The 57,671-nt window shown below is 64.4% G+C and carries 39 protein-coding genes and 2 pseudogenes (1 of these 41 running past the window's edge); 32 read left to right on the top strand and 9 right to left on the bottom strand.

Annotated features, from left to right (window positions below; translation table 11 throughout):
* A protein-coding gene (locus tag ACVOL0_RS02320; protein WP_481547722.1) for a leukotoxin LktA family filamentous adhesin crosses the window boundary here: on the top strand, positions 1–6,818 show its 3' end. It extends 12,064 nt beyond the left edge of the window; only the last 6,818 of its 18,882 coding nucleotides appear in the window; its start codon lies beyond the left edge, outside the window; it ends in the stop codon at positions 6,816–6,818.
* Between the two features lie 14 nt (positions 6,819–6,832).
* Positions 6,833–8,449, top strand: a complete 1,617-nt coding sequence (locus tag ACVOL0_RS02315) for a ShlB/FhaC/HecB family hemolysin secretion/activation protein (protein WP_481547721.1) — start codon at positions 6,833–6,835, stop codon at positions 8,447–8,449.
* 35 nt (positions 8,450–8,484) lie between these two features.
* On the opposite strand, the gene recQ is transcribed toward ACVOL0_RS02315, so the two are convergent.
* Both recQ and ACVOL0_RS02305 read right to left on the bottom strand, forming a co-directional pair.
* Positions 8,485–10,287 carry a DNA helicase RecQ gene (recQ, locus tag ACVOL0_RS02310; RefSeq protein WP_481547720.1) on the bottom strand — a complete coding sequence of 601 codons (1,803 nt, stop codon included), beginning with the start codon at positions 10,285–10,287 and terminating at the stop codon, positions 8,485–8,487.
* Positions 10,288–10,538: 251 nt separating this feature from the next.
* Positions 10,539–11,135, bottom strand: coding sequence for a Dps family protein (locus tag ACVOL0_RS02305; RefSeq protein WP_481547719.1), 597 nt, complete (start codon positions 11,133–11,135; stop codon positions 10,539–10,541).
* An 88-nt stretch (positions 11,136–11,223) separates the two neighbouring features.
* Here ACVOL0_RS02305 and hrpA point away from each other — a divergent pair.
* Both hrpA and ACVOL0_RS02295 read left to right on the top strand, forming a co-directional pair.
* Positions 11,224–13,099, top strand: a pseudogene (gene hrpA, locus ACVOL0_RS02300) (ATP-dependent RNA helicase HrpA); the annotation flags it as partial.
* Between the two features lie 239 nt (positions 13,100–13,338).
* Positions 13,339–15,429 (top strand): annotated as a pseudogene (locus ACVOL0_RS02295) (DUF3418 domain-containing protein); the annotation flags it as partial.
* A 12-nt stretch (positions 15,430–15,441) separates the two neighbouring features.
* Here ACVOL0_RS02295 and ACVOL0_RS02290 read toward each other — a convergent pair.
* Positions 15,442–15,972, bottom strand: a complete 531-nt coding sequence (locus ACVOL0_RS02290) for a DUF4124 domain-containing protein (RefSeq protein WP_481547718.1) — start codon at positions 15,970–15,972, stop codon at positions 15,442–15,444.
* A gap of 80 nt (positions 15,973–16,052) precedes the next feature.
* On the bottom strand, positions 16,053–16,568 hold the full coding sequence (locus tag ACVOL0_RS02285) for a hypothetical protein (RefSeq protein WP_481547717.1): 516 nt from the start codon (positions 16,566–16,568) through the stop codon (positions 16,053–16,055).
* A 61-nt stretch (positions 16,569–16,629) separates the two neighbouring features.
* On the opposite strand from ACVOL0_RS02285, the gene ACVOL0_RS02280 reads away from it, so the two are divergent.
* Together ACVOL0_RS02280 and ACVOL0_RS02275 are read left to right on the top strand one after the other, a co-directional pair.
* Positions 16,630–18,789 (top strand): RelA/SpoT family protein, encoded by a 2,160-nt coding sequence (locus tag ACVOL0_RS02280; protein WP_481547716.1) that lies wholly within the window; start codon positions 16,630–16,632, stop codon positions 18,787–18,789.
* A 13-nt stretch (positions 18,790–18,802) separates the two neighbouring features.
* A complete protein-coding gene (locus tag ACVOL0_RS02275; protein ID WP_481547715.1) occupies positions 18,803–20,350 on the top strand; it encodes a hypothetical protein in 1,548 nt (515 codons plus the stop codon).
* 120 nt (positions 20,351–20,470) lie between these two features.
* On the opposite strand, the gene pdxR is transcribed toward ACVOL0_RS02275, so the two are convergent.
* Positions 20,471–21,931 (bottom strand): MocR-like pyridoxine biosynthesis transcription factor PdxR, encoded by a 1,461-nt coding sequence (pdxR, locus tag ACVOL0_RS02270; protein WP_481547714.1) that lies wholly within the window; start codon positions 21,929–21,931, stop codon positions 20,471–20,473.
* Positions 21,932–22,069: 138 nt separating this feature from the next.
* On the opposite strand from pdxR, the gene ACVOL0_RS02265 reads away from it, so the two are divergent.
* The 4 genes from ACVOL0_RS02265 to glyA are packed head-to-tail and all read left to right on the top strand — an operon-like array spanning position 22,070 to position 26,124.
* Positions 22,070–23,311, top strand: a complete 1,242-nt coding sequence (locus ACVOL0_RS02265; RefSeq protein ID WP_481547713.1) for a benzoate/H(+) symporter BenE family transporter — start codon at positions 22,070–22,072, stop codon at positions 23,309–23,311.
* On the top strand, positions 23,304–24,119 hold the full coding sequence (locus tag ACVOL0_RS02260; protein ID WP_481547712.1) for a YggS family pyridoxal phosphate-dependent enzyme: 816 nt from the start codon (positions 23,304–23,306) through the stop codon (positions 24,117–24,119). The genes ACVOL0_RS02265 and ACVOL0_RS02260 overlap by 8 nt, the downstream gene beginning before the upstream one ends.
* Positions 24,116–24,811, top strand: coding sequence for a glutamine amidotransferase (locus ACVOL0_RS02255; protein ID WP_481547711.1), 696 nt, complete (start codon positions 24,116–24,118; stop codon positions 24,809–24,811). The genes ACVOL0_RS02260 and ACVOL0_RS02255 overlap by 4 nt, the downstream gene beginning before the upstream one ends.
* Before the next feature lie 47 nt (positions 24,812–24,858).
* Positions 24,859–26,124 (top strand): serine hydroxymethyltransferase, encoded by a 1,266-nt coding sequence (gene glyA, locus ACVOL0_RS02250; protein ID WP_481547710.1) that lies wholly within the window; start codon positions 24,859–24,861, stop codon positions 26,122–26,124.
* A gap of 109 nt (positions 26,125–26,233) precedes the next feature.
* Here glyA and ACVOL0_RS02245 read toward each other — a convergent pair whose 3' ends face one another.
* A complete protein-coding gene (locus tag ACVOL0_RS02245) occupies positions 26,234–28,336 on the bottom strand; it encodes a glycosyltransferase (RefSeq protein ID WP_481547709.1) in 2,103 nt (700 codons plus the stop codon).
* A gap of 96 nt (positions 28,337–28,432) precedes the next feature.
* Between ACVOL0_RS02245 and mrcB the strand changes: the two genes are divergently transcribed.
* From mrcB to tsaB, 4 genes are all read left to right on the top strand, one after another.
* Positions 28,433–30,859: a penicillin-binding protein 1B gene (mrcB, locus tag ACVOL0_RS02240; RefSeq protein WP_481547708.1), complete on the top strand. Its 2,427-nt coding sequence runs from the start codon at positions 28,433–28,435 to the stop codon at positions 30,857–30,859.
* A gap of 8 nt (positions 30,860–30,867) precedes the next feature.
* On the top strand, positions 30,868–31,398 hold the full coding sequence (locus tag ACVOL0_RS02235) for a tetratricopeptide repeat protein (RefSeq protein WP_481547707.1): 531 nt from the start codon (positions 30,868–30,870) through the stop codon (positions 31,396–31,398).
* A gap of 153 nt (positions 31,399–31,551) precedes the next feature.
* Positions 31,552–33,648 carry a DNA repair helicase YoaA gene (yoaA, locus tag ACVOL0_RS02230; protein WP_481547706.1) on the top strand — a complete coding sequence of 699 codons (2,097 nt, stop codon included), beginning with the start codon at positions 31,552–31,554 and terminating at the stop codon, positions 33,646–33,648.
* A 9-nt stretch (positions 33,649–33,657) separates the two neighbouring features.
* Positions 33,658–34,365 (top strand): tRNA (adenosine(37)-N6)-threonylcarbamoyltransferase complex dimerization subunit type 1 TsaB, encoded by a 708-nt coding sequence (gene tsaB, locus ACVOL0_RS02225; protein ID WP_481547705.1) that lies wholly within the window; start codon positions 33,658–33,660, stop codon positions 34,363–34,365.
* Between the two features lie 123 nt (positions 34,366–34,488).
* Here tsaB and ACVOL0_RS02220 read toward each other — a convergent pair whose 3' ends face one another.
* Together ACVOL0_RS02220 and gshB are read right to left on the bottom strand one after the other, a co-directional pair.
* Positions 34,489–35,379, bottom strand: coding sequence for an energy transducer TonB (locus ACVOL0_RS02220; RefSeq protein ID WP_481547704.1), 891 nt, complete (start codon positions 35,377–35,379; stop codon positions 34,489–34,491).
* The gene (gene gshB, locus ACVOL0_RS02215; RefSeq protein ID WP_481547703.1) at positions 35,379–36,326 is read right to left on the bottom strand and encodes a glutathione synthase; all 948 of its coding nucleotides are present in this window, start codon (positions 36,324–36,326) and stop codon (positions 35,379–35,381) included. The genes ACVOL0_RS02220 and gshB overlap by 1 nt, the downstream gene beginning before the upstream one ends.
* A 240-nt stretch (positions 36,327–36,566) precedes the next feature.
* Between gshB and pilG the strand changes: the two genes are divergently transcribed.
* From pilG to ACVOL0_RS02180, 7 genes are all read left to right on the top strand, one after another.
* The gene (gene pilG / locus ACVOL0_RS02210; RefSeq protein WP_057628851.1) at positions 36,567–36,968 is read left to right on the top strand and encodes a twitching motility response regulator PilG; all 402 of its coding nucleotides are present in this window, start codon (positions 36,567–36,569) and stop codon (positions 36,966–36,968) included.
* 18 nt (positions 36,969–36,986) lie between these two features.
* On the top strand, positions 36,987–37,349 hold the full coding sequence (locus ACVOL0_RS02205) for a response regulator (protein WP_282271119.1): 363 nt from the start codon (positions 36,987–36,989) through the stop codon (positions 37,347–37,349).
* Positions 37,349–37,879: a chemotaxis protein CheW gene (locus tag ACVOL0_RS02200; RefSeq protein WP_481547702.1), complete on the top strand. Its 531-nt coding sequence runs from the start codon at positions 37,349–37,351 to the stop codon at positions 37,877–37,879. The genes ACVOL0_RS02205 and ACVOL0_RS02200 overlap by 1 nt, the downstream gene beginning before the upstream one ends.
* A gap of 41 nt (positions 37,880–37,920) precedes the next feature.
* Positions 37,921–39,957 (top strand): methyl-accepting chemotaxis protein, encoded by a 2,037-nt coding sequence (locus ACVOL0_RS02195; protein ID WP_481547701.1) that lies wholly within the window; start codon positions 37,921–37,923, stop codon positions 39,955–39,957.
* A 108-nt stretch (positions 39,958–40,065) separates the two neighbouring features.
* Positions 40,066–46,905 (top strand): hybrid sensor histidine kinase/response regulator, encoded by a 6,840-nt coding sequence (locus tag ACVOL0_RS02190; RefSeq protein WP_481547700.1) that lies wholly within the window; start codon positions 40,066–40,068, stop codon positions 46,903–46,905.
* A complete protein-coding gene (locus tag ACVOL0_RS02185; protein WP_481547699.1) occupies positions 46,892–48,238 on the top strand; it encodes a chemotaxis protein CheB in 1,347 nt (448 codons plus the stop codon). The genes ACVOL0_RS02190 and ACVOL0_RS02185 overlap by 14 nt, the downstream gene beginning before the upstream one ends.
* A 25-nt stretch (positions 48,239–48,263) precedes the next feature.
* Positions 48,264–48,740 (top strand): chemotaxis protein CheW, encoded by a 477-nt coding sequence (locus ACVOL0_RS02180; protein WP_481511011.1) that lies wholly within the window; start codon positions 48,264–48,266, stop codon positions 48,738–48,740.
* Positions 48,741–49,178: 438 nt separating this feature from the next.
* On the opposite strand, the gene ACVOL0_RS02175 is transcribed toward ACVOL0_RS02180, so the two are convergent.
* The gene (locus tag ACVOL0_RS02175; RefSeq protein WP_481547698.1) at positions 49,179–49,913 is read right to left on the bottom strand and encodes a 16S rRNA (uracil(1498)-N(3))-methyltransferase; all 735 of its coding nucleotides are present in this window, start codon (positions 49,911–49,913) and stop codon (positions 49,179–49,181) included.
* A gap of 124 nt (positions 49,914–50,037) precedes the next feature.
* On the opposite strand from ACVOL0_RS02175, the gene nudE reads away from it, so the two are divergent.
* From nudE to ACVOL0_RS02120, 11 genes are all read left to right on the top strand, one after another.
* Positions 50,038–50,586, top strand: a complete 549-nt coding sequence (gene nudE / locus ACVOL0_RS02170) for an ADP compounds hydrolase NudE (RefSeq protein ID WP_481547697.1) — start codon at positions 50,038–50,040, stop codon at positions 50,584–50,586.
* The gene (cysQ, locus tag ACVOL0_RS02165) at positions 50,583–51,392 is read left to right on the top strand and encodes a 3'(2'),5'-bisphosphate nucleotidase CysQ (RefSeq protein ID WP_481547696.1); all 810 of its coding nucleotides are present in this window, start codon (positions 50,583–50,585) and stop codon (positions 51,390–51,392) included. The genes nudE and cysQ overlap by 4 nt, the downstream gene beginning before the upstream one ends.
* A 78-nt stretch (positions 51,393–51,470) precedes the next feature.
* Complete coding sequence (mazG, locus tag ACVOL0_RS02160; RefSeq protein ID WP_481547695.1) at positions 51,471–52,292, top strand: nucleoside triphosphate pyrophosphohydrolase; 822 nt, start codon at positions 51,471–51,473, stop codon at positions 52,290–52,292.
* On the top strand, positions 52,289–52,612 hold the full coding sequence (locus tag ACVOL0_RS02155) for a YnfA family protein (protein ID WP_313172894.1): 324 nt from the start codon (positions 52,289–52,291) through the stop codon (positions 52,610–52,612). The genes mazG and ACVOL0_RS02155 overlap by 4 nt, the downstream gene beginning before the upstream one ends.
* A gap of 39 nt (positions 52,613–52,651) precedes the next feature.
* Positions 52,652–52,954, top strand: a complete 303-nt coding sequence (locus ACVOL0_RS02150; protein ID WP_481530231.1) for an Mpo1-like protein — start codon at positions 52,652–52,654, stop codon at positions 52,952–52,954.
* Positions 52,955–53,022: 68 nt separating this feature from the next.
* Positions 53,023–53,991 carry an SPFH domain-containing protein gene (locus ACVOL0_RS02145; protein WP_481547694.1) on the top strand — a complete coding sequence of 323 codons (969 nt, stop codon included), beginning with the start codon at positions 53,023–53,025 and terminating at the stop codon, positions 53,989–53,991.
* A gap of 3 nt (positions 53,992–53,994) precedes the next feature.
* Complete coding sequence (locus tag ACVOL0_RS02140; protein WP_481547693.1) at positions 53,995–54,426, top strand: NfeD family protein; 432 nt, start codon at positions 53,995–53,997, stop codon at positions 54,424–54,426.
* Between the two features lie 90 nt (positions 54,427–54,516).
* Positions 54,517–55,638: a glycine cleavage system aminomethyltransferase GcvT gene (gene gcvT / locus ACVOL0_RS02135; protein ID WP_481547692.1), complete on the top strand. Its 1,122-nt coding sequence runs from the start codon at positions 54,517–54,519 to the stop codon at positions 55,636–55,638.
* A gap of 86 nt (positions 55,639–55,724) precedes the next feature.
* On the top strand, positions 55,725–56,120 hold the full coding sequence (gene gcvH / locus ACVOL0_RS02130) for a glycine cleavage system protein GcvH (protein ID WP_481516265.1): 396 nt from the start codon (positions 55,725–55,727) through the stop codon (positions 56,118–56,120).
* A gap of 145 nt (positions 56,121–56,265) precedes the next feature.
* Entirely contained in the window at positions 56,266–56,625 is a 360-nt protein-coding gene (locus ACVOL0_RS02125) for a hypothetical protein (RefSeq protein WP_481547691.1), read from the top strand.
* 358 nt (positions 56,626–56,983) lie between these two features.
* The gene (locus ACVOL0_RS02120; protein WP_481547690.1) at positions 56,984–57,454 is read left to right on the top strand and encodes a hypothetical protein; all 471 of its coding nucleotides are present in this window, start codon (positions 56,984–56,986) and stop codon (positions 57,452–57,454) included.
* Positions 57,455–57,671: the final 217 nt, after the last annotated feature.

The raw sequence follows: 57,671 nt of genomic DNA, 5'->3' as shown, positions 1-57,671 counted from the left end.
GGGAGACCTGGTACGCCTACGATATGCCGACCCGTGGCAACGTGACCCTCAACGCCAGCGTCAAGGCAGACAACCCGATTTCGATCGGTTTCGTCAGCCGCGACAAGGGCAGCGTGGATGTCAGCGTCGGCAACAACCTGTATCTCAACGGCACCATCAACAACAAGGCCGGTACCACGACCCTGGAATCGCGGAACGGCAGCATCATCCAGGGCAACGAACGCGCAACGTTGTACGCGCAGGATCTGGTGCTGAAGGCCAAGGGCAGCATCGGTACCTTGGGCGGGCAGGCCATCGACGCGGCACTGTCCAATGGTGGCACCCTGCGGGGAACCACGCAGGGCGGGGCGATCGTGCTGGACATCCATTCCGATGCCAAGCTGCGCCTCGATGCCGGCAGCAGCCAGACCGGCTATGGTGATGTCAGCGTGCTGGCGTCGGGCAACATCGCCGGCATCGCCGGTGACACGGTGTCCATTGTTGGCAGCAACGTGAACCTGACCAGCACGACCGGCAGCATCGGCAGCATGGCCAGCGGTGGTGCGCTGGTGATCGGCGCCCACGAGACTGTCGGCGCCGACAATCGCCTGCGTGGCGGCAATGTCGTCGCGCTGGCCCGCAACGATGTATCGCTGAAGGACGTCGATGGTGATTTCTGGGTGGGCAAGGTGGTCTCGCAGACCGGTGACGTCCGCCTGGAGGCGGCTTCCGGTTCGCTGCTGGATGCCTCGCAGCGTGATGATGCCAGCGCGCTGACCGACAGCCAGATCGCCGACATCCGCGCGCGCCTGAAACTGGATGGCGGCGGTGTGGCCGATACCGTGGCGACCTATGAGCGGCAGGTAGGGAGCCGCTATGCCGAGTATTGGAACCTCAAGAGCCACGGTGATTTCGTTGGTGGGGTGTTCGTTCCTGACGCAACCGCGCTGGAGGCTTTCCGTGCGCGCGCAACGGTGGCCGCTGGCGCCCCGCAGAGCGACGCACAGGTGCTTGCCTACATCGCCGGTCTGTCTGAAGCGATTGGCGCACAGTTCGCCGAGCTGTATGGCGCCAACTGGGCGGCGCAGGCGCCGTTCCAGACCCGCGACAGCCAATTCAAATTCACGCTCGATCCGGCCTCGGACATCTATGGCCAGCTCGCAGCGCGTGCGAAGTGGGATGACGATCAGCTGCGGTTTGCGATCAGCGCCAGTGCGCTGGAGCCGGCGAAGTCCGCTGGCGGCACGGTTGCCGTGCCGACCATCTCGGGGCGCAACGTCGAGCTGGTCGCGCGTGACAGCCTGGGACGTCTGGCCGGAAGCATGGATGTGGACTATGCGCGGGTCTTCGCCGGCAATCTGACGTCGCAGGAAGCCGTGGCATTGGCCATGGCCACCTCGCCGGGTGATGTGCAGCTGATCGGCCACAACGGGCAGGTCATCAGCATCGATGAGCTGCGGGCGATGAGCGACGATGAACTCAAGGCGGGGCCGGTCGCCTCGATCCGCATCAAGCAGACCTCGCCGTTGTATGTGGCCGCCAGCGGCCAGTTGAAGGCGAAGGCCGGTGGCGCGGCCTACCTGCATGCGACCAATGACCTGACGGTTGCCGGGTTGGACGTGGCCGGCAACGCCAAGCTCAGCGTCGAGGGAGACCTGAAGGGAGCGAATGCCAGTACCGTGTTGAACGTGGGTGGCAACCTGGCGTTGGAGGCCAAGGGGGACATCGGCCAGAACGTGGTGTCGGCTACGCCCTCACTGTTGAACCTGAAGCTCGGCGGCACGCTTTCTGGCAATGCCGGTGGTAGCTTGGGTATCCGCCAAAACGGCGGGAATCTGGTATTCGATTCGCTGTACTCCGGTGATCGCATGCGCATCGACGTGGTCGATGGCAGTCTGTTGTCCGCGTCTTCCAGCCTGGTGACGCTGCGTTCGGAGAAGGGCGGCGTCGCATTGAGCGCACGCGACCATATCCGTGCGCTGGATGGTCGCTATCTCAACCTGCAGCTGGACAGCGGTAGCCTGGATGGTGCTGCCGGCGGCGAGATCCGCATCAACAGCCCGAAGAGCGCGCTGAACATCGGTTCGCTGATCAGCGGTCACGACATGCTGATCGGTTCGGTCTCTGACCTGACTGCCACGCTGCTGCGCTCCGGTGGCAGCTTGTACGCCGACGCCAAGGGGCGGATGCGTATTGGGTCGGCGGAATCGGAGCGCGAGGTGGGTCTGTCCGCGCTTGGCGATATCGTGGCGGACGATGTGCTGTCCCGCAATGGCGACGCTTCGCTGGTTGCCGGCGGCGGTGTCGAGATCGGCGATGTCCAAGCGGCCTCCATCCTGCTGGATGCAGGCGGTGCACTGCAGCTCCGTGCTGGAGGAACGTTGATCGGCGATGACATCACGGCCCGCGCTGGCAGCCTGTCGATGGGGGCTGGTGCCCGCATGCAGGCGGCGGAGTCGTTGGGTGCGGTGACACGGGGAGACATGTCGCTGGGCCAGCTGCAGGTGGCCGGTGCCAGTGGTGCAGGCACTCTCGACCTGATTTCTGGTGGCAACATCACCGGCAATGGAGACGCTCAGGTGAACCTGCTGTCGGGTGCCGGCGTGCAGGTGACGCTGGATGCGCAGACGGGAATCGGCCAGGCGGGCAGGCGCCTGAGCGTGGACGGTGGAATGTTCGATGCGGACACGCAGACCGGTGACGCCCAGCTGTCGTTCGTCAGTGCCGCGCGGATCGGCACGGTGCAGGCGCAGGCCGGTAGCGTGGATCTGGCAGGCCCGGTGGATGTCCGCTTCGGACGTCTGCAGGCCGGGAATGACGTGCGTGTGGATGCGGCATCGTTGCACGGTGGCGACATCCAGGCGGGCGGGAATATCGTCGCCAATGCAGCTGGCGCCGTGGATATCAACGATGCCGTGGCCGGCACGGCCCTGCAGTTGAAGGCCGGTGCGGCACTGGATGCCAACCGATTGCAGTCCGGCGGCGGAATGACACTGTCTGCGGGCGACACGTTGGATGTGCAGCAGCTTGCCAGCGGCGGCGATCTGGTTGCTGGAGCGATGGGCACGCTGTCCATCGTGGATGCGGGCGTGGACGGCAGTGCGGCCATCGACAGCCACGCGGATGTGGTGCTGGGCACGGCCAACATCGGCAAGGCATTGGTCGCAAATGCCGCGACCACGCTGACTGCAGCGACCTTGAATACGATTGGTAACGCAAGCCTAAGCAGCGGTGGCAACACCACGATCGGTACGTTCGATGGCAAGCAGAACCTGTTGGTCATGACGGGTGGTGATCTGGCCTTGGGTACCGGCACGGTCGGCGGCAATGCCGTGTTGAGCAGCACGGGTGCAACCAGCATCGACAGCTTGTCGGTGCAAGGGGTACTGGATACGGCATCCGTTGGTGCAATGACGGCACGAGCTCTGGCTTCGGGCAGCAACGCAGTCCTGTCCTCGGGCAGCACGTTGGATGTGCAGCAGCTGACGGTGGGCGGTGATCTTTCGGCCGATGCAGTCGGAACGCTGTCCGTCGCCCAGGCCGACGTCACCGGCAATGCCGATATCGACGGCCAGGCAGATGTGGTGCTGGGGACGGCCAACGTCGGCAAGGCATTGACCGTCAATGCCGCGACCACGCTGACTGCGACCAGCTTGAACGCAGGTGGAAACGCAACCCTAAGCAGCGGTGGCAGCGCCACGGTTGGTAGCTTCGATGGCAAGCGTGATCTTTCTGTAACCACCGGCGGCAATCTGGCCTTGACCACCGGTACGGTCGGCGGCAATGCCGTGCTGCGCAGTGCTGGTGCAACCAGCATCGACAGCTTGTCGGTGCAGGGAACATTGGATGCGGCCTCGATCGGAGCAATGACTGCCCACGTGCTGGCTTCGGGCGGGAGTACCGCGCTGTCCTCTGACAACACGCTGGATGTGCAGCATCTGATCGTAGGTGGTGATCTGTCGGCCAATGCGGTCGGCTCGCTGTCCATCGCCCAGGCTGATGTAAGCGGCAATGCCGATGTCGATGGTCGGGCAGATGTGGTGCTGGGGACGGCCAACGTCGGCAAGGCATTGACCGTCAATGCAGCGACCACGCTGACTGCGGCGAGCTTGAATGCAGGTGAAAACGCAAGCGTGAGCAGCGGTGGCAGCGCCACGGTTGGTAGCTTCGATGGCAAGCGCGATCTTTCGGTCACCACCGGCGGCAATCTGGCCTTGACCACCGGTACGGTCGGTGGTGATGCGACGCTGAGCAGCACGGGTGCAACCAGCATCGACAGCTTGTCGGTGCAGGGAACGCTGGATGCGGCCTCAGGTGGTGCAATGACGGCGCACGTCCTGGCTTCGGGCGGCAATGTGGCTCTGTCCTCGGGCAACACGCTGGATGTGCAGCAACTGACCGTAGGTGGTGATCTGTCGGCCGATGCGGTTGGCTCGCTGTCCATCGCCCAGGCTGATGTAAGCGGCAATGCCGATGTCGATGGTCAGGCAGATGTGGTGCTGGGGACGGCCAGCGTCGGCAATGCATTGACCGTCAATGCAGCGACCACGCTGACTGCGGCGAGCTTGAAGGCAGGTGGCAACGCAAGCCTGAGCAGCGGTGGCAACACCACGGTCGGTACGTTCAATGGCAAGCAGAGCCTGTCGGTCACGACAGGTGGTGATCTGGCCTTGGGTACCGGCACGGTCGGCGGCAATGCCGTGTTGAGCAGCTCGGGTGCAACCAGCATCGACAGCTTGTCGGTGCAGGGAGCGCTGGATGCGGCCTCCGGTGGTGCAATGACGGCACGAGCTCTGGCTTCGGGCGGCAACGCAGACCTGTCCTCGGGCAGCACGTTGGATGTGCAGCAGCTGGCGGCGGGCGGTGATCTGTCGGCCGATGCAGTCGGAACGCTGTCCATCGCCCAGGCCGACGTCACCGGCAAAGCCGATATCGACGGTCAGGCAGACGTGGTGCTGGGCACGGCCAACGTCGGCAAGGCATTGACCGTCAATGCCGCGACCACGCTGACCGCGACGAGTTTGGATGCAGGTGGCAACGCAAGCCTGAGCAGTGGTGGCAACACCACGGTCGGTACGTTCGATGGCAAGCAGAACCTGTTGGTCATGACGGGTGGTGATCTGGCCTTGGGTACCGGCACGGTCGGCGGCAATGCCGTGTTGAGCAGCTCGGGTGCAACCAGCATCGACAGCTTGTCGGTGCAGGGAGCGCTGGATGCGGCCTCCGGTGGTGCATTGACGGCACGAGCTCTGGCTTCGGGCAGCAATGCAGTCCTGTCCTCGGGCAGCACGGTGGACGTGCAGCAGCTGACCGTGGGCGGTGATCTGTCGGCCGATGCGGTTGGCTCGCTGTCCATCGCCCAGGCCGACGTCACTGGCAATGCCGATATCGACGGCCACGCAGATGTGGTGCTGGGGACGGCCAACATCGGCAAGGCCTTGGTCGCAAATGCCGCGACCACGCTGATCGCGACGAGCTTGAATGCAGGTGGCAACGCAAGCCTGAGCAGCGGTGGCAATACCACCGTCGGTACGTTCGATGGCAAGCGCAATCTTTCGATCACGGCAGGTGGTGACATCGCAATCAGCAAGGCCGTAACGGGTAGCGCGATGTACCTCGATGCAGGCCAGTCAATCCAGGTGGGTGTGGCGCAGATTGGCAGTGACGGCGTGTGGAAGGCGGGCAGTGACATCAACGCCGATACGGTGACCACCGGCTGCGGTTTCGATGCAGATGCCGGTGGTGTGATCAGCATGGGTTCGCTGCAGGCCGGCTGCGGTATTGCGTTGGCTTCGAACGGCACGTTGTCTTTCGATAGTCTGCAGGCTGGCGACGACATCAGCCTGGCCTCGCGCGCAGGCAGCGTGCTGGGCGAGCAGGTCGACGCTGGCGGTTCGCTGCTGGTCGCTGCAGCAGGCGACATCGCCATGAACGAGGCGGAAGCAGGGCGGAACATCACCGCGACCAGCGGCGGCACTCAGCAATGGGGCCGCTATGCAGCAGGCGGCAACGCGCGCTTGCAGTCGCAGGGCGATGTGGCAGTTGGTAGCGGTGCAAGTGCTGGCGCGCAGTCGATCATTTCCGGTGGCAGCATCAGGTTCGACCGTGTGGCAGCAGGTAGTACCGTGAGCATGGACGCGCAGGGCGGTTCGCTCAGCGGTGGCATGCTGCTCGGCGCATCAGGCAGTCTGGCCGCCCGCGATCAGCTTTCGCTTTCGCAGGCTTTGGTCGACACACGCCTGAACCTTGCAGCGAGCAGCATCCAGGCGCAGGTGGCGCAGTCTGCTACTGGGCAGGGGCCTTTGACCACAACGTTGACGGGTTATCACAATGGTGTGGCACGCAAGGTGGTGGTGGAGGTTGATCCGCGTGATGCCTGGTTGATCGACCAGCTCAAGGCGGTGGATGCGCAGCTGGCAACCAGTTCGGCCCGAGCCAGCATCGGTCAGGCCCATATCGATCGGACCATGGCATTGAACACTGCGCAGATGCGGGTGTTCATGGACAACACCAATCCCACGCTGAGGCCGGTGGATGTGCAGTTGATCCAGTTGGACAAGTCCTTCCGCTTGGCTGCCGATGGTACGTTCCTGGTCACCGACGCCTATGTGGAGAACTTCGGCGACGGCTTCCGCGTTACCAGCCCGAACTACAACCGTGATCACGTCGATAGTGATCTGAACTATCTCGGCGAAGGCGCATTGCGTTACATGGGCCGGATGCTGCAGCTCGACCCTGTCTACAACGGCCAGGCGCCGGTACGCATGTTCGATGTCGATATGAGCGATGACGTCATTGCTACGGATGGTGCCACCGTCAACTTCGGGGCACCCAACTGATGAATTACAGGGGCATGAAGATGTATCGAGGGTTGTTGCTACTCGGCGGCGCATTGCTGCCGTGTATGGCGCAGGCGCAGTCAGCCGCCAATGAAGGCGGGCCGGCAACCACGCAGCGCATTGATGGCTATTACGAACAGCGGCAGCCATTGCAGCCGCAGCGGCCGTTGACCGATCCGCTGGAACAGCAGAAGCCGGAAGAAAAGGCTGTCCAAAGCGCGAATGGTGACCTGCACTTCAACCTGAAGGAAGTACGTTTCAGCCCATCGGAACTGCTCGCCCGTGCCGACCTCGATGCCACCGCCGCGCCCTATCTGGGGCGTCAGGTGAGCATGGCCGAGCTGGAGAAGCTGCTGGCTGAGGTCAACGCGCTCTACGCAGCGAAGGGCATTTCCACTGCCAAGGCAGTCCTGAAAGGGCAGGCGATCGAGAATGGCGTGGTGCAGATCAGTTTGATCGAGGGCCGGCTGGGTAAGCTGACCGTGGTTGGCGAGGGCAGGGTGCCGGAGCGCTTCGTGCAGCGGCGGGTTCACCAGCCTGAAGGCGAAGTGGTGCAGACCGATCGCCTGCGCGATGAGCTGGTCTACATCAACCGCACCAGCGACCTGCAGGTGCGTGCGCTGTTGCGGCCGGGTGAAGCGGTTGGCACCACCGATATCGTGTTGATGACCGAGTTCCCCGATCGGCACAACTGGGGGGTGTTCGTCGACAACTCGGGTGTCGAGAGCACCGGCCGTGAGCGCTACGGTGTGCAGGGGCAGTTCTGGGGGCTGGCTGGCATCAATGATCTGCTGGCCGGCTCGGTGGCCTACTCGCAAGGCGGGCTCGAAGGTCGCATCGGTTACTCGGGTATCGTCAACAAGCGCAACGGGCGGGTTGGCGTGAACGTTTCACGCAATCAGATCAACATCATCGACGGTGCCTACCGTGATCTCGACATCACGGGTGAATCCACCAATTACGGGCTTGATTACAGCCAGCCCTGGATCGCCAACCAGAAGTGGTTGCTGTCCACCGTGGCCAGTGTTTCGCGCGGTAATTCCACCTCCGAAATTGCGGGTGTGCAGGTGTCGGAGATCAAGTCCACCAACATGTCCCTGGGCGTGAACGCGGGCTATCGCAACAATGGTTACGACTGGTCGATCTACCAGGGTGTATCGCGGGTTCGCACCGATGAGACGTTGAAGAACGGTCGTAACTTCACCGTGGCCAATGGCAACACCAGCTGGACGCAACGGCTCGGCGGCAGCGGCTTCCTGTATCGCGCGCAGCTCGGTTGGCAGTTCACTTCAGGTGGGTTCCTGCCGTCCAGCAATCTGTTCCAGGTGGGCGGTATAGGCAGCGTGCGCGGTTATGTCCGCGGCGCACTGTCCGGGGTAAAGGGCTACTTCGGCAGTGTCGAACTGCATAGGCCCTACCGGCAGGCACATGACGTCTATGTGTTCTTCGATCACGGCGAGGTGCGGGGTGATTTCCCGACCTCGGCAAGCATCAGCAGCGTTGGCCTGGGCTTGAACGGGCAGTTGTTCAAACGTTACAGCTATAGCCTCGACCTGGGCCATCCGTTGGACAAAGTGCTGAGGGACCAGGACAGCGTTCGTGCGGATTTCCGCATCAGCGCCCGTTGGTGATGATCACGGCGGGCAGGGCGGTTCTGCCCTGCCCGTCAGCCCTGCTCGCGCACGATCTCGACCAGTCGCTGGCCATAACGGGCGAGCTTGCTGCCGCCAATACCGCCCACCTTGCCGAGTGCTTCGACGCTGGTTGGGCGCTGTTCGGCGATGTTGCGCAGGGTGCTGTCGTGGAAGATCACGAATGCCGGCACGTTCTGCTCGCGCGCCAATTCCGCGCGCAGGCCGCGCAAGGCCTGGAACAGGGATAGATCGCCAGCCTGCACCGGCAAACCGGTGCGCGGGCCGCCGCGCTCGCGTTCGCGGGTTGGTGCAGCGTCGCGGCGCATCATCATCTGGCGGCGGCCGGTGAGTACATCGCGGCTGGCATCGGTCAGGCGCAGGCCGCCGTGGCTTTCCGGGTCCACTTCCAGCAGGCTGGCGGCGACCAGCTGGCGGAACACGCCGCGCCAGGCGCGCGCATCCAGGTCATTGCCGATGGCGTAGGTGCTGAGTTTTTCGTGGCCGAGCTGGCGGATGCGCTCGTTGTCGCTGCCGCGGAGGATGTCGATCAGGTGGCCGACGCCAAAACGCTGGCCGCTGCGGTAGACGCAGCTCAGCGCCTTCTGCGCTGGAATGGTCGCATCCCAGGCGGCGGGCGGGGTGAGGCAGTTATCGCAGTTGCCGCAGGGCTTGGGGTAGGTTTCGCCAAAGCCGGCCAACAGCACCTGACGACGGCATTGCATGGATTCGCAGTAGCCGAGCAGGTGGTCGAGCTTGGCGCGCTCCAGCTGCTTGCGCTCCTCGCCGGCTTCGGACTGCTCGATCATCTGCTTGAGCAGCACCACGTCGCCCAGCCCGTAACACAGCCAGGCGTCGGCGGCTTCGCCGTCACGACCTGCACGGCCAGTTTCCTGGTAATAGCCTTCCATCGATTTGGGCAGGTCGGTATGCGCGACAAAGCGCACGTCGGGCTTGTCGATGCCCATGCCGAAGGCGATGGTGGCGCACATCACGATGCCATCCTCGCGCAGGAAGCGGCGTTGGTTGGCGGCGCGCACCTCCGCCGGCATGCCAGCGTGATAGGGCAGTGCCTGCATGCCTTCGCCACACAGGAACTGCGCGGTCTCCTCGACCTTGCGCCGTGACATGCAGTAGACGATGCCGGCTTCGTCGCGGTGGTTGCGCAGGAAACCCAGCAGCTGGCGCTTGGCGTTGTCCTTCTGCACCACCGTGTAGCGGATATTGGGGCGATCGAAGGAACTGACGAAGTGCTGGGCCGTGGACAGGTCCAGGCGTTCGGCGATCTCGCGCTGGGTCGGCGGGTCGGCGGTGGCGGTCAGGGCGATCCGCGGCACCTGCGGCCAGCGTTCATGCAGGACCGTCAGTTGCCGGTATTCGGGGCGGAAGTCGTGCCCCCATTGCGAGACGCAGTGGGCCTCATCGATGGCGAACAGCGAGATTTGCGCGCGGCTCAGCAGCGACAGGAAGCGACCGGTCAGCAGGCGCTCGGGGGCGACGTAGAGCAGCTTCAGCTCGCCGGCCAGCAGCTCGCGTTCGACCCGCGCGGCGGTTTCGGCATCCAGCGTGGAGTTGAGGAATTCGGCGCGGACGCCAACCTGGTGCAGCGCCTCCACCTGGTCCTGCATCAAGGCAATCAGCGGCGAAATGATGATGCCGCAGCCCTCCCGCAGCAGTGCCGGGATCTGGTAGCACAAGGATTTGCCGCCACCGGTGGGCATCAAGACCAAGGCATCATTGCCATTGGCGACGTGTTCGACGATGGCCTGCTGATCGCCGCGGAAACTGTCGTAACCGAAAACGCTGGAAAGCAGTTGTTGCGCGGGACTCTGGGGCATTGCGCTAGTTTACCCGCTGGCGGCCCGAGCCGAATGACCGATACAGCGCGTCAGGCGGTCAGCGACCTGCCTGTAGAGCCGAGCCATGCTCGGCAGGGGCCTTGTCAGCGAAAAGCCGTCCTCACCCCCAACCCCTCTCCCGCACACGGGAGAGGAGCCAAAGCCTGGCGCCGGGCCCAGCCCGGCCGAGGCCTTGCCGATAAAGCCCCTGCCGAGCATGGCTCGGCACTACAGGTACTGCGCCGAACCCGTTATTGCAGCAGCGACCGCAGCATCCACGCATATTTTTCATGGATCTGCAGGCGCTGGGTCAGCAGGTCCTCGCTGGGGGCGTCGTCGGCGTCATCGGCCTGGTCCAGGACCTTGCGTGCGGTACGGCAGACGGCTTCATTGCCGACCACCAGCTGACGCACCATCTCGCGCCAATCAGCGCTGTCATTCAGGCCCGGTTCCTCGGCAATCGAGGTCAATGCAGCGAATTCGCGGTAGGAACCCGGTGCATTGAAGCCCAGGGCGCGGATGCGCTCGGCGATCTCGTCCAGGGCGTTCCACTGTTCGGTGTACTGGTCCATGAACATGTTGTGCAGCGAGTTGAACATCGACCCGGTGACGTTCCAGTGGAAGTTGTGGGTCTTCAGGTACAGCGTGTAAGAATCGGCCAGGAAGTGCGACAGGCCGTCGGCGACCTTCTTGCGATCTGCGTCCTTGATCCCAATATTGACCGCCGGGGCCGAGGGCGCGGCGGCAGCCAGCTTCTTCTTGCCGATCTCGGTGTTGCTGACGGCTGCTGCGACGGCCTGCTTCTTCTTTCCGGCTTCTGGTTTGCTGCTGTTCTTGGCCTTGGCCATGACGCTTTTCTCCTTGGCGGGTTGAATGGCTACACAATAGCGCTCTGCGCACCATACCTGCATTTCAAGTTTTCACGTTGAACGATTGATGAGCACTATCGAGAAAGACCTGTCCGCCCGCCTGCGCGCCGCCCGTCCCGCCATTGAAGGGGCGATGAGCCGTGACCGTGGGCGCTTGTTGGGGTTGCTGTCGCGCTGGCAAGGCAAACCCGCGGACACGGCGGCCGAGCAGGCCTTCCAGCAGCAATTGCAGCGCTCGCACACGCAGCGCCAGCAGCGCGCCGCCCGGCCGATCAGCGTCAGCATGGATGAAACGCTGCCGATCGCACGTGAAGCGGAGCAGATCAGTGCACTGATCCGTGTCCATCAGGTAGTGGTCATCGCTGGCGAGACCGGCTCCGGCAAGACCACCCAGCTGCCAAAACTGTGCCTGGCGGCCGGGCGTGGCGAGGCCGGCATGATCGGCTGCACCCAGCCGCGCCGTATCGCCGCGCGTGCGGTGGCCGCGCGCGTAGCCGAGGAACTGCAGACCGAGCTGGGCACGGTGGTCGGCTATCAGGTGCGCTTCACCGACAAGGTCGGTGAAGACAGCCGGATCAAGTTCATGACCGACGGCATCCTGTTGGCCGAAATCGCCTCGGACCGCTGGTTGTCGCGCTACGACACCTTGATCATCGACGAGGCGCACGAACGCAGCCTCAACATCGACTTCCTGCTGGGCTACCTGAAGCAGTTGCTGCGCAAGCGCCCGGACCTGAAGTTGATCGTGACTTCGGCCACCATCGATACCGAGCGCTTCTCGCGCCACTTCGACAATGCGCCGGTGGTCAATGTCGAAGGCCGCACCTACCCGGTGGAAGTGCGCTATCGGCCATTGGAAGAGATGGGCAAGAGCGCTGACAGCGCCGCCGCGCCGGTGCGTGGCAAGCGTGTGGAAGCGGAAAGCGAGTCGGCGATGGACCCGGTCTCGGCCATTGTCGCCGCCGTTGATGAAATCACCCGCAGCGATGCGCGTGGCGACGTATTGATCTTCCTGCCGGGTGAGCGCGAGATCCGCGATACCCACCAGGCACTGGAACGCCGCAAATACCGCGAGACCGAGGTGCTGCCGCTGTACGCGCGGCTGTCGGCCAAGGACCAGGACCGGGTGTTCAATCCCGGCCCGAAGCGACGCGTGGTACTGACCACCAACGTCGCCGAAACCTCGCTGACCGTGCCGCGCATCCGTTACGTGGTCGACCCGGGCTATGCGCGGGTCAAGCGCTACAGCCCACGGCAGAAGCTTGATCGCCTGCATATCGAGCCGGTATCGCAGGCCAGTGCCAACCAGCGCAAGGGCCGCTGCGGTCGTATCTCCGAGGGCGTGTGCTACCGGCTGTATTCGGAGGCCGATTTCCTGAGCCGGCCGGAGTTCACCGATCCGGAAATTCGCCGTTCCTCGTTGTCTGGCGTGATCCTGCGCATGCTGCAGTTGGGCCTGGGCAAAATCGACGAATTTCCGTTCCTGGAAGCGCCGGACGAGCGTGCGGTGGCCGACGGCTGGCAACAGCTGGCCGAGCTTGGCGCCATCAACGACGAGCGCAAGCTCACCGACATCGGTCGGCAGATGTCGCGCTTGCCGGTGGACGTGAAGCTGGCACGCATGCTGGTCGCTGCACACAAGGGTGGTTGCCTGCGTGAGATGCTGGTCGTCGCGTCCTTCCTCGGCATCCAGGACCCGCGCGAGCGGCCGCCGGAGGCGCGCGAGGCAGCCGACAACGCGCATGCCGGGTTTGCTGACGCACGCTCCGAATTCATCGGCATCCTGCGGCTATGGAATGCCTACCGCGATGCCCACGAAGAGCTCACCCAGTCCAAGCTGCGCGACTGGTGCGGGCGCCATTTCCTAGGTTTCCTGCGCATGCGCGAGTGGCGCGAGCTGCACCGCCAGCTGCGCCTGCTGTGCGAGGAGCTGGGCTGGGCGATGGGCGAGGACGAGGCCTTCGGCAAGGCGCTGTTGTCGGCGCCGCCGGCCACGCCCGCCGGTGGTGATGCCGAGGCGAAGCGCAAGACGACGCGCGGCGAGCAGCATAAGGCTGCGCGATTGGCCCGCGAGGGAAAGAAGCAGAGGACAGCGTCGGGTTTGGCTATTGCTGCCCCTGCGCCAGAGAAAAACACGAGTAAACCGAACCAGGCCCCTGGCTTTTCCGCCATCCCCGACAAGGTGCGCATAGCGGCCTATCAGACGCTGCACCGTGCGGTGCTGGCGGGCCTGCCGACCCAGATTGGCCATCGCACCGAAAAGGGTGACTTCCAGGCGCCGCGCCAGCGTCGTTTCCATCTGTTCCCCGGTTCGGCGCTGGCCAAGCGGCCGCCGCCGTGGGTGCTCAGTGCCACATTGTTGGATACGGCGCGCGTATGGGGCATGACCAATGCCGCCATCGAGCCGGATTGGGTGATTGCCGAGTTGCCGCATCTGCTGGCACGCAAGCACTTCGACCCACATTGGTCGCGTGCCCAGGGCCAGGTATTGGCGTCAGAGCAGATCAGTCTGTTCGGCCTGGTGCTGGCACCGAAGAAGCCGGTGCACTACGGCAGGATCAACCCCGGCGAAGCCCACGACATCTTCGTGCGGCAGGCGTTGGTGACCGGCGAGATCACTACCCGCGCCGGCTTTGTCGCCGACAACATGAAGCTGCTGGAGCAGGCGCGCGAAGAGGAAGCCAAGCTGCGCCGCGCCGGCATCGTTGCCGACGAGGATTGGCAGGCGCGCTGGTATCTGGATCGGGTGCCATCGCATATCCATTCGGCCAATCTGCTTGATGGCTGGTGGAAGGCCTTGCCGCCGGAACAGCGCCGAAGCCTGCATTGGTCATTGACCGATCTGTTGCCGGGCGAGGGCAGTGAACAGGATCGTTACCCGAAGTATTTCCCGTTGGGCGATGCGCGCCTGGCCATGCATTACCGCTTCGAGCCGGGCAGCGAGGAGGATGGCGTCACGCTCGATGTGCCGCTGCACCTGCTCAATGCGCTGGACCCGGCTCGGCTGTCGTGGCTGGCCCCTGGCTTCGTCGCGGAAAAGGCCTCGGCCCTGATCCGCAGCCTGCCCAAGGCGATGCGCCGCAACTATGTGCCGGCGCCGGACTTTGGCCGTGCGTTTGCGGAAGCCTGGGCGCAACCGTCGGCTGACGACATCCGTGGCGAGCTGGCGCGCTTCCTGTCCAAAGCCACTGGTGCGATGGTCGCTGCCACGGATTTCGACGTGGAGTCGCTGGACCCGCACCTGCGCATGAATCTGCGGCTGTTTGAAGTGACATCTGCCAACGCAACACGTGGAAAGTCGGCTGCTTGCGGCGATAACGACGGCATGAAGCTGTTGGCCATGTCGCGTGACCTTGACGCACTGCGTGCCCGCTTTGGTGAGCGCGCCGGCAGCGCGTTTGCAGCACGTGCTGGCGCGGCCCTGGCTGCCGAGGGGCTGCGCGAGTTTCCAACCACGGCCATCCCCGAGCAGGTTCCGGGTGAAGCCGGGGTGCCGGCCTATCCGGCATTGGTTGATACCGGTGATGCTGCCGCGCTGCGCATCTTTGCCGACAGGAGCGAGGCCGCGCTGGCGCACCCGCAGGGGGTACGCCGCCTGCTGGAGATTGCCTTGGCCGACAAGCTCAAGCAGGCCCGCAAGCAGTTGCCGGTGTCGCCAAAGACCGGCCTGTTGTATGCGTCCATCGAGTCGCAGGAACGGCTGCGTGGCGATCTGGTCGATGCGGCGGTGAACGCGGTGTTGGCGGATGGGCTGGAGGCGATCCGTACGCCGGAAGCCTTCCAGCAACGCTGCGCCGATGCCGGCAAGCGCCTGTTCGGCGAGGCGATGGAACGGCTCAAACTGGCCGAAAGCATCCTTGGCCTGACCGGCGAGCTGAAGCCGCAGTTGGAATCACCGCTGATGGGCTGGGCACGCGGCAATCTGGACGATATGCAGGCGCAGTTGGCCGGTCTGGTGCATGCCGGTTTCCTGCGCGAGACCCCGGCCGACGCGCTGGCACAGTTTCCGCGCTATCTGAAGGCGATGATCCTGCGTGCGGAACGCGCAAAGCGCGATCCGCCGCGTGATCAGGCGCGCATGCTGGAGCTCAAGCCCTTCGTCGATGCCTTGCAGGAAGCGCGTGTGCAAGGCTTGGCGCAGCGTCCGCAGTGGGCGGCGTTGCGCTGGGATATCGAGGAGCTGCGGGTGTCATTGTTTGCCCAGGAGCTGGGTTTCCGCTCCGGCATCTCGGCCAAGAAGCTGGCGCAGCGGGTAGCGGCACTGCGCAGCTGATGGCAGCTGCGCTCAGCGCGCGGCTGCCGCTGCTGGGCGATGCTGCTGGACGCAGGCACGACGAGCGATGTTCATCTGCGCGTGGGCGCTGGCATGCTCACGGCTGATGGCCTGGCGGAAGGTGGCCATCCGTTCCCGCAAGGCCTTGCTGCGTTGTGCATCCTCGGCGGCAGCGAGCTGTTCGTTGAGCATGCCCATCTGCTGCTGCAGCGTGCCGACTCGGTCATTGGAGGAGCCATAGATGGACGCAGTGGCGGTACTGATGCAGCTGCGTTCGGCATCGTGGGCTTCTGCCAGCTCCCTGCTGTCGGCTGGCGCTGTTGGCGTCTCAGCCTCGCCTTGGCGCTGGTCGCCGGTGCCCATCGGTTGCTGTGGCAGCGGAGCTGGAGCCGGCGATTCACGCAGCTTCATCGGCTCGGCGCGGGCATCGCAGGGATGCTCGGAGTACACGGTTTCGCCGGACTTGCCCTTGCATTTGTATACCTGTGCCGCCGCGCTGGCGGGCAGTAACAGCAACAGCAGGGTCAGAGCGAATACGCGCATGGTGAAGGCCGGCTCACAGGATGAGGAACATGGGGGGAGCGCTTGCCCAGACCGATACGGCAGGGGCAGGGCTGGCACGATTACTTGGTACGGCGGACCTTGGCGCGGGTATTGAGGCCATCAATCTGTAGATACCACACGTTCATCAGGCCGGGGGTGATGCGTACTTTCGGGTCCTGCTTGCGCACGCCGCTGGCACCGGTTTCATCGGTCTGTTCCCAGATCTGGCCGTTGTCCAGGGTGTACTGGCGGCCTTTGCCAAAACCACGGAACTCACCTGCCAGGGTGGCTTCAATCGGGTCCTTGGAGCCGAAATCAAAGAAGCCGCGGTTCTTGGTGATCACTTCCTGGCGGCCTTCCTCGCGCGCCTGCTCCACGGCAACACTGGCAGCCTGTGCCACCTTGCCCTGCAGCCAGTTGTTGAGCGTGACCAGCTCTTCGGGGCTGAGCTTGTTCAAGCCGGCGGCATTGAATTCCGCGGCGGACATCTGCTGCTGCAGATCCCCCTGGACCACGCGTTGGGCGTGTGCATGGGTGAACGGGTACGAAGACAAAGCGGTGACGGCAAGCAGGACAGCAAGGCGGGGCAGCTTCATGAACATTGTTCCCAGAGAGGGTGGGCGCTAGTGTAGGGGCATCCGCCCGTAATTGAATGCTGTGAACAGTTCCCCCACCCCCGGTCTGGAAGCGCTTCTGCAGCGCGCCTCAACCCGTGCCCTGTCCGAGCCGCTGCGTCAGGCCCTGCTGGCCTGCTGGCAGCAAGCGGACATGGATGTGTCGCCGCGCCTGTCCTGGCCGGTACTTGCCGATACCCTGGATTCGCTGGCGCTGCTGTCCGCGGATGAAAGTGTGATTGTCGCTGCCCTGCTGTTCGATCTGCCTGGGTTGCGCGCGCGCGCGGCCGAGCTGCCATTGGGGCCAACCGCGACGGCGGTGAACGGGCTGCTGGACGGCCAGGAGGCTGCCGACCAGGTCTGGGCGCTGCATGCCGGTCGTGATGCAGGCCGCAACAGCGAAGGTCTGCGCCGGTTGCTGCTGGCGATCATCCATGACCTGAGGGTGGTGCCTATCCTGCTGGCGCGGCAGTTGGCCTGCATGCGTGCGGCGGACCGGCTGTCGGCCGAAGAACGCCGCGCCCTGGCCCAGCTGACCCGTGACATCCACGCGCCATTGGCCAATCGGCTGGGCATCTGGCAGCTGAAGTGGGAGCTGGAGGATCTGGCATTCCGCTTCCTTGAGCCGGAAACCTATCGGCATATTGCCCGCGAGGTCGATGAAACCCGCGTCGCCCGTGAGCGCTATGTGGAGGCGGTGAAAAAGAAGTTGTCGGCGGCCTTGGCCGAGCAGGGCATCCGCGGCGAAGTCAGCGGCCGACCCAAGCACATCTACAGCATCTGGCGGAAGATGCAGAAGAAGCAGCTGGCCTTCGAGCAGCTGTATGACCTGCGTGCGGTGCGGGTGATGGTCGATGATGTCGGCGCCTGCTACGCCGCACTGGGTGCGGTGCATGCGCTGTGGACACCGATTCCCAGTGAGTTCGACGACTACATCGCGCGCCCCAAGGCCAATGATTACCGCTCGTTGCACACCGCTGTGATCGGTCCGGAAGGGCGCACCATCGAAGTGCAGATCCGCACCCACGAGATGCATGCGCAGGCCGAGTTGGGCGTGGCCGCGCACTGGAAGTACAAAGAAGGCAGCAAGGGCGCTGAGAAGGCCTTCGACCGCAAGATCACCTGGATGCGGCAGTTGCTGGAGCAAGCGCAGGAACCGGGGAGCGCGGGTGATCTGGCCGGCGCGTTGGATGCCGAGCTGATCGAGGACCGGGTCTATGCGCTGAGCCCGAAGGGCGAGGTGATGGACCTGCCTGCCGGGGCCACCCCGCTGGATTTCGCCTACCACGTGCACACCATGGTCGGGCACCGCTGCCGCGGGGCCAAGATCAACGGCCGCATCGTGCCGCTGACCTACCGTCTGCGCAGCGGCGATCGCGTCGAGATCCTCACTGGCAAGGAGGCTGATCCCCGTCGCGACTGGTTGCTGCAGTCCAATGGTTTTCTGGCCAGTGGGCGTTCGCGTGAAAAGGTACGCAACTGGTTCCACAAGCTCGACCGCGCCCGCAACGTGCAGGCCGGCCGCGAGCTGCTGGACCGCGAACTGAAGCGATTGGGCCTGCAGCATTCCGACCTGATGGTGGCGGCACGCAAGTTCCACGCCGATAGCGTCGATGATCTGTACATCCAGGTTGCGCTGGGCGATACCGGCCCCAACCAGGTCAGCCGCGCCCTACTGGAGGCGGAAAAAGCCGCCTCGCAGCCGGCAGCAGCACCGGTACTGCCAAGGCCCACCGCCCGTCGCGGCAGCATCGGCAAGTCCGATTTCACCGTGCAGGGCGTGGGCAACCTGCTGGTGCAGCTGGCCCGGTGCTGTCAGCCGGTGGCTGGCGAACCGATCACCGGCTATCTCACCCGCACCCGTGGCGTCACCGTACACCGCATGGACTGCGCGTCGTTGGCGCGCTTGTCGGCCGCGCATCCGGAGCGGGTGCTGCCGGTGGAGTGGGGGCGTACCGGCACCGGCTATGAGGTGGATGTGATGGTGCGCGCGGTTGACCGGCGCTGGCTGTTGAAGGACATCACCAACCTGATCGCACAGGAAGATGCCTATGTGCTGGAGATCAACAGCGACAATGTACGCGAGAGCGGGCGCTTGCAATTGCGCCTGCGCTTGAAGGTAAGTGACTACGGCCAGCTGTCCACCCTGCTCGGAAAACTCGACGCCTTGCCCGGCGTAGACGATGCGCGAAGGCTGGGATAGGTAAGCTTGGCGCATGGAGAACTGGCGTCAGCGCGGCCAACAGGGATTGGAGACATTCGGCGACAAGCTGCGGCTGTACGGGCGCTGGTGGGTGGCGCGTGGCTGGAACAGCCCGCGCGCCTGGCGTTCCATTGCCATTGGTGTAGCCGCCTTGGCGCTGATACTGGCGTTGTTCCGGCAGCCGCTGGCCGACTGGCTGTGGCCGGAAACCAAGATCCAGCAGCTGCTTGATGACGGCCGCCAGGCGTTGCGTGAGGGGCGTTTGAGTGCGGCCGATGGCCGTGGTGCGCGTGAACTGTTCGAAGCTGCCGCCGCGCTGGATCCGGACCGCAGCGATGTACGCAACGCGCTGGTGCAGACCGCTCAGGCAGCGCTTGCACAGGCGCGTGCGCAGTTGGCGGCAGGGGATCGCGAAGCTGCAGCGAGCAGTCTGGCGTTGGCGCGGCAGCTGCAGGCACCTTCTGCCGAGATTGATCTGCTCGCGGCCAAACTGCAGCACGCTGTACGCGGGCATGATGGGATCGAGCAGTTGCTGCAGCAGGCCGAGGCGGCGCAGGCGCAGGGCCGGCTGGATGATGCGCCCGACGCTGCCCTGCCGCTGTATCAACGCGTGTTGGCGTTGCAGCCGGACAAGATGCAGGCACTGGAGGGGCGTGATGAGGTGCTGTCCGACCTGTTGACCCAGGCCACGCGGGCGGCTGATCGCGGTGATCTGGCCGCGGCGGCCGGCTTGCTGCAGCGGGTGGAACGCTATGACGCCGGTCACGCCAATCTGCCGGCGGTCAAGGCAGTGATGAATGCTGCGTTGGAGCAACGGCGCCAGCAGGGCGAGCGTGATCTGGCACGTGGTCGCCTGCAGCGTGCAGCCGAGGCATTCCAACAGGTGCTGGCCGCGGGTGAGGATCCGGCGGCACGCCAGGGTCTGCAGCGCATCGCCCATGCCCAAGTGCAGGAAGCGCTGCGATTGACGGCGGACTTCCAGTTCGAGCCGGCCGAGCGCGCCCTGCAGCATGCGCGCGAGTTGGCGCCCGACAGCGTCGAGTTGGGGGCCGCCGAGCAGGTCCTGCAGCGCACCCGACAGGCGCGGCAAACGATGGAGGTGCCGGTCAGTGCCGCCGAACGCGAGCGCCGCTTGAAGGCGCTGCTCAAACAACTGGACGAAGCCGAAGCGCGCCAGCAATGGCTTTTGCCGCCGGGCAACAGTGCCTACGACCGCTTCAAGGCGGCACAGGCGTTGGCGCCGCAGGACCCGCGGGTCAAGCGCGCGGCGGCAAGAATACTTCCGGCTGCGCGCACCTGCCTGGACGACAATCTGCGCGGCAATCGGCTGCGCGCAGCGCGCACCTGTCTGGATGCCTGGCAGGCGCTTGCGCCGACCGATCCGGCATTGGCATCGGCACGGCGACGGCTGGCGCAGCGTTGGATCGCGGTGGGCAGCGAGCGCTTGGGAGGCGGCGATACCGCCTTTGCACAACAGGCGCTGCTGCAAGCGCGTGAAATCGACCCGGCGACGCCGGAGATTGCCGGCTTCAGCGAGCGGGTGCGCAACGCCCTGCGTTGAGTTTTGCAGTTGCTGGGCCGCTATGAGCCTGGTAGAGCCGAGCCATGCTCGGCTGAGGCGTTCCCGATAACGCTCCAACGCAGCATGGCTGCGTTCCACTGATGGTCCGGAGGGCTGCCTTCAGCGCACCAGCACACGCAACACCTGCGCAAGCTTCTTGACTGCCACTTCAAGCTCAGCCGGCGTATGCGCGGCGAACCCCATCAGGAAGCCCGCGCTGGCGGAATCGCGGGACGCATGCAGGCCGCTCAGTCCAAGCAGATCTATTCCGGCGTGGCGCGCAGCATCGATAGCCCGCTGCTCGGGTATGTCGCGGATGAAAACGCAGGGCATCTGCATGCCGCCATCGGGTACGCGCGGCTCCACGAAATCCTTCAGATGCCTGCGCACCAGTTTGGCCAGCACATCACGGCGTTCGCAGTAGATTGCGCGCATGGCCCGCACGTGCGCACCGAAATGCCCGCCTTCCATGAAACGCGCCAGCGTCAGCTGTGGGATCGGTGCGCTATGCCCGTCCAGCAAGGTGCGCGCGATGGTCATCGGCGCGACCAGCGCAGTCGGCAATACCATGAACCCGATGCGCAGGCCGGGGAACAACGACTTGGTGAAGGTGCCGATGTAGATGGTGCGCTGATGCGCATCCAAGCCCTGCACGCAGGCCATCGGCCTGCCGGCGTAGTGGAACTCGCTGTCGTAATCGTCCTCGATGATCCAGCCCTGTTGCTGCCTGGCCCAATCGATGACCTGCAGCCGTCGTTCCAGTGCAAGGGTCGCGCCGCTGGGGAACTGGTGCGAAGGGGTCAGGAATGCCGCCCGTGCGGGCTGTCGCGCGTTGCGCAGCAGGTCCACGCGCATGCCGTCGGCATCCACCGGTATGGGCACGCAGTCCAGGCTGGCGGCATCGAACGCCTTGCGCGCGCCATGGTAGGCCGGGTCCTCGATGAAAATGCGCTCACCGGGATCGAGCAGCACGCTCGCACATAGGGTCAACGCCTGTTGCGAGCTGGTTACCACCAGTACCCGTTCCGGACTGGCATGGGCGCCGCGCTCCAGATTGACGTAGTCGGCAATGGCCTTGCGCAGCGGCGCCATGCCTTGCGGTGGACTGTGCAACAAGGCGGCGCTGCCCCATTCCTTCAACACCTGGCGTTGCAACCGCTCCCAGGTGGCCATGGGGAAGTTGCGGGTCTCCGGCACGCCGGGGACGAATGCGCGCGGCGCAAGGAACTCGCGAACCCCACCATTGCGGTATATGGCAGCGCCGCGCTGACTCAGCCGCAACGGTTGTTGCGTAGCGCTGGTGCGCAATGCGGTGCCGCGCCCGCCCAGGCGGCGTGCGCCCTCGGCGACGAAGCTGCCACTGCCAACCCGGCGCTCGATGAAACCCTCGGCATGCAACTGGCCGTAAGCCGCCTCCACCGTGTCGCGCGATACGCCCAGCGAGGCCGCCAGGGTGCGCGAGGCCGGTAGCGGCCTGCTCGCATCCAGCGCGCCGTCGAGGATGAGCTGGCGTACCGCGCGCTGGATGCGGGCATGCAGCGGCAGGTTGCCCTGTGCCGGGTCCACGACCCAGGCCTTCACCGATTCGAGCTGCGCCTGTTTGAACAATTGGTCTGGCCTGTATCCAAAAAGTGGTGGGAACTATCAGGCCATTTTAGACCTATAAAAACGGACCCGCCGCGCAGGCCTGCACCAGTCACCAGGAGTTCGAGCTTCGCCATGCCGTCCGCCGCTGCTTCCTCCCGGGCCATGCGCCCGGCTGACCTGATTCATCCCATCGTCGCCGGACTGGTTTCGGTCATCGTCAACTACGGCGGCACCTTCATCCTGGTATTCCAGGCGTCCAAGGTGGCCGGGCTCAGCCCCGAGCTGACCGCGTCCTGGGTCTGGTCGCTGTCGATCGGCGTTGGCGTCAGCGGCCTGCTGCTGAGCTGGTGGAGCCGCGAACCGATCATCACCGCGTGGTCCACGCCTGCCGCAGCCTTTCTGGTGACGGCGTTGGCGACAACGCCGTACAACGAAGCGATCGGTGCTTACCTGGTTTCAGCCGCTGCCTTTGTGGTGCTGGGCCTGTCCGGTTGGTTCGACCGGTTGATCCGGCTGATTCCTGCCGGGGTGGCCGCTGGCCTGCTGGCCGGCATCCTGCTGCAGTTCGGTACGCGTGCGTTTGCCGGGCTTGCTGTTGATCCGGTGCTCGCAGGCCTGTTGATCGTGGCTTGTCTGCTGCTGAAGCGCGTCAGTACGCGTTATGCCATTGCCGGCATCCTGCTGCTGGGGCTGGCGTTCCTGTGGCTGCAGGGGCGGCTGGACCTGTCGGCGGTATCGCTGCAGCTGGCCAAGCCGGTTCTCACCATGCCGGTGTTCTCGTTCAATGCGTTGCTCAGCGTGGCGCTGCCGCTGTTCCTGATCACCCTGACCGGCCAGTACATGCCCGGCATGCTGGTGCTGCGCAACGACGGCTTCAGCACCAGTGCCAATCCCATCGTGGCGGTCACCGGGCTGGGTTCCCTGCTGATGGCGCCGTTCGGTTCGCATGCTTTCAATATCGCCGCGATCACCGCGGCAATCGCGACCGGCCGCGAAGCGCATGAAGACCCTTCGCGACGTTGGATTGCCGGGGTTGCCGCAGGCTTGTGCTACATCCTGGTGGGGGTGTTCGGGGTGACCTTGGCGGCGGTGTTCATGGCGCTGCCGGCGACCTTCATTGCCACCCTGGCCGGGCTGGCGCTGCTGGGCACGATAGGCGGCAGCCTGGCCACCGCGCTGGCCGAGCCGCGCACGCGCGAAGCGGCACTGATCACTTTCCTGGCGGCCGCCGCCAACATCAATTTGCTCGGCATCGGCGGCGCGTTCTGGGGCCTGCTTATCGGCTTGCTGGCGCATGCCCTGTTGCATGGGCGCTGGTCGCCGCGAAACCAGCCAGTGCCTGCCAACCACAAACAGGAGCAGGCCAATGGTTGATTCGTCATCCACCCAGACCCAACACGCGCAACATGGGCGCTATCCGCAGGCAACGACGGTGGATGATTTCCGCCACAACCTGGCCCTGGTGCGGGCGCGCATGGACGCCGCTTGCCTGCGCGTCGGCCGCGATCCTGCGCAGCTGCGTCTGCTGCCGGTCAGCAAGACCAAACCCGAAGCCAGCCTGCGCCTGGCCCATGCCGCCGGTTGCCGCATGCTGGGCGAGAACAAAGTGCAGGAAGCTGCAGGAAAATGGCAGGCCATGCAGGATCTGGACGACCTGCAATGGTCGATCATCGGACACCTGCAGACCAACAAGGCCAAGCTCGTGGCGCGTTTCGCCAGCGAGTTCCAGGCGCTGGACAGCCTGCGGTTGGCCGAAGCGTTGGAACGTCGACTACAGGTTGAAGGTCGGTCGCTGGATGTCTATGTGCAGGTCAATACCTCGGGCGAGGCCAGCAAGTACGGTCTGGCGCCGGATGCCGTTGCCGGGTATCTGCGGGCGCTGAGCGCCTATCCGGCGTTGCGCGTGCGTGGCCTGATGACCTTGGCGGTGTTCTCGGCCGAAGCTGAGCGCGTGCGTCGCTGCTTCGTGCTGTTGCGTGAACTGCGTGATCGATTGCGCCAAGACACAGCCGTCGGTGATTCGTTGAATGAACTGTCGATGGGCATGTCCGGCGATTTCGAGATCGCGATAGAAGAGGGCGCCAGCGTGGTGCGCGTCGGTCAGGCGATCTTCGGTGCGCGGCCGCTGCCAGACAGCTACTACTGGCCAAACAATGACGTGGCTGCGGAAACAGGGCAATGAAAACTGCCCTTGCCATACGTCATCTGCACTTTGAAGACCTCGGTAGCTTGCAGTCGCTGTTGCACGAGCGCGGCTACAACGTGCGCTATCTGGAAGCAGCCAGCGTTGATCTGCGCAACCTGGAGGAGCCCGACCTGCTGGTCGTGCTCGGCGGGCCGATAGCTGCATTCGATGAGCGAGAGTATCCATTCTTGCTTGATGAGCTGGCGTTGATCCAGCGGCAACTGCGGCGCAGGTTACCGCTGCTGGGTATATGCCTCGGTGCACAACTGATCGCACGCGCGCTGGGTGCGGAGGTTGCCGGCATGGGCTTGAAAGAAATCGGCTTCGGGCCATTGACGCTGACCGCGCAGGGCAGGGCATCACCACTGACTGCGTTGGAGCAGGCGCCGGTGTTGCATTGGCATGGCGATCGCTTCGAGATTCCCGAGGGAGCGACGCTTCTGGCCGGGACGGCGCTGTGCGCGAATCAAGCCTTCAGCGTGGGCGAGCAGGTGCTTGCGCTGCAATGCCATCTGGAAGCGCTGCCGCAGCAGATCGAAGATTGGCTGGTCGGACATGCCTGTGAGCTTGCCCAGGCCGGAATCAGCCCGATTGCGTTGCGTCGGCAGGCCGAGGCCGCAGCATCGAGCCTGCCACGGGCAGCGCGGGCGGTATTTGGCGCGTGGCTGGATGCACTGCCAAGCCGGTAGCGAAGTCGAGCACTCCATCGAACAACTCAAACACAGGAACAACTGCCATGTATGACACATCCCACGATCTGGCTGACTTCGATCCCGAGCTGGCGTCAGCGCTGCAGGCCGAGCAGCAGCGTCAGCATGATCATGTCGAGTTGATTGCCTCGGAGAACTATGCCAGTCCGCTGGTGATGGCCATCCAGGATTCGGTGTTCACCAACAAGTACGCCGAGGGCTACCCCGGCAAGCGCTACTACAGCGGCTGCGAGAATGTGGACGTGGCCGAGCGGTTGGCGCTGGAGCGGGTCAAGCAACTGTTCAACTGCGACTACGCCAATGTGCAGCCGCATGCCGGTGCACAGGCCAACGCCGCGGTGTTCCTGGCGCTGGCCAGTCCGGGTGACACGGTGATGGGCATGAACCTGGCACAGGGAGGGCATCTGACCCATGGCAATCCATCCAACTTCTCGGGTCGGCACTATCGGATCGTGCCGTATGGGCTTGACCCGCGCAGCGGCCTGATCGACTACGAGGAGATGGAACGCATCGCGATGCAGAGCAGGCCCAAGCTGCTGATCGGTGGCTTCTCGGCGTACTCGCGGCACAAGGACTGGGCGCGCATGCGTGCAATTGCCGACAAGGTTGGTGCACTGTTCTGGGTAGATATGGCGCATGTGGCCGGGCTGGTCGCGGCGGGCGAGTACCCGGACCCGCTGCCGCATGCACACGTGGTGACCAGCACCACCCACAAGACCCTGCGTGGACCACGTGGCGGCATCATCCTCAGCAAGGGGCAGGATACGGACTTCAACAAGCGGCTGGACTCGGCGGTATTCCCGGGTATCCAGGGCGGGCCGCTGATGCATGTGATCGCAGCCAAGGCGATCGCCTTCAAGGAGGCTCTGCGACCGGAGTTCAAGACTTACCAGCGGCAGGTGATAGCCAATGCACGGGCGATGGCGGCGGTGTTGCAGCAGCGTGGCTACCGGATTGTTTCTGGCGGCACCGACAACCATCTGATGCTGATCGACCTGTCCAGCAAGCCGTTCACCGGCAAGGAAGCCGATGCCGCGCTGGCCCGTGCCTGGATCACCACCAACAAGAATTCGGTACCCAACGACCCGCGTTCGCCATTCGTGACCTCGGGTGTGCGCATCGGCACACCGGCGGTAACCACACGTGGCTTTGGTATCGCCGAATGCGAACAGTTGGCAGGCCTGTTGGCCGACGTGCTCGACGGCCTGGAGGCGGGCAGGCTTGACGAGGTGACCGGTGAGGTGCGCGAGCAGGTGTCGGCCTTGTGCAGGCGCCATCCGGTGTATCGCTGAAGTCTATTGCTGCATGCGCCGCCGGATGTCGGGCTGCTGAACTGGACGATCAGCGCGCGCATTTTTGCGCGCGCCGGCGTCTGCCCCGATCACTGTGCAACGCGTTGCGTTACGGTTCGAGGAACACCCGCTGCACGGCGAGGCGGGCAGCATCCATCGAGAAATGCCTGGCGATATTCGCCAAACCGTTGTCCGATAGACGCTGCCATAGCCCGGCGTCGTCATACAGGCGCAGTACCGCGGCGGCAAATGCCTGGCTGCCGTCGGCGACCAGTACGTCCTGACCGTCACGCAGGTGCATGCCCTCCACGCCGCAGGTGGTGGCAACCACCGGCTGGCCGTGGGCCATGCTCAGGTTGACCTTGCCCTTGACCCCGGCACCGAAGCGCAGCGGTGCCACTGCGACACGCATGCCGGTCATGAACGGCACTACATCCGGCACGTAACCATGCACCAGTACGCCAGGGCTGCTGGCGGCCAGTGCATGGATGCTGTCGGGCACATCGGCGCCGATGCAATGGAAGCGAATCTCAGGGCGCTGGGCATGGATCAGCGGGAACACCTCGCCGATGAACCAGGTCATCGCGTCCAGGTTCGGTGGATGGCGGAAGCCACCGACGAAGACCAGGTCATGCCGCTGTGCCCAGCCTTCGCCAGCGCCCGCGACTTCGTGCAGGTTGGAAATCAGCTCCACCCGCACCTGTGGTGCATCGGTCGCCAGCTGTTCTTTTTCGGCGGCGCTGACCAGCAGGGTCACATCGGTGGCCGCCATCACCGCCAGTTCGCTGGCGCGGGTGCGTTCGGCGCTGCGCAGCAGGCGCTGGTCGCGGGCCAGCTCGGCTCCGCGGCGCTCGCGCAGGTAGTGCAGGTCGACGGTGTCGAAAACGGTACGCGCCTGCGGCGCGAACTGCTTCAACAAGGGCAGGCATTCATTGGCAACGTGGTAACGCACCAGCATGACCACCGCGAAACGCTTGCCGTTGTCGCGCAGCCAGCTGCCGACGCGGTCGAGGAAGGGCGCGTGCCAGACTTCCACGCCCATGGCCTGCAGGGCTTCGCTGGCCGGGCTGGCGGGCTCGCCACGGGTAGGCAGGAACACCACATGTGCGCCTTCTGCCAGCAGCATGCGGATCAGGTTGAACTGGCGCAGCGAGGCCGAATCGCGGTCGGGCTGTGGCAGGCATTCGTCGATGATCAGGATCTGTCGCTGGCGGCGATGCAGCAGCGCTGGCGACGGGACACTGCCTGCGGCCGGCTGTGCGGCAAGTGCGTCCTGCCAGACCTGGGCGAACACCGCCTGATTACGGACCTGGTAGGCCTTGACCCCCGTGCTGGTGTCGGTGCCATTGCTGGTGCCCTCGTCGTGCACGACGCGACTGGCGGGCTGCACCAGTACGCGGCGTCCTGCAGCGCGCACCTTGAAGGCCAGGTCGGTGTCTTCGTAATAGGCCGGTGCGTAGCGGCTGTCCAGTCCGCCCAGTTCTTCAAACAACAACCTGGGGATGGCCAAGACTGCGCCGGAACAGTAGTCGGCATCGCGTAGCGCGCTGTAGCGGGGATCTTCGGCTGATTCAAAGCGGCCGTAGCTCCAGCAGCTGCCGTCGGCAAAGACCACGCCGCCGGATTCCTGCAGGCGGCCATCCGGATACAGCAGCTGGGCGCCGACCAGACCGGCGTCCGGCACGCGGGCGAAGGGTTCCAGCAGCGCATCCAGCCAGCCGGGCTGGGGAATGGTGTCGTTGTTCAGCAGCACCACATAGTCGCCGCGGCTGAGTCGCAGGCCATCGTTGCAGGCGGCAATGAAGCCGCCGTTCTGAGCACGCAGGTGATAGCGCAGCCCGTCGATCTGCTGCATCCAGGCGCGGGTACTGTCGCTGCTGCCGTCATCGATCACCAGGATCTCGCAACTGGCGGCGGGCGGATGCGCGGCCAGGGCGCGCAGGCAGGCCAGCGTATGTGCGCAATGGTTGTAGACCGGAATGACGATGCTGGCCGTCGGGCGCTCGCTGCTGGGCACGCTGAACGGCGCGAACGGGGCGCTGGCAGGGAAGTACAGCGGTTCACGCTGAGCGGGCGGTTGCCGACGGGTATGCACGCCAACCCGGTGCAGCGTCGCCCGCCAGCCACGGGTGCGCAGGCTGGCCAGGCCCCGACGGACCAGGCCGATGATGCGATTGAAGGCGTAGCGCGCATCGGCCAGCGAAATCGACATTCCTTTGGAACTCCAGCTTAAGCGGGGAACTGACAGTCAACGCCCCCCGGGATGCGGCTGCGTTAGACTCATTGCAAACCACATTCTCGCATCCCTGTGCCACGACGCCACGATTCCGACCAGTTCGACGACGATACCGACGGCAACAGCCCTGTGTGGCGGAGCCGCTTGATCACCTGGGGATTGGCCGCAGCCGCATTGGGGCTGGGCTTCATGATCCCCTATACGTTGTACCTGAACAGTCAGGTCAGCCAGCGTTTTGGTGAGTTGCGTTGGCAGATCCCGACCCGCGTGTACGCGCGGCCGTTGGTGCTCAGCCCGGGCACGGCGATGAACGCCAATACGCTGAAGACCGAGCTGGCGGCCTCCGGTTACCGCGATGACGGCGTTGGCAACAGTCCCGGCACTTATAAGGCGCAGGGCGGCAGTTTCAGTATTTCCAGCCGCGGCTATGTCGATGTTGATGGCAATGTGGCGGCGCGCAAGGTGGATGTGGTGGTTTCCGGCGGGCAGGTGGCTTCACTGCGTGATGCTGGCAGCCGCAAGGCGCTGAAAGCTGCGCGACTGGACCCGGCACGTATCGCTACCTTGTACGGGCAGAAGCAGGAAGAGCGCCGGCTGGTACGGGTGGGTGAAGTCCCCGAGTTGCTGGTCACCGGCCTGCAGGCGGTGGAAGACAAGGACTTTGCCCGTCATCACGGCATCGATCTGAGCGGTATCGCGCGCGCGGTGTGGGTGACCATCCGTACTGGCGGTGAGACCAAGCAGGGCGCCAGCACCTTGACCCAGCAGTTGGCCCGCAGCGGCCTGCTCGGCATCGGCAAGGAACAGACGATCACCCGCAAGTTCAACGAGGTGCTGTACGCGCTGATCATGGAAGCGCGTTACGACAAGTCCACCATCCTTGAGGCCTATCTCAACCAGGTCTACCTGGGGCAGCGCGGCAAGCAGGCCATCCATGGGGTGTCGTCCGGTGCCGAGTTCTGGTTTGGCCGTGACCTCAATTCGCTGAGCAGCGAGCAGATCGCCTTGCTGATTGGCCTGGTCAAGGGCCCGTCGTTCTACGACCCACGGCGCAACCCCGAGAATGCGCTGGACCGCCGCAACTTCGTGCTGGGCAAGTTGCACGAAAACAAATTGATTGATGACGCCGAGTATCAGCGTGCCCTCAAGGCGCCGCTGGGCGTATCCAAGACGGCAGGTATTGCCGCCGCCAACCGTTTCCCTGCCTATGTGGATCTGGTGCGTCGTCAGTTGGGTAACGACTACCCGGAAAGCGTGCTGCAAGGTGCCGGCTTGAATGTCTTCACCGGCATGTCGCCGTCGGCTCAGGCCTATGCCGAGGGCGCGGTGGCGCACACCATCAAGGCGCTGGAAAACAAGCGTCGCCCGGAGCTGCAGACCGGCTTGGTGGTGACCGATGTGCACAACGGCGACGTGCTGGCCGTGGTCGGCAGCCGTGATGTGTCCGAGCCGGGCTTCAACCGTGCCATCGATGCGCAGCGGCAGGTGGGTTCGTTGCTCAAGCCCTTTGTCTACCTGCTGGCATTGGCGCAGCCGGATCGCTACTCGCTGGCCAGCTGGGTCGATGACTCACCGGTCACCGTCAAGCTCAGCCGCGGCCGCAACTGGACGCCGGGCAATGCCGACAACCGCAGTCACGGCACGGTGCGCCTGATCGATGCCCTGGCCCGTTCCTACAACCAGGCCACGGTGCGGGTTGGCATGCAGGTCGGCCCGGAACGGCTGACCCAGCTGATGAATGTGTTGGCCGGGCTCAAGGCCGAGTCCAATCCGGCGGTGATTCTCGGTTCCACCGACCAGAGCCCCTACGGCATGACCCAGCTGTATCAGTTCCTTGCCTCCGGCGGCGAAATCCAGCCGCTGCATGCGGTGCGTGGCGTGGTCGATGCGCAGGGCAAGCTGCTCAAGCGCTATGACAAGAGCCCGGCACCGGCACAGGAGGGCGACTCGATTGCTGCCAACCTGATCAGCGTCGGCCTGCAACAAGTGGTCTCCAGCGGTACGGCTTCAGGCTTGAACGCCGATGGCCTGTCGCGGCTGCAGGCCGCCGGCAAGACCGGTACCTCCAACGACGGTCGTGACAGCTGGTATGCCGGTTATACCGGTGACCATCTGGCGGTGATCTGGATGGGCAACGACCAGAACGAGCAGACCGGTTTGTTTGGTGCCTCCGGTGCGATGCGGGTGTGGTCGGGCATCTTCCGCAACCTGCCCAGCAAGGCCCTGCACGTGAACAACAAGGGCCTGGACTGGCAGTACGTGGAAGCGGCAGGCAGCAATGCCACCGACGAATCCTGCCCCGGCGCACGTCGTTTCCCGTTCGTGGTTGGCTATGCGCCGCAATACGTGCCCTGTGCGGTGCCGGCCGAAGTACCGCTGGAAGATGGGGCCGAGGGTGCCCAGGAGCAGTCCGGCGGCGGTTGGCGTGGCTGGCTGGGCCTGGATCGCAAGGAACCTGAACCGGCTGCAGCCCCCGCTGCGCAGGCGCCTGCGCGATAATCCCGCCCATGAATATCAAGTCTTTGATCCGCTACGCGCTGCTTTCAGCTGCAGCTTCTCTGTCACTCGCAGGCTGCGTCAGCGCACCACCGGTGGCGCCGGCGGTGGTTGACACCACCACGCCGGCACAGCGTCTGGCGGCGGTGGATGCCATCGCCGGTGTCGATGACACCGAGCTGTCAGTGCAGCCGCTGCGCGATGCGCAGGTGGATGATCTGCGCCAGACCGCCATCGCCCTGCGCAAGGCCGGTGACCTGGCCGGTGCAGCCGAAGCCCTGAACGAAGCGCTGCTGCAGGTGACCGATGACCCGGGCATCCTGCAGGAACGCGCCGAAATCGCGCTGCTGCAGGCCGACTGGGCGCGCGCCGAGACCTTGGCCAGGAAGGCAGTGGATCTGGGCTCGCGCACTGGTCCGCTGTGCCGTCGCCACTGGGCCACCATCGAACAATCGCGTCTGGCCCGCGCCGAAAAAGAGAATGCCGTCTCCGCGCATGCGCAGATCGAAGGCTGCACGGTGCCGGGGATCAAGCGCTTTTGATTTGCAGCGGGAATCGGGAGTTGGGAACAGCGAATGGAAGTGCCTGATCGCCGGGCGAGGATGTACTCCGTCAGTGCCATGGTGCGATCAGCGTCTCGATTGAGGCTTGCGGCCATTTCCCGTTCTCGATTCACCATTCCCGGCGCTTGAGCCATGTCCTCCCTAGTCACCGCCAGCTGCGAAGCACTCAGTGAAGGTGGCGCGCTTGCGCGTCAGCTCGATGCCTTTGTGCCGCGCCCCGCGCAGCTGCGCTTGACTGGCGCGATCGCCGAGACCTTCCAACAGCGCGATGTGCTGCTGGCCGAAGCCGGTACCGGTACTGGCAAGACCTACGCCTATCTGGTGCCGGCTTTGCTGTCCGGTTTGAAGACCATTGTCTCCACCGGCACCCGCGCGCTGCAGGACCAGCTCTATCACCGCGATCTGCCGCGCGTGCGCGCCGCATTGGGCGTTGGACATCGCGCCGCCTTGTTGAAGGGGCGGGCGAACTATCTATGTCGCTATCGCCTGGATCAGGCCCGCGGCGAACCGCGCTTCACTTCGACCGAACAGGTGGCGCAGTTCCAGCGCATCCTCACCTGGTCCGGTCGCACCCAATACGGCGATATAGCCGAGTTGGATGGGCTGGCCGATGACTCGCCCTTGTTGCCGATGGTCACCTCGACGGTGGACAACTGCCTGGGAACCGATTGCCCGTTCTGGGGCGATTGTTTTGTGGTGCAGGCGCGGCAGCGGGCGCAGGAGGCGGATCTGGTGGTGGTCAATCATCACCTGCTGCTCGCCGACCTGGCGCTCAAGCAGGAAGGCTTCGGCGAGATACTGCCCGGCGCACAGGCCTTCGTCATCGACGAAGCCCATCAGTTGCCCGAGCTTGCCGCCAACTTCTTTGGCGAAAGTTTCGGCATGCGTCCTTGGCAGGAGCTGGCGCGCGATTGCCTTGTAGAGTGCCGTAGCGTTGCTGGTGCGCAGGCAACCCTGCAGCAGCCGGTGGCGGCGCTTGAACTGGGCTTGCGCGAACTGCGTGAGGCGATGGAGAAACTGCCGCAACGTGGTACCCGCTGGCGCGCGCTGGCAGTGCCAGCGGTGGCTGAAGGCTTCGATGCGGTTGCTGCGGCGATGGCGCAGCTGCGTGACGCATTGGGCTTTGTACGCGAAGCCTCGCCCGGGCTCGATGCCTGCCATGCGCGCGCGATGGAAGGTGTCTCGCGGCTGTCGCGTTGGCTGGATGACGGCGACGGCGCTGCGGTCGATGCGTGGGATATCGACGAGGTGGTGGTCGCGCCGGACGATGCTGCCGCGCCAGCGGTCAGCGATTCGCTGTTCCCCGTCGATGATGGCAATGATGTGCTGTGGTACGAGCTGACACCGCGCGGCTTCCGCTGCCAGCGCACACCGATGGATGTATCCGGTCCGTTGCGTGAGCACCGCCTGCGCTCGATGGCGGCCTGGGTGTTCACCTCGGCCACCTTGACCGTGGATGGTGGCTTCGAGCACCTGTCCAAGCGCCTGGGCCTGGATGATCCGGATACCCTGGTCCAGCCCAGCCCCTTCGATTGGCAGCAGCAGGCGCTGTGCTATCTGCCGCAGCAGCTGCCTGATCCGGCTGCGCGCGGCTATGGCGCGGCCTTGATTGCAACGCTACGACCGGTGCTGGAGGCCTCGCAGGGCAGGGCATTCCTGTTGTTCGCCTCGCACCGGGCGCTGCGCGAGGCCGCCGATGCGCTGCGTGACGGGCCCTGGCCGCTATTCGTGCAGGGCGAGGCGCCGCGCGCCAGCCTGCTGCAGCGCTTTCGCGAATCGGGCAACGGCGTGCTGCTGGGCGCGGCGAGCTTCCGCGAAGGTGTGGACGTGGTCGGCGATGCGCTGAGCGTGGTGGTGATCGACAAGCTGCCATTCGCCGCACCCGATGATCCGGTGTTCGAAGCGCGGCTGGATGCGATCCGACGCCAGGGCGGCAATCCGTTCCGCGATGAGCAGCTGCCGCAGGCGGTGATCGCGCTCAAGCAGGGCGTGGGCAGGCTGATCCGCAGCGAGACCGACCGTGGTGTGCTGGTGCTGTGTGACCCGCGCCTGCTGTCGCGCGGTTATGGCCGGATCTTCCTGGATTCGCTGCCGCCATTCCGCCGTACCCGCGCGCTGGCCGATGTGCAGGCCTTCTTTGCGCGACAATGGGCGCCGGAGGCGGATTCCGCCAGCGCGCCGCCTTCGGCCGACGCTGGCTCCGAAGCGCCGCCGTTCTCTCTTTCCTGATGTGATGCCATGAAGCTGCTTGCCTTTGAAACCGCCACCGAAGCCTGTTCCGTCGCCCTATATGTGGATGGGCAGGTACTGGAACGGTTTGAAGTCGCGCCGCGCCGGCACGCCGAATTGAGCCTGCCGTGGGCCGAGCAGTTGCTGGCCGAAGCCGGTGTCGTCCGCAGTCAGTTGGACGCCATTGCGCTGAGCCGAGGGCCCGGAGCCTTCACTGGCGTGCGTCTGGCCATTGCGATTGCGCAGGGCATTGCCTTGGCGCTGGACCGCCCTTTGCTGCCGGTATCGACCCTGCAGACCCTGGCGCTGCGCGCACCGGCCGATGCGCCGCGGGTGCTGGCCTGCATCGATGCACGCATGGGCGAGTTGTATGCAGCGCGCTATCTGCGCGATGCCGATGGCGAGCTGCAGTTGCAGGAACGTGAGCTGCTGGTCGCGCCCGATGCCGTGCAGCTGCCGGTCGATGACAGCCTCTGGGCCGGCGTTGGCACTGGTTTTGCGGCAGGCGAGGGCGTGTTGAGCACGCACCTGCAATCTCGCCTGAGTAGCGTGGATGCGCAGGCCTTGCCCAGTGCTGCCGACGTGCTGAAGATCGCGGTACCGGCGATGCTGCGCGGCGAAGCCATCGCCCCGGAGCTGGTGCAGCCGGCCTACCTGCGCGACAACGTCGCGCTGACCCTGATCGAACAGCAAGCGCTGCGCGATTCCAAGCGTTGAATCTTGACGGGTTTTGTAGGAGCGGCGTAAGCCGCGAAGCCGGTGTTGTCTGAACTACCGGCCTGATTGCGATCTGGGAATGTACGAGCTTCGCGGCTTACGCCGCTCCTACAAAATTCCGGTTCAGCGATCGTCGTGCAACTGCCCGCCGGGCAGGAACATCCAGGTGCGGGTGACCTGCAGGATGTCGATGTCGTCCTTGGTCTCGGGCAACGCCGGGAACGGCTGCGCCTGCTCGATCACGCGCAGTGCGGTGGCATCCAGCAAGGGCACGCCGCTGCTGCGCAGCACGCGACTGCTCTCCACGCTGCCGTCGCGGCGCACGCCGACGGTGATCACCACTTGGCCCGCAAGTCGGCGCTGGCGCGCTTCGTCGGGGTAATTCAGGTTGCCCACGCGCTCGGCGCGGTCGACCCAGGCGCGCAGGTAGTTGGCATAGGCGTATTCGCGGGTGCTGGCCGAGACGAACTTGCGGTTGGGGCGCTTGGCGTACTGCTCCGAGCGCAGATGCACTTCGGCCGCCAGTCGCGCCATCGCTGCATCACGTTGTTCGCGTGCGCTCATCGGCGCGTTGGCATCGGGGCGATCCGGCAGCGGCTGGGTCTGCGCGGTCGCAACCGGGTCCTTGCCCTGGGTGCTGGTGATGATGCGCGCCTGCGGTGGTGGCGGTGCGGCCGCGCTCTGCGCCTGCAGCGGTACCGGTGCCAACCCGTCCTGCAACTGCGGCACGATGCCGGCCTGGGAGTCGCGCGGGCGCTGGGCCTTGTCGTGGTCGCCGCCGCCCTGCTGGTTGGCCTGGGCGAGGAAGTCGGCCTGCTTGGGCGTGAGTGGCGTGCTGGTCTGGCTGAAGATCACATCCAGCGTCGGTACCAGCGGTGCGTTGTCGCTCACTGCAAAGCCGACACCGAGGATCAGCAGGCCATGCACCAGCGTGGACAGCACTAGAGTGGCGGTCAGGCGTTGCTGCTCGCTGACCCGCGGTGCCGCGGGCAGGACATCAGGCTGGGAATACATCAGGCCAGGCCAGCCTCGATGGCATCAAACAACTGGCCAGCGATATTCAGGCCGAACTGTGCATCCAGTTCGCGCACGCAGGTGGGGCTGGTGACGTTGACTTCGGTCAGGTAGTCGCCAATGACATCCAGTCCCACAAAACGCATGCCGCGGCGCTTCATTTCCGGGCCAACCTGGGCAGCAATCCAGCGGTCGCGTTCGCTCAAGGGGCGGCCTTCGCCGCGGCCGCCAGCGGCCAGGTTGCCGCGGAACTCGTCGCCCTGCGGGATGCGCGCCAGGCAATAGTCCACCGGTACACCATCGATCAGCAGGATGCGCTTGTCGCCAGCACTGATGTCGGGGATGAAGCGCTGTGCCAGGGCCAGGTGCTGGCCGCCCTCGGTCAGCGTCTCCAGGATCACGTTGAGATTGGGGTCGCCGGTACCGCTGCGGAAGATCGAGCGCCCACCCATGCCGTCCAGCGGCTTGAGCACGGCTTGGCCGTGTTCAAGCACGAAGGCCTTGAGTTCGCGCGCGTTGCGGCTGACCAGGGTCGGCGGGCAACACTGCGGGAACAGCAGCGCGGCCAACTTCTCGTTGAAGTCGCGCAAGCCCTGCGGGTCGTTGACCACGGTGGCGCCAGCCTGCTGGGCGACGCTGAGGATGTGGGTGTCGTACAGGTACTCGCCATCGAACGGCGGGTCCTTGCGCATCAGCACGATCTGGCCCGGGCCGAAGGCCAGCGGGGCGAACTCACCCAGGCTGAACCAGCCGGCCTTGTCGTCGCGCACCTGCAGCGGGGCAGCCTCGGCCTGAGCCTGGCCACCGTGCAGGGACAGCCCGCCGGGGCGTACATAGTGCAGCCGGTGACCACGGCGCTGGGCCTCCAGCAGCATGGCGAAGGTGGTGTCCTTGGCGATCTTGATGTCGGCGATGGGGTCCATCACCACGATGACGTCTAAAGGCATGACTTGAATCCAGCAGATCTGGAGGAGGATGTTAGCCGTTCAGGGCGGGGCCGCCCAGCGCGGAAAGCGGAACACTGAGGCTGAATGGCGCGGCGCTTTTATTGAGAATACGGTCACATTACATTGGCGATCAGCCCGGTCCCGCAGGCATCGCTTGACAGTTTGCGGCTGGGCTGGGATATAGATGCGCTTTCGCGGCAATATCGCACTCGGTATCGGTCGCGCGTTCGGGGATCAAAAATGGTTGAAAACATGGCTGCGGGTGGGGAACTCGCAGGGCTGAAGGTGATGGTCATCGATGATTCGAAGACCATCCGACGTACGGCTGAAACACTGCTCAAGCGTGAAGGTTGTGAAGTGGTGACCGCCACTGACGGCTTCGAGGCATTGGCCAAGATCGCCGACCAGCAACCACAGATCATCTTCGTCGACATCATGATGCCGCGGCTGGATGGCTATCAGACCTGTGCGCTGATCAAGGGCAACCAGCTGTTCAAGTCGACGCCGGTGATCATGCTGTCGTCCAAGGATGGCCTGTTCGACAAAGCCCGTGGCCGCATCGTCGGCTCCGAGCAATACCTCACCAAGCCATTTACCCGCGACGAACTACTAGGTGCCATCCGCACATACGTCAACGCCTGACCAGGGGGAAAGGCAAAAATGGCTCGAATTCTTTTGATCGAGGACTCACCGACCGACAGGGCGGTGTTTACACAGTGGTTGCTCAAGGCTGGGCACGAGGTGTTGTCGGCTGACAATGCCGAGGACGGCCTGCAGATTGCCCGTGAACAGGCTCCGCAGCTGGTGCTGATGGACGTGGTGCTGCCTGGCATGAGTGGTTTCCAGGCAACCCGCGCGCTGTCGCGTGACGAGTCCACGCGTGCCATCCCGGTGCTGATCGTCAGCACCAAGGGCATGGAAACCGACAAGGCCTGGGGCATGCGTCAAGGCGCCAGCGACTACATCGTCAAGCCGCCGCGCGAGGATGATCTGATCGCGCGGATCAACAAACTGGTGGGTTGATGCGTTCTCCATTCGACATCCTTGAAGCCTACGAACGCCGCAGTCTGGCGCACGCGGTACAGCTGCCCGAGCGCAGCTTTTCGCAGGATGTCTGGCGTGGCGTGGGTTACCGCGTTGGCAGCCGGCATCTGGTCTCGGATTTCCGCGAAGTGGTGGAAATCGTACCGATGCCGCCAGTCACCCCGGTTCCCGGCGCCCAGCCCTGGTTGCTGGGCGTGGGCAACCTGCGCGGCAACCTGTTCCCGGTGGTGGACCTGAAGAACTTCCTGGAAGGTGAGCGTACGCCGCCACAGGAAGGCCAGCGCGTGTTGATCATGCGCCAGAGCGGCGGCGACGTGGCGCTGGTGATCGACGAGTTGTATGGCCAGCGCAGCTTCGAGGCACCGATGCAGGTGCCGGCCGGTGACATCGCCCAGGGCCGTTACGCGCACTTCGTCGATCGTGCCTTCCATGATGAAGGCCGTGACTGGGGTGTGTTTTCGCTGTCGCTGCTTTCCCGCACTCCTGAATTCCGGCAAGCGGCCGCCTGATCGGCGCGCTTGCCTCTTCGTATTGAGACCGAGGTCGAACGATGAGTACTGCTCCTGAAGCCGCCAAGGCTGGCAAGCTTGGCAACGTAAGCACCAACTTCTGGTTGGGCTTGTTGGTGCTCTCGATGGTCGTGTTCGGTGCCAACACCGGCGTGGCCACCTGGCAGGGCAGTCGACTGGCCGGCGCCAGTACCGGCGCCGCCGATCTGCAGGTGCTGTCACAGCAGCTGGCCAACCAGGGCCGTGAAGCCGTGGCCGGTAGCCGCGAAAGCTACGCAGCGTTCAAGGACACGCGCAGCAAGGTGGAAAGTACGGTCAGCGAGTTGCAGGGCCGTTACGGCAACGAAACCGGTGTGTCCGGTCCGCTGAGCGCGCTCGTCGATACCTGGAAGCCGCTGTCCAAGAACGCCGAGCAGATTGTCGCCTCCGAGCCGGCGGTGCTGGCCCTGGCCGGTAACGCCGATGCCTTCGTTGGCGCGGTGCCGCAGCTGCAGGCGCAGTTGAACGAAGTGGTGCGCGCAATGACTGCCGGCGGCGCCCAGTCCTCGCAGGTCTACAACGGCCTGCAGCAGGTGGTGGTGGTTGGCACCATGGCCCGCCGCGTTACCGAAATCCGCGCGGGTGGTGCTGGCGCAAGCGGCGCTGGCGACGCGCTGGCCCGCGACATGGTGGTGTTCAGCCAGGTGCTGGAAGGCCTGCGCAACGGCAATGAGGAAATGGGCATTGCCGCCGTGCGCAATGCCAATGCACAGGTTGCGCTGGAACAATCGGCCAACCAGTGGGCGAAGATGAAGAAGGACGCCGACGCCATTCTGGCCAGCTCGCGCAACCTGTTCGCCGCACAGTCCTCGGCGGCCGCACTGGCGACCGGCTCGGACAAGATGCTGGAGAGCAGCCGCAAGCTGTTCGATGCGTTCTCGGCCTTCGGTTCGGCCCGCGACACCCGCATCTTCCCGAACTTCTGGTGGTCGGTGATCTTCGGCGGTCTGTCGGTGCTGTCGATCATTGGCTTTGTCTGGAGCACGGTGCGTACCCGTTCGCGTGAGCAGGACGTGCGTTACCAGACCCAGGTGGAATTCAACAGCCGCAACCAGCAGGCGATTATGCGTCTGCTGGACGAAATCAGCTCGCTCGGTGAAGGTGACTTGACGGTAAAGGCCTCGGTGACCGAGGACATGACCGGCGCCATCGCCGACGCTATCAACTACGCCGTGGACGAACTGCGCCACCTGGTGACCACCATCAATGACATCTCCTCGAAGGTGGCGGTGTCGGCACAGGAAACCCAGGCAACGGCCATGCAGCTGGCCGAAGCCGCAGGCCACCAGGCCGACGAGATCACCAGCGCCTCGGACCGTATCGGCGAAATCGCCACCTCCATTGAGCAGGTGTCGCGCAACTCCACCGAGTCGGCCGAAGTGGCACAGCGTTCGGTGGTCATCGCCACCGAAGGTGCCGGCGTGGTGCGCCAGACCATCCAGGGCATGGACCAGATCCGCGACCAGATCCAGGAAACCTCCAAGCGCATCAAGCGCCTGGGTGAATCCTCGCAGGAGATCGGCTCGATCGTGGAACTGATCAACGACATTTCCGAGCAGACCAACATCCTGGCATTGAACGCCGCCGTGCAGGCAGCCTCGGCCGGTGAGGCCGGCCGCGGTTTCGCCGTGGTGGCCGACGAAGTGCAGCGCCTGGCAGAACGTACCTCCGGCGCAACCCGCCGAATCGAGGGTCTGGTGCAGGCGATTCAGGCCGATACCAACGAAGCGGTCACCTCGATGGAGCAGACCACCGCCGAAGTGGTGTCTGGTGCACGCCTGGCCGAAGACGCCGGTACCGCACTGACCGAAATCGAACGCGTGTCCAACGCACTCAATAATTTGATTAAGAGCATCTCCATCGCCGCCAACCAGCAGGCCTCGGCAGCTACTGACATCACCCAGACGATGGGCGTGATCCGGCAGATTACCGGCCAGACCTCGCAGGGTGCCGGGCAGACCGCCGACTCGCTGGGCCAGTTGAACCAGTTGGCGGCAGAGCTGCGCCGTTCGGTGGCCGACTTCAAGTTGCCGGCCTGAACGGACTGATCGGGCGGGGATGCAGAGGAATCAGCAGATGAAGTTTCGTCACAACGCTACGCAGGGCCGCCCGGACGGCATGCAATTGATGCTGCACGGGGGAGTGCGATGAGTACCTTGCGCGATGCGATGAGCCACGCAGCTCTGGGTTGGGTAAAACCCGAGCTGGACGAGACCCTGCGCCAGGTGCGCAACGAGGTTGAAGCCTTCGTGGAAGATCCCAGCGACACCAGCCGCATGCGCTTCTGCGCCGGCTACCTGCACCAGGTGCAGGGCACGCTGCGGATGGTTGAGTTGTATGCACCGGCCATGGTTGCGGAGGAGCTGGAGCTGCTGGCCAATGCGGTGCGTGATGGTGGAATCCCGGACCGTGACGAAGCCTGCGCCACGCTGATGCGCGGCACCGTTCTGCTGCCCGATTACCTGGAGCGCCTGCAGAACGGCCATCGCGATATTCCGATCGTGCTGCTGCCGCTGCTCAATGACATCCGTGCCGCACGCGGCGCGGAAGGCATCAATGAGAGCGTGTTGTTCGCCTTCAATCCCGATGCCAGCGACGCCAGCCCGGATGAGCTGGAGCACGCACGTGGCAGCGTGAGCGGCCGTAACCGCGAGCTGCTCGACACCGTCGGCAGCGCGGTCAAGGAAGAATTGATGCGCATCAAGGATGCGCTCGACCTGCATATGCGCATGGATGGCAATCCTGCCGATCTGCAGGTACAGGTCAATGAGCTGGGCGCTGTTTCCGATACGCTGGGCGTGATGGGCCTGGGAGTTGCCCGTGGCATCGTTGCCCAGCAGCGTGATTCGCTGCGTGAAGTCGTCAGTGGCAGCCGCCAGATCGACGACAATCTGTTGCTGGATATCGCCGGCGCGCTGCTCTACGTGGATGCGTCGCTGGACGATCAGGTCGCCCACCTGGGCGCCAATGTCGGCGGCGACGATGATGCCGGTTCGGTGGAAACCCGCCGCACTGTTGAAGTGCTGGCACATGAAGCCATCGCCAATTTCACCGCCGCGCGCGAGTCGTTTGTCGCCTTCATCGAGACCAACTGGGACCATGCACGGTTGGCCGAAGTGCCGCGTCTGCTCGGTGAGGTCTCCGGCGCGTTGCGCATGCTGGAAATGCCGATGCCGGCCGACTACCTGCAGGCCGTGCGTCAGTACATCGACGTCGAACTGATCGCGCGCCAGCGTATTCCCAGTGGGCGTCAGCTCGACACCTTGGCTGATGCCATGGCCAGCCTGGAATACTTCCTTGAAGCCCTGCGCGATCGTCGCCCGGGCCGCGAGGAAATCCTTGACATCACCCGCACCAGCCTGGAAACCCTGCGCTACTGGCCGATTCCCGCGCTGCAGACGGTGGCCGATAACGCTGCGGTGGAGCCGGTCGCGGCAGAGGTGATTGCTGCGCCTGTTGCCGATGGCGCAAGCGCCGCAGTAGTTGAAACGGCTCTGGCCGACGCGGCCGAAGTGCCGACCGAAAACGTCGAAGCAGCGGCCGAAGAAGCGCTGCCTGTTGAGCCAGCGCCGGCGGTAGTGCCACCGCCGTTGCCGCCACTGGAAGTGGAAGCAAGGCCGCAGGCAGCCGCCTCCGACTACCCCTTGGTATTTGGCGCGGCGATCAATGCCGTGGCAACGCCGATCACTCCGGCCCAGGCCGTGGACGCGCCCGCAGCATTCGCACCGCTGGCGGAAGTTGCAGCGGAAATTTCCGCATTTGATCCCGTTGCTGCCGAAACAGCGGGGGCCGCCGGGAGCAGCTTCACCTTGGCGCCGATGGTGCTTGAAGGCCACGAGTTGGCTGATTCGAATGAAGCTGGAGCGCCGGCATCGTTTGCCGCCAGCTTTGATCCAGTCGCCGCCGAAGACGCGACGCTCGCTGGTGCGAATGACAGCTATCGTTTCGATGCGTCGCTGTTGACGCTGGACGACACAGAGACCGATACCGAAGCAGCGCACACGCCCGAGCGCGCCGGCAACGGACTGGCTGATGCCGAGCTGGTCAACATCGAGTTCGCTGACGCCGATGTGTTCTTCAGCCCGGAGCTGGAAACCGTCAATCCCGGGATCGATGCTGCAGCGGATGCAGCGGCACCGGTCAGCAACGATCCGGAGCCGACGATCGCGTCGATTGGGCCGGTGTCCTCGCCGGTTGAACCGGTTTCCACGTTGGATATGGAAACCGCTGCGTTCATGGCGCAGCTGGATGCGGCTGCCGAGTCCTTCGATCCCTTCGCAATGCCTGAATCGCTGCAGCCGGAGCCGGCTACAGCAGAGATCGCGGCAACTGCTGCCAGCGCAGCCGCGCCGACGCGGATGTCCGCACCGGCACAGCAGCTTGAAGGCGGCTTCATCGACGGCGGCGATGTAATCGATCAGGACATCCGCGATGTCTTCATCGAGGAGTTCGACGAAGAGCTGGAAAATCTGGGCAACCTGCTGCCCGCGTGGCGCGCTGCGCCTGCAAACATGGAGCGTCTGCGCCCGGTGCGCCGTGTGTTCCATACGCTGAAGGGCAGCGGCCGCCTGGTGGGTGCACGCACCCTGGGTGAGTTCAGTTGGAAGATCGAGAGCATGCTCAACCGCGTGCTCGACGGCAGCCGTCCTGCCAGCCCCGCGGTCATGGCCGCGGTGACGCAGGCGTATGACGTATTGCCGGAATTGAACGCCGCGCTGCGTGGTGTTGGCAGCATCCAGTCCGACCTATTGGGCATACAGGATGTGGCAGACCGCGTTGCTGCAGGCGAGGAAGCGTTCTACGTGACCGGTGTCAGCGCAGTTGCCGCTGCCGCGCCGGTCGATGAAGTGCTGCCGGAAGCCGAGATCGTTGCAGCGCCGGCAGAAAGCGATGTTGCAGCAGCTATCGAAGGCGACGATGCCGAGGGCACGCCTGCGTCGGTAGACGAGGTGCTGCGGGAGATTCTCGAAGCTGAAATCGGCGCGCATCTGGTTACCGTCAATGCCTGGCTGGCTGGCTCGGTTGCGCAGCCGCAGCCGGTCTCCGAAGACCTGTTGCGCGCCGTGCACACGATGAGTGGTGCATTCGCGATGACCGATGTGCCGGTGATCACCCAGATCACCAGCCCGGCGGAAACCTTCGTCAAGCGCTCGCTGGCGGCGGCGGTTACGCCGACTGCTGCGGGCGTGGATGCGCTGGCGCAGATGGCGGCGGCGGTGCACACCACGATTACTGCCTTGCGCGCGCCCTCCCCACGCATCCCGGCGTTCCCGGGTGTGGCCGAACGTCTGCAGGCGTTGGTTGATGCCTTGCCGGATGGCAAGTGGCCGCCGATGCTGGCCGAAGACGAGCTTGTTGCTGACGATGTGGTGGCTGTGCAGCCGCAAGGCGCGGCGGACAGCAGCATCAGCGCCGACTCGGTTGGCACGGAAGACCTGTCCGCGTACTTCGACTCCGGCTTGCTGGATGAGACACCTGGCAGCGTCGCGTTGGTGGAAGCCACCGAGCTGCCGGCTGCAGCAGAACCCGAGTTCCTGCTTCCGGTTGCTGACGTGACCGAGCACGGCGCGCTTGACGCGGTCGAGGGCGTTGATTCCATTGCTGCCGAATCGCTGTCGGAGCCGGCCGAAGCCGCTGTCGAAAGCGACTTGGCAACTGTGCTTGCCGTTGACGAAGTAACCGAGCAGATCGACATCACCGAATCGGCCGAGGTCATCGAGCCGACTGTTTCGCAGCATGCCGCCGAGGCCGAGGACCACTACGACGCAGTGCGGGCCTCGACCTGGGGTGTTGCAGACCACACCGAGGAGCCGGAGCAGGCCGCAGAAGCGACCGAGTCGCATCTCGCTGCCGAGGCTGGCGAGATCGAATCCGAATCGTCTGTCGGCATTGATGCGGATGCCGCATTCGCAGCCGAAGCAGTCGAGACGCAGGTCGAGGACAGTCAGCCGAGCCAGTCGGCCGCTCTGGAAGCGTCCAGTGATCTGGGTGATCGTGACAGCGTGATCGCACGCGCCCTGGCCATCGCTACCGGTGCGGCTGCAGTTGCCGTCAGCGCAGCGCATCTGGATTCGAATGAGGCCGAAGCAACAAGTCCGGCTGAGCAGACTGAAGAAAACGAGCTGCCGGTGACGGAAGCCGTTGAGCAGGCCTCGGCCGACGTCGCTGGGGAGCACGACGAAGTCATCGATGACCGTGCCGCACAGGCATCGGTCGACGTCGCACAGGCTGACGATGTTGTTGCGATTGGCGATGAACCGGTTGTGGTTGCAGCGTCGGTGCTGGAACCTGCTGAAGAAGCAGAAGCAGAAGCAGAAGCAGAAGCTGAAGCTGAGGCAGAAGCTGAGGCCGCTGTCGAAGACGTTGCCTCGATTGAGGAGATTGCTTCGAACGAAGAGGATGCTTCGATCGAGGACGCGCTGGCGACTGAGGAAGCCGAGCAGCTTGAAGAAGCCGCACAGCTTGATGCTGTGGCTACGAGCGAAGGTGTCGAGCCAGCTGCTGTCGACGCTGTTGTCGTCGCCAAGGCAGTACTGGCACCGCTGACCGCCGCGTTGCCGGAACAGCTGGAGGTCCCGGTCGCTTCGCCTGTGGCGCACGAACTGGACGCCGGGCCGCTCAATTTCGCCGACCTCGATCGCGAGCTGGTCGATATCTTTGTCGAGGAAGGCAAGGACCTGCTCGACCATTGCGATGGTCTGGTCAGCGACATGCGCGCCGCGCCGGAAGACCGCGAAGCGCTGGCCGGCCTGCAACGTGACCTGCACACCCTCAAGGGTGGTGCACGCATGGCCGGCATCAATGCCATCGGCGACCTTGGCCATGGCATCGAATCCCTGCTGGAGGCCGTCGCCGCCAACCGCACCGAGATCACCCGCGCTGACGTGCAGCTGCTGGAGCGCGGTTTCGACCGTCTGCACCAGCTGTTGACCCGCACCGGCGAGCATCGCGCGGTAGTGATGCCGACCGACCTGATCGAGGCCTTCGAAGCGCGTACCGATGGTCGCGCCGAAGCCGCGCAGGCACCGGTGGAAGCCGCCGTCACCGCATTCGAATCGGCAGCGGAGAGTGTCGCTGCCGTTGACGTGCTGCCACAGCCGCTGGCACCGGTGGAGCCGCTGTCGGCTCCGCTGCGCGAAGAACAGGCCGGCAACGAAGAAGAAGGCGCGCCGCGCGGACAGGAACAGGTGCGCGTGCGCGCCGACCTGCTCGACAGCCTGGTCAACCACGCCGGCGAAGTGGCTATCTACCGTTCGCGCCTGGAGCAGCAGTTGGGTGCCTTCCGTGGCGCCATGGCCGAATTGGATCGCACCAACGCCCGTCTGCGCGACCAGCTGCGTCGTCTGGATCTGGAAACCGAAGCGCAGATTGTGGCGCGTTACCGCCGCGAGCATGAGCAGGCCGACCAGACCTTCGATCCGCTGGAACTGGACCGTTTCTCCACCCTGCAGCAGCTCAGCCGTGCGCTGAACGAATCGGCGGCCGACTTGGGCGGTCTGCAGGGCGTGCTGGACGATCTGTCGCGCAACTACGACACCTTGCTGCAGCAGCAGTCGCGTGTCAGCTCGGAGCTGCAGGATGGCCTGATGCGCGCGCGCATGGTGCCGTTCGACGGCCTGGTGCCGCGTCTGCGCCGTGTGGTGCGTCAGGCCGCGCAGGAAACCGACAAGCAGGTACACCTGAAGCTGGAGGGCACCCACGGCGAACTCGATCGCAACGTGCTGGATCGCATGGTCGCGCCGCTGGAGCACATGCTGCGCAACTCGGTTGCGCACGGTCTGGAGCAGCCGGCCGCACGTGCCGCCGCAGGCAAGCCGGAAGAAGGCGAGATCGCCCTGCGTCTGCGCCGCGAAGGTTCGGAAATCGTGCTGGAAGTGGGCGATGACGGTGCCGGCCTGGACCGCGAGGCGATCCGTCGCCGCGCCGAGCAGCGTGGCCTGCTGGGCAGCGACGAGCAGATCGACGATACCCAGCTGGACCAGATGATCTTTGCCTCCGGCTTCAGCACCAGCGAGCAGGTCAGCCAGCTGGCTGGTCGCGGTGTGGGCATGGACGTGGTGCGCAACGAAGTGCGTCAGCTTGGCGGCTCGGTGGATATCCACTCGGTGCGCGGCCAGGGCGCGACCTTCACCCTGCGTCTGCCGCAGACGCTGGCGGTCACCCAGGCGGTGTTTGTCCGCATCGGCGAAACCACCTATGCGGTGCCGGTGGCCTCGGTCAGCGGTATTGGCCGCATCTCCCGCGAGCGTTTCGAGTCCGGGCAGGGCGGTTACCACTACAACGGCGAAGACTTCAGCCTGTACAACCTCGGCACCCTGGTGGGCCAGGTTGCAGCCAAGGCCGAAGGCCAGGCCGAGATCCCGCTGCTGCTGGTGCGCTCCGGCGACCTGCGTGCGGCGGTGGCGATCGACCAGGTACTGGGCAACCGCGAAGTCGTGGTCAAGCCGGTGGGCCTGCAGATCGCCTCGGTGCCGGGTATCTACGGCGCCACGATTACCGGCGAAGGCAATGTGGTGGTGATCCTGGACGTGGCACCGCTGGTGCGTCGTCACCTCACCCAGCCGCAGCAGACGGTCGAAGCCATCGAGGCCAGCAGCCAGCGCCACGTGCCGCTGGTGATGGTGGTCGACGACTCGCTGACCATGCGCAAGGTCACCGGCCGCGTGCTGGAGCGTCACAACCTGGATGTGGCGGTGGCACGCGACGGCGTGGAAGCGCTGGAGCAGCTGGAAGAACGCATCCCGGACCTGATGCTGCTGGACATCGAAATGCCGCGCATGGACGGCTACGAGCTGGCTACCGCGATGCGTGCCGATCCGCGCTACAAGAACATCCCGATCGTGATGATCACCTCGCGCAGTGGCGACAAGCATCGCCAGCGCGCATTCGAGATCGGCGTGCAACGCTATCTCGGCAAGCCGTACCAGGAGCTGGATTTGATGCGCAATGTCTATGACCTGCTGGGGATCGCCCGTGCACGCGACTGACGACACTGCCAAGCCGGTTGCCCTGCTGGCCCGTGCCGGCGCCGCCCGTGATCGCCTGCGCGAGGCACTGGTCGCCGCTGGCGGCCGCATCGTGCTGGAGGAAGATCCCAACCAGTTGGAACCGACCACGTTGACCTCGGCTGCGCCGCAGGTCGTGCTGGTGGCCTTGGAACCGGCGGTCGAGGACGCGTTGGAGCGGCTGGAGTCGGTGTTGGAGACGCCAGAGCTTTCCTTGTTGTTCGAGGAAGCCGAGCTGGCTGCCCGTCGCGAAGGCTGGGAAGCACAGCGTTGGATCCGCCATCTGGCGGCCAAGCTGCAGGGGCATGACAACGTGCTGCCGCCGGGTCTGGAGCATGAGGACGCTGAACCTGCCATCAGCCTGGAGCCAGGCCTGCCGCCGCGTCCGGCCGACGGGCATGCGGATGCGCCGCTGCAGTTCCATCTGGATGAGGCGCAGGTACAGGCCTACGACCTGCCTGCCGATGAAATCTATGTGGCACCGGCCAGCGCACTTGAACCGCGACCGGAAGTTCTGTCGTTCGAGGAGTTGATCGCAGGGGCGGCGCAGCCGTCGCTGCCGGTATCGCCAAGCATGCCGCCTCCGCTGCCAGAGGAGCCGCTTGCCGTGGTGCTCGACGCAGAAGAAAAAAAGGCACCGATTGGCGATTTCAGCAGCTGGTCGCTGCTGGAAGACGATGGCTATGAGAGCGCACCTGCCGCCGCTCGGGTCACCCCGGAGCCGCCGCCGGCCTTGGCCAGCCTGCTCAACAGCGAGCTGTCATTGGTGGAGATTGACCAAGGGGGGGGAACCGAAGGCAATGGCGCAGTGCTGTTGGTTGCCGGCATTGGTGGCCCGGACGCGGTCCGCCGCGTGTTGGCCGGCCTGCCCGAAGACTTCGCACGCCCAGTGCTGGTGCAGCTGCGGCTGGATGGCGGTCGCTATGCCAATCTGGTCAAGCAGATGACACGGGCGACACCGCTGTCGGTTACCTTGGCCGAGCCAGGCCAGAGCCTGGTCGCCGGCGATGTCTACATTCTTCCTGATGTGATCGGCGTCGAGGCAACGCCGGAGGGCCTGCGCTTCTGTGCGCAAGCAAATGACCTGCTCCAAGCCCTGCAACCGGACCGCAGTGCGGTAGTGCTGCTCAGTGGCGCCGATGTGGCAATGGTTGCCGCGACGCTGGAGTTTGCCGGCAAGGGTGGCTGGGTGGCGGGGCAGATCGGCGAGGGATGCTACGACCCCGCCGCTGCCAGCCAGCTGGCCGTCGCCGGCATGAACGCAGGTGATCCGGAATATCTTGCTGCCGAATTGGCTGTGCATTGCGCTGCGTGAGCGCAGCGCGACCGAGGAACTGACGATGAGCTACGCAAACAACGATGAAGTCCGCGGGGTACTGATACAGGCAGGTACCGAACGCGTATTGCTGCCCAACGCGACGGTGGCGGAAATGATGTCGCGCGTAGCGGTTGAGCCGATTGCCAACACGCCGGCATGGCTGGTCGGGCAGATTGCATGGCACGGCTGGAGCGTGCCGTTGCTGTCCTATGCCGGGCTCAGCGGTCATGGCAATGAAATGGTGACCAGCAACAACAAGGTGGTGGTGCTCAAGGCCCTGGGGGGCAACCCGGACCTGCCGTATTTCGCCCTGCTGACCCAGTCCTTCCCGCAGCTGATTGCGGTACCCCGTGACGGCCTGCTGGCCGATGCATCGGAAGAAAGCCTGCCGGTTGGCGTGCACATGCGCGTACTGCTGGGCGAGCAGAGCGCCTTGCTGCCCGATCTGGATGCAGTGGAAAGCGCGGTCATCCTTGCCCTGGCAGAAGCCGTAGCCTGATCGGTAAAGGTAGTGCCGAGCCATGCTCGGCAGAGGCTTTCCCGGCAATCCTCAATATTGTGGGAGTGGCGTAAGCCGCGAAGCTCGCACTCCATCAGATTGCCGACCGTTTGGTGATTTCAGCGCTGCCGGCTTCGTGGCTGACGCCGCTCCCAGAAACCGACACCGGGTTTTGTCGGTAGTGCCGCAGCCGAGCATGGCTCGGCTCTACAAGTCGGGCAGACTGCCGCATGGATCACCGTAGTGCCGAGCCATGCTCGGCAGAGCCTTTCCCGGCAATCCTCAGCATTGTAGGAGCGGCGTAAACCGCGAAGCTCGCACTACATCAGATTGCCGACCGCCTGGTGATTTCAGCGCTGCCGGCTTCGCGGCTGACGCCGCTCCTACAAACCGATGCCGGGTTTGTTGGCAATGCCCCCAGCCGAGCATGGCGCGGCTCTACAGGTCGCCTAGCTGCGCTTGCAGCGCGGCGATCGCGGCCAGGCCGGCGGTTTCGGTACGCAGGATGCGTGGACCCAGCTGCAGGCCCTGGAACCCTGCTTCGCTCAGTTGCTGACGGTCACGTGGTGACCAGCCACCTTCCGGACCGATAGCGATCACCACGCCGTTGGCCGGTGCTGCGGGCAGCGAGGCCAGACGATGTTCACCCAGCGGGTCCAGGGTTAGTCGCAGGGTCTGCTCGGGCAGTGCCGCCGTGGCCGCAGCCAGCGCCTGCGGGCTGCCAATCGACGGAATGCGGGCACGCCCGGATTGACCACAGGCCGAGCCGACCACATTGCGCCAATGCGCGATGCGCTTCTCGGCGCGGGCGGCATCCAGTTTTACTTCGGTGCGCTCGGCATTGACCGGGATGATGCCGCTGACGCCCAGTTCCGTGGCCTTCTGCAGGATCAGGTCCATCTTCTCGCCACGGGCGATGCCCTGCAGCAGGGTGATCGCCAGCGGCGATTCGTTGTCGATGGCCTGGGCACTGTCGATGTGTACCTGTACCTCGCGCTTGCTGATCGCGCTGATCGTGGCCGCATAGTCGTGACCATCACCATTGAACAGGATGCAGCCTTCGCCTTCGCGCAGGCGCATCACCCGGACCAGGTGGTTGGCCACATCCTCGGGCAGGGACAGGGTTTGGCCGGCGGCAAGCGGCAGTTCAATCGGGCAACGGGTAAGGCGCATGGGGTATCTCGCAAAGGCGGTGCCGCGTGCGGGGCGGCTGGGTCTGCTAGCATTTCAACGTCATGAAAACGTATCTGCCAATGCGCATTCTATCGGTCTACCGTCGTTTTGCCCGGAGTGGTGCATGAGTCGCCGCCTGCCTCAGATCCACAACGTGGTCGAAGAACACATCGGGCCGTTCCGTCAGCAGCAGTTGGACCTGGAGTTTTCCAACGGCGAACGCCGCCATTTCCAGCGCCTGGTCAGCGGCGGTCACGGTGCTGTTGTGGTGGTGCCGCTGCTGGACGAGCAGACTGTGCTGCTGGTGCGTGAATACGCAGCAGGCCTGCATCGCTACGAACTGGGCCTGGTCAAAGGCCGCATCGATGCTGGCGAAACGCCGATCGAAGCGGCTGATCGTGAGCTCAAGGAGGAGGCTGGCTACGGCGCGCGCAGGCTGGATGTGCTGCGCAGCCTGACCCTGGCACCTACTTATATGAGTCATCAATCCACCCTGGTGGTGGCGCGCGACCTGTATCCGCAGCGCTTGCCTGGTGACGAGCCGGAAGAGTTGGAAGTGGTGCCGTGGAAGCTGGCCGAGCTGGACCAGCTGATGTTGCGCGAGGATTTTTCCGAGGGGCGTTCGCTGGCGGCCCTGTTCATTGCCCGTGAGTGGCTGCGAGGTGGCGCATGAGCGCAGTAGTTGATGAGGCGCTGCGCGAAGGCGTGCTGGATATCGCCCAGCGCGCAGGCGCGGCGATCATGCAGGTCTATGCCAGTGGCTTCGATATCGAGCAGAAGGCCGACGATAGTCCGGTCACCACCGCCGACCTGGCCGCGCACCGGCTGATCGTTGCAGGCCTGTCGCAGCTCACCCCGGATATCCCGGTGCTGTCCGAGGAATCGGCACAGTTGCCATGGGAAACGCGTCGGCAGTGGCAACGCTATTGGCTGGTGGACCCGCTGGACGGCACCCGCGAGTTCATCAAGCGCAATGGCGAATTCAGCGTCAACATCGCGCTGATCGAGCGGGGTGTGTCGGTGTTTGGCGTCGTACAGGCACCGGTGACCGAGGTCATCTGGCATGCGCAGCGCGGTGGCCAGGCCTGGCGCCGTAGCGGTGAGCAGCAGGATGCGATCACTACCCGTGTGCCACCGGCGTCGCCGCTGCGGGTCGCCGCCAGCCGCTCGCATGCCAGTGCACGCACAGCCACCTTGCTGGCGCGCATGGGCGAAATCGAGCTGGTCGCGCAGGGATCCTCGCTGAAATTCTGCCGCATCGCCGAAGGTACGCTGGACGTGTACCCGCGCCTTGGGCCAACCAGTGAATGGGATACCGCCGCCGGCCAGTGCGTTCTGGAAGCGGCTGGTGGTGTGGTGTTGGCTGCCGATGACGGTGTGCCGTTTGCCTACAACCAGCGCCCGCGGCTGCTCAATGGCGACTTCGTCGCCCTGGGTGATGCCTCGTTGCCGTGGCAGGAGTGGGTGGCCGGGCTTTGACGCCCCGCCACTGGCTGCCTGCAGTGAACTTCAAACGCCGGCAATTGCCGGCGTATTCGTAACAAAGGTGATGCGCGCATGTCCGAATTGACCGATATCCAGACCCTGTTGCAGATCATGGCGCGCCTGCGCGACCCCCAGGGGGGATGCCCGTGGGACCTGGAGCAGGACTTCGCCAGCATCGCGCCGTATACGGTGGAGGAGGCTTACGAAGTGGCCGACGCCATCGACCGCAACGACCTGCCGGATCTGAAGGATGAGCTCGGTGATCTGCTGTTGCAGGTGGTATTCCACGCGCAGATGGCCAGTGAACAGGGGGCGTTCAATTTCGGTGACGTGGTGGCCTCGATCAGCAACAAGATGATCCGCCGTCATCCGCATATCTTCGGTGACACCGAAGTCAGCGATTCCGACGAAGTGCTGGCCAACTGGGACCAGATCAAGCGCAGCGAGCGTGCCGCCAAGGGTGAACAGGATGGATCGGCATTGGCCGGTATTTCGCGCGGACTGCCGGAATGGCTGCGTGCCACCAAGCTGCAGTCGCGTGCCGCCCGCACTGGTTTCGATTGGCCTGATGCGGTGCCGGTGCTGGACAAGCTGCGCGAGGAGATTGACGAAGTGCAGGCCGAGTTTCAGCTTGCTGCCACTGGCGTCGACAACCACACCCGCCTGCAGGAAGAACTGGGTGATGTGTTGTTTGTCTGCGCCAATCTTGCCCGCCACGCCAAGGTCGATAGCGGCACCGCCCTGCGCCATGCCAACCACAAGTTCGAGCGCCGGTTCCGGGCGATGGAAGCGCTGGCCGCTGAGCAGGGAAAAGCAATGTCGCAGCTCGATCTGCAGCAGCAGGAAGCGCTGTGGCAGCAGGTCAAGCAGCAGGAAAAGGACGCGGCGAAGTGAAAACCTTCGCCCTGTTCCTGCTCACCGCGCTGGCTGAAATCGTTGGCTGCTATCTGCCGTGGGTATGGCTGCGACAGCAGGGCAGTCCGTGGCTGCTGTTGCCGGCTGCCGCCAGCCTGGCCCTGTTTGCCTGGTTGCTGACCCTGCATCCGGCCGCCAGCGGGCGGGTGTACGCCGCTTACGGTGGCGTCTATGTCTGCGTGGCGCTGCTGTGGCTGTGGCTGGTGGACTCGGTCAAGCCCACCCGCTGGGACCTGCTTGGCGGCGGGCTCTGCCTGCTTGGCATGGCGGTGATCATGTTCGCACCGCGCAGCAACTGAAGCGCCTATGCTGGCGGCATCCCTTCCTGGATGCCGGCCATGTCGCGCTTCAGCAGCTTCCGCCAGTTCTATCCGTTCTACCTGGGCGAACACAGCAACGTCGTCAGTCGCCGCCTGCACTTCATTGGCAGCTGCGGCGTGCTGCTCTGTGTGGCGATGCTGCTGTGGAGCGGCCAGCTGCGCTGGTTGTGGCTCGCACTGCTATGCGGCTACGGGTTTGCCTGGGTTGGGCACTTCTTCTTCGAGAAGAACCGGCCGGCAACCTTTCGCCACCCCTTCTATTCATTTGCCGGTGACTGGGTGATGTTCGTCGACATCCTGCGCGGGCGGGTGCGGCTGTAAGTCCGTGTCCAACGGCTTCAGGGGCAGTGGCTATACTCGCCTCATCTATCGGCACAAGGAGTGGAGACATGGGCAGCGGAGCAGGATTATTGGCGTTGGTGGTCGTGGTGGCAGGCATCATCGTGCTGTTCAAGACAGTGCGGATGGTGCCGCAGGGCTACGAATGGACGGTGGAACGCTTTGGCAAATACACCCATACGATGACGCCCGGTCTGCACTTTCTCATCCCGATTGTTTACGGCGTCGGCCGCAAGGTGAACATGATGGAGCAGGTGCTGGACGTGCCCAGCCAGGACGTCATCACTCGGGACAACGCGGTGGTGCGGGTGGATGGCGTGGTGTTCTTCCAGGTGCTGGACGCGGCCAAGGCGGCCTATGAAGTGGCCAACCTGGAAGTGGCGATGATTGCCCTGGTACAGACCAATATCCGTACCGTGATTGGTTCGATGGATCTGGACGAATCATTGAGCCAGCGTGAAACCATCAACGCCAAGCTGCTCAACGTGGTCGACCACGCCACCAATCCGTGGGGCGTCAAAGTCACCCGCATCGAGATCAAGGACATCCAGCCGCCGGCCAACCTGGTGCAGTCGATGCAGCAGCAGAAGATGGCCGAGCAGAACAAGCGAGCAGCCATTCTGGAATCCGAAGGTATCCGCCAATCGGAGATCCTGCGTGCCGAAGGCCAGAAGCAGTCCGCCGTGCTGGAAGCGGAAGGGCGCAGGGAAGCGGCGTTCCGCGACGCCGAGGCGCGTGAGCGCCTGGCCGAGGCTGAGGCCAAGGCGACAGCGATGGTGTCCGATGCGATTGCCAATGGCAGCGTGCAGGCGATCAACTACTTCATCGCGCAGAAGTACGTGGAAGCCTTCAGTGAACTGGCCAACTCGCCCAACCAGAAGCTGGTGCTGATGCCGATGGAGGCGACCGGCGTGATCAGTTCCATCGCCGGTATTTCGGAACTGGCCAAGGAGGCCTTCGCCAAGCAGGGCGAAGCGAAGCAGCCGACACGCGGCAACCCGCCGCCGCTGGGGCGCTGAGCCATGCGCTGGGAAGTGGTGATCTGGGCGGCGCTGGCGGTGACCCTGTTCGCCGCCGAGGCGCTGGCGCCGGGTGCCTTCATGCTGTGGATGGGCATCGCTGCAGCGGCGGTGTTCCTCACGGTCTGGGCAATCGACGGCATGAGCGTGCTGCTGCAGGTGATCCTGTTCGTGGTGTTGAGTTTTGTCTCGATCCAGGTCTACCGCACCTGGTTCCGGCAGCGCGCACGGCCCAGCGACCAGCCGCTGCTCAACCGCCGTGCCGAGCAGTTGATCGGGCGCGTGGTGACCCTTGATCAGGCGATCAGCGCCGGCGTCGGCCGGGCCAAGGTGGATGATGCGTTCTGGGTGGTCGCCGGGCCCGATCTGCCGCAGGGCAGTGCGGTGCGCGTGGTGGCCGTGGATGGCATGACGCTGAAGGTGCAGGCGGTCTGAATACTGCCGCGGTACTGCCGTTGTGGCAGTGCCGCAGGTTTTAAAAGTAACCATCTGGGATAATGGCGGTCCCCTTAGTGTGGAACGGCCATGACCCTGAAGACTTTGCTCAACGAAACCCACCGCTCACTCGGCGCCAAGATGGTCGACTTCGGCGGTTGGGACATGCCGATCCACTACGGCTCGCAGATCGACGAGCACAACCTGGTCCGCACCGCAGCCGGCATGTTCGACGTCAGCCACATGACCGTGGTCGACCTGAAGGGTGCGCGCACCCGTGAGTTCCTGCGCCAGCTGCTGGCCAACTCCATCGACAAGGTCAAGGTCCGCGGCAAGGCCCTGTACTCGTGCATGCTCAATGCGCAGGGCGGGGTGATCGACGACCTGATCGTCTACTTCCTGGCCGAGGACATGTTCCGCATGGTGGTCAACGCCTCCACCCGCGAGAAGGACCTGGCCTGGATCCGCCAGCATGCCGAAGCCTTCGGCGTCGAGGTGGTCGAGCGTGAAGACCTGGCCATCGTTGCCGTGCAGGGCCCGCAGGCGCGTGCCCTGGTCGCCGGCCTGGTAGCGGAGTCGGATCGTGCCGCGCTGGACAAGCTTGCTCGCTTCGCCGCGCTGGAAGTCCGTTCGACCGACGGCGTTGAACTGTTTGTTGCACGTACCGGTTACACCGGCGAAGACGGCTACGAAGTGCTGCTGCCGCAGAGTGCGGTGGTCGCGTTCTGGAATGCACTGCTGGCTGCCGGCGTGAAGCCGGCCGGTCTCGGCGCACGCGACACGCTGCGTCTGGAAGCCGGCATGAATCTCTATGGCCAGGACATGGACGAAACCGTCACCCCGTACGAGGCGGCGCTGGCCTGGACCGTGGCGTTGGACGACCAGTCCGACGGCACGCCGCGTGCGTTCACCGGCCGTGCCGTGCTGGAAGCACAGAAGACCGCAGGTAACGCGCGGCAGATGATCGGCCTGGTGATGGACGAGAAGGGCGTGCTGCGCCACGGCCAGAAGGTGCTCACCGCCAATGGCGAGGGCGAGATCCTGTCCGGCACGTTCTCGCCGACGCTGGGCAAGGCGATCGCCTTCGCACGCGTGCCGGCCGGTGCGCCGGGCGATGTGCGGGTGGATATCCGCGGCAAGGAAGTTCCGGTGCGTATCGTGAAGTTCCCGTTCGTGCGTGACGGCCAGGCACAGGCCGGCATCAATCTTTGACCTGTAGGACCGGGCCGGAAGCGACCTCGCTTCCGGTTCGTTAAACTAGCGCTTAATCCCGACCACCGTTTTTCCGGAGTAGTTCCATGAGCGAGATCCCTGGCGACCTCAAGTTCCTCAAGTCCCACGAATGGGCCCGTGTCGAAGGCAATGGCCGCGTCACCGTAGGTATTTCCGATCACGCCCAAGGCCTGTTGGGTGACCTGGTCTACGTCGAACTGCCGGCTGTCGGTGACAGCGTGCAGGCTGGCGTTGGCGCAGCGGTGGTCGAGTCGGTGAAAGCCGCGTCCGACGTCTACAGCCCGGTGTCCGGCACCGTTGTCGAAGTCAACGAAGCAGTGACCGACAAGCCGGAAACCATCAACGAAGACGCCTACGGCGACGGCTGGCTGTACGTGGTCGAGCTGTCCGATCCGGATCAGTTGAACGACCTGCTGGGTCCGGACGACTATGCCGAGATGTTGGAGAACGAGGACCACTGAGTCCTGTCGTGATCCGGAAAGCGGCCGCTGTCAGCGGCCGTTTTTTTTTGTGCGGATGTCAGCATCACGTGATGATCGGTGGTGATGAGTGGCCGGCAATGACGTGTCGAAGCCGATGCCAACGGACGCGGTGTGGTTCCGATCAATGTCGTCGCAGGCTGCGAAGTGGTCCAAAAAGTTTGCGCAAAATGATCCATCGCACAGGCAAAGCCATGCCTTCGGCAAACTTTTTTTCGGGTGCTGGAACTGGCCGGTGCTGACTGTTGGTCGCACGCTTTGCGATGCTGTTGGTGTAACGCCAACGCAGCTGCCCGCTACCGGCATTGAAACGAATAGTGCACTTTTACCGATGTTTTTTTACTTTGTGTTTTTTTGGGAAGGCGTAAGTGCGGTGTCGAAGGATGCGTGCGGCGGGCGGTGGCGTCACGCGGCTGGGTGCAGAAGGCTGAAGGCTTCCGAAAAATATTTTGCAAAGATGGTTGACAGTAAAAAAAACCGTGATTAGGTTTCGCCCAGCAGACCTTTCCTGCGGAAGCGAGTGAGCCGGATCAACATTCAGACGCGAAGCACAACTTGGACGTCCGCCAGGATTTTTTTGATGGTGGAGCAGGACTCGCTTCCTTCCGCGAAACACCCCCCTGATTTCTATCTGGCACCTGCAGCGGAACCCGTTGCGGGTGTTTCTGTATCCGTAACGATGCGCTAGACGCGTCGTCGGTCCTCCGCCGAACACCGCGGATTTGCTTCAACTGGGCATTTCAATTCCATAGATCACTGACGAGGAACAAACCATGGCTACGAAGAAAGCAGCTAAAAAGCCGGCCGCCAAGAAGGCGGTAAAGAAAGTCGCCAAGAAGGCTGCCGTGAAGAAGGTTGCCAAGAAGGCAACCGCCAAGAAGGCAGTGAAGAAGGTCGCCAAGAAGGCCGTTGCCAAGAAGACCGTGAAGAAGGCAGCAGCCAAGAAGACCGTGAAGAAGGCAGCAGCCAAGAAGACCGTCAAGAAGGCAGCAGCCAAGAAGACCGTCAAGAAGGCCGTAAAGAAGGTTGCCAAGAAGGCAACTGCCAAGAAAGCCGCCAAGAAAGTAGCTAAGAAGGCCGTAAAGAAGGTTGCCAAGAAGGCAACTGCCAAGAAAGCCGTCAAGAAAGTAGCTAAGAAGGCCGTAAAGAAGGTTGCCAAGAAGGCAGCTGCCAAGAAGGTCGTAAAGAAGACTGCAAAGAAGGTTGCCGCCAAGAAGCCGGCCGCCAAGAAGGTTGCTGCGAAGAAGAAGCCGGCCGCTCGCAAGAAGAAGGCCGCTCCGGTTGCGCTGCCGGCTACCCCGGCGCCGCTGATCTGATCCAGCTCCACTAGCAAGACCTGAAACTCCTTCCCCGACTGCCCAGCGGGGAGGGAGTTTTTTTATGGGCGGACCGCAGCGGTAAGCGCCGATCAGGTCGGCCTGTACGGTAGTGCCGCGCCCAGTGCAACACAGGCTAAGCGCGCGGCAATACCAGGACCGGGTGTGTGGTCTGCGCGCAGCCCGAAGGCCAGAAAACCACGCGAGAAGAGGGGGG

It is taken from the genome of Stenotrophomonas sp. STEN021, from assembly GCF_056760175.1.
Note: the sequence above shows the minus strand (reverse complement) of the source record. Positions and strands in the feature narration are given on the sequence as shown.

Excerpts from the sequence above, each read along its gene's own strand:
- ACVOL0_RS02315 (WP_481547721.1), top strand. The coding sequence starts at position 6,833 with ATGAAGATGTATCGAGGGTTGTTGCTACTCGGCGGCGCATTGCTGCCG.
- recQ (WP_481547720.1), bottom strand. The coding sequence starts at position 10,287 with ATGCCCCAGAGTCCCGCGCAACAACTGCTTTCCAGCGTTTTCGGTTAC.
- ACVOL0_RS02305 (WP_481547719.1), bottom strand. The coding sequence starts at position 11,135 with ATGGCCAAGGCCAAGAACAGCAGCAAACCAGAAGCCGGAAAGAAGAAG.
- ACVOL0_RS02290 (WP_481547718.1), bottom strand. The coding sequence starts at position 15,972 with ATGCGCGTATTCGCTCTGACCCTGCTGTTGCTGTTACTGCCCGCCAGC.
- ACVOL0_RS02285 (WP_481547717.1), bottom strand. The coding sequence starts at position 16,568 with ATGAAGCTGCCCCGCCTTGCTGTCCTGCTTGCCGTCACCGCTTTGTCT.
- ACVOL0_RS02275 (WP_481547715.1), top strand. The coding sequence starts at position 18,803 with ATGGAGAACTGGCGTCAGCGCGGCCAACAGGGATTGGAGACATTCGGC.
- ACVOL0_RS02265 (WP_481547713.1), top strand. The coding sequence starts at position 22,070 with ATGCCGTCCGCCGCTGCTTCCTCCCGGGCCATGCGCCCGGCTGACCTG.
- ACVOL0_RS02260 (WP_481547712.1), top strand. The coding sequence starts at position 23,304 with ATGGTTGATTCGTCATCCACCCAGACCCAACACGCGCAACATGGGCGC.
- ACVOL0_RS02255 (WP_481547711.1), top strand. The coding sequence starts at position 24,116 with ATGAAAACTGCCCTTGCCATACGTCATCTGCACTTTGAAGACCTCGGT.
- glyA (WP_481547710.1), top strand. The coding sequence starts at position 24,859 with ATGTATGACACATCCCACGATCTGGCTGACTTCGATCCCGAGCTGGCG.
- ACVOL0_RS02245 (WP_481547709.1), bottom strand. The coding sequence starts at position 28,336 with ATGTCGATTTCGCTGGCCGATGCGCGCTACGCCTTCAATCGCATCATC.
- ACVOL0_RS02235 (WP_481547707.1), top strand. The coding sequence starts at position 30,868 with ATGAATATCAAGTCTTTGATCCGCTACGCGCTGCTTTCAGCTGCAGCT.
- yoaA (WP_481547706.1), top strand. The coding sequence starts at position 31,552 with ATGTCCTCCCTAGTCACCGCCAGCTGCGAAGCACTCAGTGAAGGTGGC.
- tsaB (WP_481547705.1), top strand. The coding sequence starts at position 33,658 with ATGAAGCTGCTTGCCTTTGAAACCGCCACCGAAGCCTGTTCCGTCGCC.
- ACVOL0_RS02220 (WP_481547704.1), bottom strand. The coding sequence starts at position 35,379 with ATGTATTCCCAGCCTGATGTCCTGCCCGCGGCACCGCGGGTCAGCGAG.
- gshB (WP_481547703.1), bottom strand. The coding sequence starts at position 36,326 with ATGCCTTTAGACGTCATCGTGGTGATGGACCCCATCGCCGACATCAAG.
- pilG (WP_057628851.1), top strand. The coding sequence starts at position 36,567 with ATGGTTGAAAACATGGCTGCGGGTGGGGAACTCGCAGGGCTGAAGGTG.
- ACVOL0_RS02205 (WP_282271119.1), top strand. The coding sequence starts at position 36,987 with ATGGCTCGAATTCTTTTGATCGAGGACTCACCGACCGACAGGGCGGTG.
- ACVOL0_RS02200 (WP_481547702.1), top strand. The coding sequence starts at position 37,349 with ATGCGTTCTCCATTCGACATCCTTGAAGCCTACGAACGCCGCAGTCTG.
- ACVOL0_RS02195 (WP_481547701.1), top strand. The coding sequence starts at position 37,921 with ATGAGTACTGCTCCTGAAGCCGCCAAGGCTGGCAAGCTTGGCAACGTA.
- ACVOL0_RS02190 (WP_481547700.1), top strand. The coding sequence starts at position 40,066 with ATGAGTACCTTGCGCGATGCGATGAGCCACGCAGCTCTGGGTTGGGTA.
- ACVOL0_RS02180 (WP_481511011.1), top strand. The coding sequence starts at position 48,264 with ATGAGCTACGCAAACAACGATGAAGTCCGCGGGGTACTGATACAGGCA.
- ACVOL0_RS02175 (WP_481547698.1), bottom strand. The coding sequence starts at position 49,913 with ATGCGCCTTACCCGTTGCCCGATTGAACTGCCGCTTGCCGCCGGCCAA.
- nudE (WP_481547697.1), top strand. The coding sequence starts at position 50,038 with ATGAGTCGCCGCCTGCCTCAGATCCACAACGTGGTCGAAGAACACATC.
- cysQ (WP_481547696.1), top strand. The coding sequence starts at position 50,583 with ATGAGCGCAGTAGTTGATGAGGCGCTGCGCGAAGGCGTGCTGGATATC.
- mazG (WP_481547695.1), top strand. The coding sequence starts at position 51,471 with ATGTCCGAATTGACCGATATCCAGACCCTGTTGCAGATCATGGCGCGC.
- ACVOL0_RS02150 (WP_481530231.1), top strand. The coding sequence starts at position 52,652 with ATGTCGCGCTTCAGCAGCTTCCGCCAGTTCTATCCGTTCTACCTGGGC.
- ACVOL0_RS02145 (WP_481547694.1), top strand. The coding sequence starts at position 53,023 with ATGGGCAGCGGAGCAGGATTATTGGCGTTGGTGGTCGTGGTGGCAGGC.
- ACVOL0_RS02140 (WP_481547693.1), top strand. The coding sequence starts at position 53,995 with ATGCGCTGGGAAGTGGTGATCTGGGCGGCGCTGGCGGTGACCCTGTTC.
- gcvT (WP_481547692.1), top strand. The coding sequence starts at position 54,517 with ATGACCCTGAAGACTTTGCTCAACGAAACCCACCGCTCACTCGGCGCC.
- gcvH (WP_481516265.1), top strand. The coding sequence starts at position 55,725 with ATGAGCGAGATCCCTGGCGACCTCAAGTTCCTCAAGTCCCACGAATGG.
- ACVOL0_RS02125 (WP_481547691.1), top strand. The coding sequence starts at position 56,266 with ATGTCGTCGCAGGCTGCGAAGTGGTCCAAAAAGTTTGCGCAAAATGAT.